The sequence below is a fragment of the Collinsella sp. SGI.095 genome (assembly GCF_050314535.1).
GTDB lineage: Bacteria > Actinomycetota > Coriobacteriia > Coriobacteriales > Coriobacteriaceae > Collinsella.
Genome location: NZ_JBNPNG010000011.1, coordinates 1 through 57,360, shown reverse-complemented (window position 1 = coordinate 57,360; position 57,360 = coordinate 1). Strand labels below are relative to the sequence as shown.

The window sequence follows — 57,360 nt, the reverse complement described above, 5'->3', positions numbered from 1 at the left end:
GTTGTCAATTTGCGAAAGAAATTATGCGTCACCTACTTGTTTTCCTAAAACTGATGTGATATAATAATTCAAGTCCAGAAAAGGAGTAAAAAATATGCGGCAAGGTATTCTTAAATAAAATTTGATAATGGGCGCAAAAATGATTGCCCCTTGCAGGGGCTTAGTTTTTGTACCCAATTTAAGAATACTTTTGCCTTTTTAGTAAATATCGTGACGGACAGCGGCTCATGTAAGCCGTCATACTTCTGTTTGTCCGAAGTCATGATCCCCAGCGGTAAAAGTATTAGCCGCTGGGGATTTTTGCGCCCATTTGGGCCTTGTATGGAGGATAGACATGAACATTATCAATATCGGGATTCTTGCCCATGTAGACGCTGGAAAGACAACCTTGACGGAGAGCCTGCTATATGCCAGCGGAGCCATTTCAGAACCGGGGAGCGTCGAAAAAGGGACAACGAGGACGGACACCATGCTTTTGGAGCGGCAGCGTGGGATTACCATTCAAGCGGCAGTCACTTCCTTCCAGTGGCACAGATGTAAAGTCAACATTGTGGATACGCCCGGCCACATGGATTTTTTGGCGGAGGTGTACCGCTCTTTGGCTGTTTTAGATGGGGCCATCTTGGTGATCTCCGCTAAAGATGGCGTGCAGGCCCAGACCCGTATTCTGTTCCATGCCCTGCGGAAAATGAACATTCCCACCGTTATCTTTATCAATAAGATCGACCAGACTGGCGTTGATTTGCAAGGCGTGTATCAGTCTGTTCGGGATAAGCTCTCCGCCGATATTATCATCAAGCAGACGGTGTCGCTGTCCCCGGAAATAGTCCTGGAGGAAAATACCGACATAGAAGCATGGGATGCGGTCATCGAAAATAACGATGAATTATTGGAAAAGTATATCGCAGGAGAACCGATCAGCCGGGAAGAACTTGCGCGGGAGGAACAGCGGCGGGTTCAAGACGCCTCCCTGTTCCCGGTCTATCATGGCAGCGCCAAAAAGGGCCTTGGCATTCAACCGTTGATGGATGCGGTGACAGGGCTGTTCCAACCGATTGGGGAACAGGGGAGCGCCGCCCTATGCGGCAGCGTTTTCAAGGTGGAGTATACAGATTGTGACCAGCGGCTCATCTATCTGCGGCTATACAGCGGAACGCTGCGCCTGCGGGATACGGTGGCCCTGGCCGGGAGAGAAAAGCTGAAAATCACAGAGATGCGTATTCCATCCAAAGGGGAAATTGTTCGGACAGACACCGCTTATCCGGGTGAAATTGTTATCCTTCCCAGCGACAGCGTGAGGTTAAACGATGTATTAGGGGACCCAACCCGGCTTCCTCGCGAAAGGTGGCGCGAGGACCCCCTCCCCATGCTGCGGACGACGATTGCGCCGAAAACGGCAGCGCAAAGAGAACGGCTGCTGGACGCTCTTACGCAGATTGCGGATACTGACCCGCTTTTGCGCTACGAGGTGGATTCCATCACCCATGAGATCATTCTTTCTTTTTTGGGCCGGGTGCAGTTGGAGGTTGTTTCCGCTTTGCTGTCGGAAAAATACAAGCTTGAAACAGTGGTAAAGGAACCCTCCGTCATTTATATGGAGCGGCCGCTCAAAGCAGCCAGCCACACCATCCATATCGAGGTGCCGCCCAACCCGTTTTGGGCATCCATCGGACTGTCTGTTACACCACTCCCGCTTGGCTCCGGTGTACAATACGAGAGCCGGGTTTCGCTGGGATACTTGAACCAGAGTTTTCAAAACGCTGTCAGGGATGGTATCCGTTACGGGCTGGAGCAGGGCTTGTTCGGCTGGAACGTAACGGACTGTAAGATTTGCTTTGAATACGGGCTTTATTACAGTCCGGTCAGCACGCCGGCGGACTTCCGCTCATTGGCCCCGATTGTATTGGAACAGGCATTGAAGGAATCAGGGACGCAACTGCTGGAACCTTATCTCTCCTTCACCCTCTATGCGCCCCAGGAATACCTTTCCAGGGCTTATCATGATGCACCGAAATACTGTGCCACCATCGAAACGGCCCAGGTAAAAAAGGATGAAGTTGTCATTACTGGCGAGATTCCCGCCCGCTGTATACAGGCATACCGTACTGATCTGGCCTTTTACACCAACGGGCGGAGCGTATGCCTTACAGAGCTGAAAGGATATCAGGCCGCTGTCGGCAAGCCAGTCATCCAGCCCCGCCGTCCAAACAGCCGCCTGGACAAGGTGCGCCATATGTTTCAGAAGGTAATGTAAAGATACATAATCGTCAAGACGGCAACAATCAGAAGTTATGGAGGGTAACGGGCGATCATACGGCAACAGTGCTTGGCGCTGCTCTGACCGGAACGGGTGTGCTTGCATTGGCAGCTGCAATCTGCGCGCGCAAAAGAAAGCGCATCTGATAAAACTAGGCGCTCTCATTTCGCTTGCCACAAGAAGTCGGTACCGCGCGGGTGTGGACTGCGGCTCAAACTTAGACGGCTCAATAAATAAATAAGCTGCAAGGGACTGGTCCCGGAACTTTTCCGGGGTCAGTCCCTTCAATTTGACCCGACCCCTCCGACGTTTCAGTTGGTTGCGTAGGCGTCGAGGTCAGTCATCCCTAAAGGGCCCGAAGTCGAATCACGTCCGCTCCGATCCCGTCCTCGATATGGCCGAAGGCCTGTTCGGCTGGCTCACTATCCAGGCGGTTGTCCTTGACGCCTATTCCGAAGGAGGCATGCGAGCGATATCGGCTCGTCACGATCCCCATAGCTCATCTTGACCGCGTGCCATTTGGGCAGGCGGCGCAGCTATGGCTCCCTTGTTAGTTTTCGACGTTGTATAAGGCGATCGCAATCGTCTTGAGCTTCTTTAGGGAACTTGAACAAGAGATATGGCCTGCTGGCGATTGATTAAGTCCATTCGTTTTGGTTACAAGAAAACATACTGCGCGCCTGCAGCATGAAGAAGAGGGAATCCATATGAATATCGTTGTATTGAGTGGTAGCCCGCGCAAGGGCGCCAATACCGACACCATGGTCGAGGCGTTTGCCGAGACCGCGCGTAAGGGCGGCAATACGGTCGACGTCGTCCGCGTTGCCAGCAAGAAAATCGCTGGTTGCCTGGGGTGCCAGTATTGCTTCGCCCACGAGGGCAATTGCGTGCAGAAGGATGACATGGCCGACGTGATCGAGTCGCTGAAAGGCGCCGATATGGTCGTCTTCGCATCGCCTATCTACTGGTTCGATATCACTGCGCAGGAGAAGGCTGCCATCGACCGCCTGTACGCCTTCGGTGCTACGGGCTTCCCGTTTACCAAGACGGCCCTTTTGCTCGATAGCCACAGCGAGGGGGTCTATGATGCGGCGATCGCTATGTACAAGTCAGCCTGCGCGTACTGCAAGTGGGAGAACCAGGGCATTGTCATCATCAGCGGTATGACCGAGCGCGACAGCATGGCATCGTCGCCCAAGTTGGAAGAGGTGCGAGATCTCGCTCGCAAGCTCGCCTAAGGACAAGAAGAACGCATGGCAATCGGTGTTATTTGAACTGCTTGCCGTCCTTGCCAGGTGAATCGTTGATTGCCATGCGCCGTTGCCCTTGCGGACAATCTCGGCGTGCTAGGAGGCCTTCTCACTCAGGAACTCCCTGAATGCGGGGATGTCAAAGCCAACGAGACCACGCCCGCGCTCTCCGATGACGCCGTCCTCGAGGAGACGGCGTTTATATTGGCTTGCATAGTTGCCGGCAACGCCCATGCGTTTGGCTATCTCCGAGACCCTGCTGGGGCCAGAGTCGGGCAGCATCGCGAGCAAAAACTCAATGTCTTTATCGGAAAGCTCCCGATAGGTCGTTTCGAGAATTCGATCGCGCAGCTCCATACGGGCAAGCAGAGAACCCTGCTGGACATCAGGTGCGCTGATTTTGGGCGAGTTCTCCGAAACATCCCATGTGCGATATCCGACGAGCTGCATCATGTAGGGGAATCCGTCGACGGCCTTCACAGCATCCTCGAGCGCTTCTGGTGTGATTGAACGTCCTCCGGCCTCAACGGTTTTGCGAAACGCGTTTGCAATTTCAACGTCAGTGATTCGTCCTAACTGATGATATTGGGAACGCCTGAGGAACGAGACGGAATCGTTACGCAGCAGCGCCGATACTTTGTAGGGCAGTCCTGCCATGAGTAGGGCAACTTTTTTACCTTCGCGTACAAAGTGCTGGTAAACAGAGGCAAATTGAAGCATTTCTTCGAGATCGACGGTGACTTCATCGATGGTGATGAGAAGTCCTATGTCATGTTTTTCGAGTTGCTTAAAGATACCATTCATGCGTGTGCGCCAGTTGCCCTGGGCCTCTTGAGCATATGTCCAATCGATGCCCACTGGACCAATTTGAACGCCGTTTATGCGCGCGTGAGGCTGTGAGAGATAGCTATCTGCGGCTTCTTTGGTTCGCTCGATAATATCTTCGAGCATGCCTGGCATGGCGGAGACATTTGCTGCGATCCAGCCGTGTTCAAGCGCCGTTTCTGAAAGGAGCGAGAGAAGCGCCGTCTTGCCCGTTCCCCTTGCGCCCGTAAAAATAGTCGACAGGTTGGGATCTCCCGGGCCGTTGATAAAGCCACGGTTGATGTCGCGCAGGATATGCTCGCGACCCGCTAGAAAGGGAGGGACGCTTCCAAATGTTGGGGTAAAGGGGTTCTTGCTGTACTCCATGGTAGCTCCTTTGCAAGTTTTGCTAATTTTTGCAAGTTTTGCTAATTTTTGCAAGTTTTGCTAACGACAGACCAAAGGGCATCGAAGCAGTGGCGCTGACATGTTTTACGCAGAAAAATAAGCAGAAATCAATTTATCTGCGTTAAAAAATAGTTGAGAAGAAAAACGACGAGTCCCGGGCGCAATGCCGTTGCGTTCCGGGCCTCGTCGCTTTGCGAAGTGTCTAACGATCTCGTTGCCGTCGTCCTAGTCAAACAAACTCGGCATGTCGTTTTCTTTCATGAGGGCACCGGCAGAGGGGAGACTCTGCGCGGTGAACTTCTCGGCCGAGACGCCGGCGCCAAGGATTTCCTCGGTCGTGCCGACGGTGGTGACCGAGCGACCCTTCTTGGCGGTAAAGGCCTGGACGCCCTGCGTGTTGGTGGTCGTCTTGGTCTTGAGCAGCGACGTGTTGAAGTTCATCAGGCGGTAGTCGCTCGAGACCAGCGCGATGTCGCGGTCTTCCTTGAGCACCTGGGCATAGAGCAGTTTGCTGCCACCGTAGATGGCGTTCTTGAGGCGCTTGCGGTTGGTCTTGGTGACGTATCCAGAAAGCGCGACGCGCACCACGCGGCCGTTCTCAAAGACAAACAGCACGTCGGCCTTGTAGTCCTCGGGGTCGATGACCCAGATCACGCTCTCGTCGGATTCCATCTCGAGGTCGGTGGGCAAGTACGAGCCCAGCTGGGCCGACTTGGTGTCCTCAAACGCCGCAACCTTGCACTTGTATACCTGGCTCTTGTTGGTAAAGACCAGCAGCTCGTGGGTGTTGGAGGACGGGAACTCGATAAAGGGTTTGTCGCCGTCTTTGTACTTGAGCGTGGCCGCCTTCTTGAGCACGCGGTCGGTCATCTTTTTGAGATAGCCTTCGCGCGAGAGCATGATGGTCACCGGATATTCCTCGACCTCGGGCTCCAGGCTTACCTCGATAACCTCATGGGGCTCAATCCTACCCGTGCGGCGCGGCATCACGTACTTTTTGTTGACCGCGGCCAGCTCGTCGCTGATGACCTTCTTGATGTTCTCTTCGCTCGAAAGGATCTCCTCAAGCTCGGCAATCTCACCCTCAAGCTTGGCGATGTCCTTGGTGCGGTTGAGGATGTACTCCTCGTTGATGTTGCGGAGCTTAAGCTCCGCAACAAACTCGGCCTGGGTCTCGTCGATGTCGAAACCCTTCATAAGGTTGGGCACGACCTCGGCCTCGAGCTTGGTGCCACGGATGATGGCGATGGCCTTGTCGATGTCGAGCAAGATCGCCTCAAGGCCGTGCAGCAGGTGCAGGCGCTCGGACTTTTTGCCCAAGTCAAAGTTAATGCGGCGACGCGTGGACTCAATACGCCACTTGACCCACTCGTGCAGGATCTGGCGTACGCCCATAACGCGGGGGTAACCATCGACCAACACGTTAAAGTTGCATGAGAACGAATCCTGCAGCGTAGTCGAGCGATAGAGCTTGGCCATGAGCTTGTCGGGGTCGACACCGCGCTTAAGATCGATGGCGATACGCAGGCCCGAGAGGTCGGTCTCGTCACGGATGTCAGCGATCTCCTTAACCTTGCCTTCTTTGGAGAGCTTGACGATGCGATCGATGATGACATCGGTCTTGGTGGTGTAGGGGATCTCGTAGACCTCGATAATGCGCTCTTCGGGAATCCAGCGCCAGCGGGAGCGGATCTGGAAGCTGCCAAGGCCGGTCTCGATAATCTTTTCCATCTCCTCGCGGCGGTAGATAATCTCACCGCCGGTCGAGAAGTCGGGCATGGGCATGTACTCGAGCAGATCGCAGTTAGGATCCTGCAGGTAGTGCATGGTGGCGGTGCATACCTCGTTGAGGTTGAAGCCGCAGATGTCAGACGCCATGGCGACGCCGATGCCCTTGTTGGCCGAGACAAGGATGTTGGGGAACGTGGTGGGCAACAGGCGCGGCTCCTTCATGGCGCCGTCGTAGCTGTCGACAAAGTCGACCGGGTCCTTGTCGATGTCCTTGAAGATCTCGGCACTGATGGGGGAGAGCTTGGCCTCGGTGTAACGCGAGGCGGCGTAGCTCAGGTCGCCCGAATAGTACTTGCCAAAGTTGCCCTTCGACTCAACGAAGGGGGCGAGCAGCGCCTCGTTGCCGGTGGCCAAGCGCACCATCGTTTCGTAGATTGCGGCGTCGCCGTGCGGGTTGAGCTTCATGGTTTGGCCCACGATGTTGGCGCTCTTCTGGCGCTCACCTTTGAGCAAGCCCATCTTGTACATGGTGTAGAGCAGCTTGCGGTGCGAGGGCTTAAAACCGTCGATCTCGGGGAACGCACGCGAGACGTTGACGCTCATGGCGTAGGGCATGTAGTTGACCTCGAGCGTCTGCGTGATCGGCTGATTGGTGACCTCGGAGTGCAGGCCGATGACGTTCTCGGCGTTGACCTGCTTTTTCTTTGGCTGGTTCTTCGTCTTCTTCTTTGCCACGATTTCCTCTTGAACTTCTTATGGGCCGTCGTTATCGATTTGCTGCTACTGCAGGTCCAGCTGGTCCAGGTATTCCTTGCCGTGCTCCGAGATATGACGCTTGCGGCCCGCCTCGTCGCTGCCCAGCAGAAGGTTGAACATGGTCTCCATCTTGGTGACGTCTTCGGACTCCACCTTGATCAGACGACGCGTCTCGGGGTTCATGGTGGTGAGCCACATCATGTCCGGGTCGTTCTCACCAAGACCCTTGGAGCGGTTGATGGAGCACTTCTGGTCGCCGATCTCCTTAAGAATGCCGTTCTTCTCGAGCTCGGTGTAGGCAAAGTAGGTCTTCTCTTTGCAGTTGATCTCGTAGAGCGGCGACTCGGCGATATACACGTAGCCTTCGTCGATAAGCGTGGGCACCAGGCGATAGAGCATGGTGAGCACGAGCGTACGGATGTGATAACCGTCGACGTCGGCGTCCGTACAGATGATGACCTTGTTCCAGTTGAGGTTGTCCAAGTCAAAGGCGCCCAGGTTCTTGATGCGCTTGTCCTTGATCTCCACGCCACAGCCCAGCACGCGCATGAGGTCCATGATGATGTCGGACTTAAAGATGCGCGGATAGTCCTCCTTTAGGCAGTTGAGGATTTTGCCTCGGACGGGCATAACGCCCTGGAACTCGGCATCGCGCGAGGTGCGAATGGCGCCTGCTGCCGAGTCGCCCTCTACGATGTAGATCTCGCGACGGCTCTTGTCCTTGGAGCGGCAGTCGATGAACTTCTGCACGCGGTTGGCCATGTCGGTCTTCTGCTGCAGGTTGGTCTTGATGCTCTGGCGCGTCTTCTCGGCATTCTCGCGCGAGCGCTTGTTGATGAGCACCTGCTCCATGATCTTGTTGGCGGCATCTTTGTTCTCGATCAAGTAGGTCGAGAGGCGCTCCTTAAAGAATGCCGTCATGGCCTGCTGGATAAAGCGGTTATTGATGGCCTTCTTGGTCTGGTTTTCGTAGGACGTCTGGGTGGAGAAGCAGTTGGTCACCAGCACCAGGCAGTCCTGGACATCTTGCCACTTAATGCCGCTCTCGTTTTTGTTGTATTTGCCCTGTTGCTTAATGTAGGCATCGATGGCGCTGGTGAGGGCACTGCGGGCCGCCTTCTCCGGCGAGCCGCCGTTCTCGAGCCAGGAGGAGTTGTGGTAGTACTCCTGCATCGTGAAAGTGCGCGAGAAGCACATGCAAGCAGTGATTTTTACGTTGTAATCGGGTAGATCCTCGCGATCGCGACCGCGACGGTCGGCCTCGATAAAGAAGGGCTCGGTAAGGTAGTCGGTACCGACCTTCTCGAGCACGTAGTCCTCGATGCCCTTGGGATAGCAGAAGTCCTCTTCGGAAAACTCGCCGTCGTCGCCCTCGATGCGCAGCCGGAAGGTCACGTTGGCGTTGACCACGGCCTGGCGGCGCATGGTCTCGCGATACCAATCGTGGGGGATGCTGATGGAGGTAAAGACCTCAAGATCGGGGCGCCACTTGATGGTGGTGCCGGTGCGGTTCTCGTCGCTGGGCTCAATCTCGAGTGCCTTCTTTTTGGCGCCGACGACCTTGCCCTTCTTAAAGTGCAGGGAGTACTTGTTGCCGTCGCGCCAAACCGTGACGTCCATGTATTCGGAGGCGTACTGGGTTGCGCACGAGCCCAGGCCGTTGGTGCCGAGCGAGAAGTCGTAGTCGCCGCCCTGGTTGTTGTTGTACTTACCGCCGGCGTAAAGCTCGCAAAAGACGAGCTCCCAGTTAAAGCGCTTCTCGGAGGGGTTCCAGTCAAGCGGGCAGCCGCGGCCGTTGTCCTCTACCTGAATGGAGCCATCGCGAAAGGCGGTAAGGGTGATGAGCTTGCCGTAGCCCTGGCGCGCCTCGTCAACGGCGTTGGATAGGATCTCGAAGGCGGCATGCGCGCAGCCGTCGAGCCCGTCCGAGCCAAAGATGACGGCAGGGCGCAGGCGTACGCGCTCCTCGTCCTTGAGCTGACGAATACTGTCGTTACCATAGTTTGCGGTGTTTTTTGCCATGCTCGCTCTCTCGATGCTCCTTTGCCGCGTTTTAGTCATATAGATAGTCAAGGTAGCATAGCCCAGCCCTTGGGCGATTCCAACCAACACGAAATCCATCGAACAATCGTTCGGAGTTCGATGAGGTTTCGTTTACTCGCACAAAACCGAGTCGGTATTGTGCGAGTAAGTTTGAATTGCGAACCGAAGTTGTAATGTCCGCATAGCGATGACGAATGAGCCGAGTCAGCGTCTCTCATAAAAGTAACTAGGAGCTAGCGGGGCCTATCCGAATTGACCTCATTGGCGGTATCGGCTTCGAGCGCCGTGCGGCGGGCGCTGTAGGCGACGAGGCCGGCGCCTGCCGCGGCGAGTGCTGCAGCGGCTGCCGTAAGGGGAGCGCATGTATCGCCCGTGCCCGCAAGCGCGCCCGCTTTTCCGGGGCGCTTGCTATTGTTGTGGTCCTTGCCGCTGCTGGAGCTGCTTCCGCCGGAGCCGCCGCCCTTGTCAGTACCGCCGCCACTCGAGCCGCCACCGTCGTCCGCCGTCATCGGTGCATCGTGAAGCCCCGTCGTATCCGCGCTGTCGCATACGCCGACCTGAACTTCTGAGCGTTCGCATGCCGCGTCGGGCACATGAAGCTCGTGCAGTACGGCACCCAGCGCCGAGTTTGCACCCGGTCGAATTTCCTCGAGCGTTACGGGATCGAGCGCCACCAGATTATGCGCCTTCGCATACAGCGTTACGCGTTTGCCCACTTCGTCGCTCCAGCTCTCGGGGATGGCGAAGCTCATGCGGAACTGTGCCGTGCAACCCGGTGCCAGCACGGCGTTGCCGTTGTCGGCTACCAGCGGGTGCGTTGCAAAACGTGCGCCCAGCGTCTCGAGCGCGTACTTCACGTGTGCCATGTCTTTGGTCGAAGCATCCTCGGCAAGCTCTGGATCGTAGATCGAAACCATGCGTGCGTTCAGTCCGAATCCGATGGATGCGCTGGAGAACGGCTGGCTGGAGCCCTCTCGGTACAGATCGATCGTGCCGGCGGTCAGCAAGGTGTTGCCGTCGTTTCGCACCGTGACCATGAAGGATTCGCCTGCTGCTCCGGGTACCACCGCGCCCGAGGTAGCGACCGCGCCCGTCGGAGTGGCACACGCCACCAAGGGCACTTCGATGCCGTGCAGCTCTGCCTCGCTCTTCTCCGCGCTCACAATGTGCGTGGCGAGTGCGGAGAGCATGCCTCCCGACGTCAAAAATGTCGTTATCTGATCGACGGGATGGTCCAGCTCGCACATCACGAACGGCTCCGTGAACAGATCGCCTGCCAAGGTGCTGGCGAAGATGCGGAAGTGCTTGCCCATCACTGCTACCGGGTTGCCTTCTTCGTCGTAGGTTTGTCCCACCTTGCCATCGGTGTTCTCTACATAGAGCACGCACCTGCCGTTGTTGCTTACGCTAAACGATGCCGGGCCACAGCCTGCGGCACCCACGGGCTGCGTTGCAAATGCCGATGCGCCTCGCGTCCAAGTAATATGCTGCAGTTGCTCGTTGACGGTTGCCAAAAAGCCCGAATGTTGTGGCCATGGCACCGCATGAGGTACCGTGTCGTCTGGTGACATAACGTCCCAGCACGCAATGGACTGGCCGATCACGGCGTACGATGCGCAGCCGCAACCGTCTGCGGTCTCGTACGCAACGGACACCACCATTTTGCCGTTGATATTCTCGGGCTCGCCCAGCTCGATACTCGACGGTGCTTGCGGAAAGCGGAGGACCTGACGGAACGTGAGACTGTCGCCCAAATCATCCGACCACAAGGTAAAGCATTCCAGCGCAACCTCGGCCTCGCTGCCGAGCGCCTTTTCTGCGGTGGCTCCGCGGCGGTGGAGGTAGGCACCCGACAGGCGCCCGTCGACGAGCGTCTTGCCCACCGTGATACGCGGGCACTGCAGACAATGGTAGCCATCCTCCTGAAGGCGGCCGCGCGAGATGCTGCGCCACGACGTATACGACACCACGCGAACTTCGCTATTACTTATGCGCAGGCGCACGACGGACAGTATGCCGGCTGTGCTTGCCGTATCGAAAAGGGTGTTGTCACCGGCGGGGCGCTCGCCCGAGATCAGCAGCACGTAGGCGTCCTGGTTTCCTCTTCCGTCCGTATATTCCACCACGTCGAAGTCGTAATCGAATATGCCGTCGCGCTCCACGTCGCCCTCGCCAAACCCAAGGGGAAAGTCCACGGGAGTGGGAGCGGACCACGTGCCGTTTGCCTTTGTGTGCACCACCAGGCGCGAGCGGCCATTGTCGCCGTAGCGCACCGAGGCGATACGGAACTGGCATTCTACGCCGGCAATCATTGCCAGCTTCATGTGAGCTTCGCTGAGCACGCCAGTAAACAGCACGTTGTCGCTCGAGGGTTTTATGCCGCCACGCTCGTCCTCCGATACACCAGCAGAATTGGCGTTGGGGTCCGCAACGGCGTTCGTCGCCTGCCCGATATAGGTGTACTCATACATCGGCGCGGCGTTTTCGTCGTTCTCTATCAGTGTATGGACGAAATGCTCGATCTGTCCCGTGTCGTCGCTTTCTGCATCCGCCTCGAGCTCAATGCGCGTGACCGCTTGATCCCAATCGCGCACGACAGGCGCGACGTTTGCGGCAGTGGCCTTAACCTCGGCGCGTGCGAGCAGCTCGGCGTTGGTGACGATGGTGGCCGATGCGATAAATTGCGGCACGCCGCCTGCCTCGGCATTGCCGGCCGTGCCGAAGCAGGCATCCAACGTGTAAGGCGTATCTCCACCCAATGCGAGCTCAGAGCGCTGGAGCACATACTGGTTGCCATTGTTCACCGACATATTCCACGAATCGAGAAGTGTGGGCCACGACCCCGACCAAGCCTTGGTGGTCCACTTGAACATTACGAACTGGAGTATCACATCGACATCGACGTCTGCACCTACGCGCAGTCGCGGAAGCTGGTGTCCATCTGCCTTCTCGTGCCCAATGAACAGCGTGAGGGATGCGGCGCCGCGCACGGCAGACGAAGCGACGCCTGCAACGCCGGCGCCAAAGGTGACGGCAAGCCCGATCTGGATGGTGAACGAGCCCGAGGTGTTTGAATAGTCGAGCGAAATGTTTTTAAAAAACGCCGCGCCGCTGCCGTGCGTGTGGGCACCCACGGCGAGCGCCAGCTTCGCCAGCACCCAGGGGTTGACGTTTAGGAAAAACGGCACCGGTCCTAGGGTAAACTGCTCGGTCCAATTGAGGTCGGTTCTTACCTGGAAGAGGGCCTTAATATTGCCAAATGCGGGGTCGTTGTTGTCACCCCAGGTTTTGCCCACCCAGTCGTAGGCGAGCGATCCGTACAGCTGTGTGGCGATATCCATCGTAAAACGCGGCGTGCAGTGGTGACGAAGCAGCTTAGTGTTCCTTGGATCGGTGCCCGAACCGGCACTCATACTTTTGTACTGATTCCACTTCCCCTCCATCTCGTCGAGGTAGCGGTTTGCCTGCTTGGCGCCCGACTCGCGCGATGACTTCTTCCAGTATTCCGGATCCGGATTGCCCGAATCGTTCATGTAGCCGACCGGTTTGTATCCTCCGCTAAACAGCACGTATCCGGCAAAAGAGAAATCGAACAAAATGGGGAACGAGGGCATCCAGCACGTGAACTTATTGCCGCCGATGCCGGGAAACGCCGCCGGGAAATCAAACGGAGTAATCTCTTGGTCCATGGTGGTGGGGACGATAGTGGTCGAGCCCGATTCTGCCTTTGCGGCCGGCGCGGTGACAACGGCCATGGGGGAGGAGAGTGTATAGGTCTTGCCCTGATAGTCGAGGACAAAGCGCAGCTTGCATCCTTCCTCCAGAAGGCCCGAAGCTGCATCGAGGAACGTGTCTTCGAGTGTGAACCTTGCCAGATTATCCGAACCCGATGCACTGGCCTTGACTTGGCCAATTTGCGTGACGGTTTCGGATGAGCTGCTCGTGGCGGGCATTACCTTGTTGATGCACAGCGTTGCCTGTCCACCCTGTGGCAGATGTGCCTGCACGGTAAAGGCGTGCGTGTCGGGTTGGTCGTTTCCGGCGTCGTCCTTCGGCAGTGCCATGAACGTGGCGTCGGCGTACTGGATGTCCCACTCGTCGAACGTAAGCTGGCGAAAGTACGGCTCACCGTCGGAAAGCGGACGTGTGGGCGCGGTAATGGCGGTGCCGCCCTGGATGCGCGTGAGGGGGATCTCGACATCACGGTAGCCCGCCATGCTGATGGAGATGCCACCGTTAAAGTCGTACGCGTCGAGAAGCGTTGCCTGGTCCACGTAGCCTTCCGAAAGCGGCGCGACCTCAAAGATGGCCGTGCCCTCGTCGTCGGTAGTGGCGGAGATCTGCTTGCCCGCGGCATAACGCGACGCGAGCGTGACCTGGGCTCCTTTGATGGGCATATTCTTGTTGGCGACGTCGACCACGACCACACCAAACATGGTGCGCGAGAGAACGAGCACCTTGAAGGGGTCTTCTTCGTCGGCATAGGCCTCGGTGGGGGCGAATGGCAGTATGAAGGCGTTTGCGCTGCTCGGCACGCGAGGCAGCATGATGCCTGCCAGCGAGGATGCTCCGGCGATAAGTAGCGAACGACGATCAAGCATTTTGGGCTCCCATCCCGCAAATAACGGAGGAAATAATCCTATTTTGCGAGAAGGTGCCCCGTGGCGGTAGTGCCGTTCAAGGGTCAAAATGTCCAAATTGATCGAGCGAAGCGCCGGGTTCCGGAACGCGTTCGATGCGCTTGGCAGCCCGGTCGCTAACGCAACATATGCGCGACCAGCTCGGCGCGAGTTCCGATACCAAGCTTGGCATACACTCCTGATAGGCGGTTTTTAACAGTGCCCGGCGATACTTCCATGTGGCGTGCGATTTCGGCGTTGGTCCATCCGCGGCAGGCGAGCATGGCCATGGTGAACTCCGTGGTCGTTAAATCGTCGGCCACGTCCTCGCCCGAATCGGGGTTGTGGATGCGCCGCCAGCCGTAGCTGAATCGATACGTAATCTCGATGATGCGTGCGAAATCGTCAGGGTATTGCGCTTTTAGGCACGCTTCGATGAGCCCCTGTAAAAGGCCGTGGTGCGCGCCAATGAGCTCGATAAGGCCGTCGGGGCGCGCAATGTCCCAAGTGGCTCCGAAATGTGCCTTTGCGGCGTCGATGTCCTTGAGGCTCATGCATGCCATGGAAGCCGCCAGGTGCAGGAACAGTTCCGAGATGGGATAGCTTCCCTGTTTCATGATCAGGGCATTTTCCACCATGCCCAGGCTGCGGCCATATTCGCCGCGCAGATACAAGGCGTGCGCCATCACGTAGCTGGCGAACAGGCGCAGGCCTTCGGGCAAATGCGCCGCAAGCGGATAAAACTCTTCGGCGGAATACGGGGAAGGCAAGTGCAGCAGGACGCTCGCGGCCGAGGCGAACAGGATATGCACGGCGTGGACGGCAGGCGATTCCTCGTCGGCCGGCGTATCGAGGATGCCAGTAAGGCACCGGCGGGCATCGGCGATACGGTTGAGCGACAGACTGGCGTATCCGCAGATAAAGCATGCGGAATAGCGCAGTGCGGGGTCGGTGGCGTCAAGATAGGGGCGCGCCGTCTTGGCAGCGAGGGTGGCCTGTCCGCGAAAGTACAGCGCTTCTGCCGTGGCAATGGCGCGCGAATCGGGGTCGGAAATGCCTGCAACCGCAGCGTCAATCTGCCCCGGCACAAAGGCGGTGCACATCAACGGCATGGGAACGCAAGGGTAGCCATCGCAGTCCATCTTCCATCTCCCAACAGCTGGCAACAATAGCAGCAATTGTACTCCTGTTACTCGGGACTGGAATTTGCGGGTATGGCATACGATTACGCAGAACGTATAAAGGAAGAGTCTATTGGCGATGCTGCCAAGGTGGCTACCGAAGCCTAGCTGAGCTCGACAGTAGGAAAAATTGCCACCCCTGCAAAAAGCTTTGTCGCAGTGATGGGAAACACATCTTGTTTTGCATATAATGAGGTCATATGACGGTGCGTTTGCATACGTGTGACGCATTCCCATCGAACCGAAAAGGAGCTTTGCATGGATTCCAACAAGCGTCCCGACGACATGGTGCGTATCACCACTTCCGAACTTGCCCAGGTGTTCATCGATGAGCAGGTCGCTGCAATCCGCGAGCAGATCGGCGACAAGAAGGTCCTGCTGGCCCTTTCCGGTGGTGTCGACAGTTCGGTTGTCGCGGCCCTGCTCATCAAGGCCATCGGCAAGCAGCTTATCTGCGTGCACGTGAACCACGGCCTGATGCGTAAGGGCGAGAGCGAGCAGGTCGTCGACGTCTTCAAGAACCAGATGGACGCCAACCTGGTCTATGTGGACGCGACCGATCGCTTCTTGGATAAGCTCGTGGACGTCGAGGAGCCCGAGGCCAAGCGCAAAATCATCGGCGCCGAGTTCATTCGCGTGTTCGAGGAGGAGGCCCGCAAGGTTGGCGACGAGGTCAGCTTCCTCGCTCAGGGAACCATCTACCCCGACATCCTGGAGTCCCAGGATGGCGTGAAGGCCCACCACAACGTGGGTGGCCTGCCCGAGGACCTGCAGTTTGAGCTTTGCGAGCCCGTCAAGCTGCTGTACAAGGACGAGGTCCGCGTCGTGGGCCGCGAGCTCGGTCTGCCCAAGAACATGGTCGAGCGTCAGCCGTTCCCCGGTCCCGGCCTGGGCGTCCGCTGCCTTGGTGCCATTACCCGCGACCGTCTTGAGGCGCTGCGCGAAGCCGACGCCATCGTGCGCGAGGAAATCGACAAGGCAGGTCTGACCATCTGGCAGTACTTCGCCGTGGTGCCCGACTTCCGTGCCACCGGCGTGCGCGAGGGCAAGCGCGCTTACGACTGGCCCTGCATCATTCGCTGCATCAACACCGTCGACGTGATGACCGCCGAGGTGCCTGAGCTCGACTGGGCACTACTCAAGCGTATTACCGCTCGCGTCACAGCCGAGGTTCCCGGCATCTGCCGTGTGTGCTACGACCTCACGCCCAAGCCCGTCGGCACCGTTGAGTGGGAGTAAGCTTTTTGGGCTGCTTTGATCATAATTCCATGAATGGGGAGGCCTCGCGCGATTGCGCGGGGCCTTCTTTTTCGAAAAGAGCTGCCGTCGTGGTGTTGCCACTGTCCATCGTGCCTGCCATCGCCTCTGGTGTTGCTCCTGAGCAGGGCTGGTTTGCGACGAGAACTAGCAGGGCTTGTTGGCGGCACGAGCGAAGCAGGTTGTTTCGCATTGAGCGCGCTGGGCAGAAGAAGGCCATAATGGAGTGTGCGCACAATTTGTTTTAGAGGAGGATGCCGCATGGCAAAAGACGAACAAACAGGCTGGATTGTTGAGATGCTCATGGCCAGTGTGTCGGTGGCGCCCGCGGCTCTTTTGGAAGAGGTTATGGCAGATGAGCGCTGCGTGGATTTTGGCCCCATCCACCATTTTATTGTGGGCGCGGTGCTGCTTGCGTGCTGGCGCAACGCCGAAGCATCTGCGGAGCGAGATGCGATGCTCAAAGACGATCTTGCCGATTTGATGTCTCGTTCGGATTGCGTGCCGGGGGCAACGTGTGCCCGCTGGGGCATGTGCGGGGCAGCTGCGTCTGCGGGCATGGCATATGCAATCGTGCGCGGCAATGCGCCGCTGCGCAGTGAAGGCTGGCAGGAGGGGCAGTTAATGGTTTCGGAGCTGCTTGCCGCCATCGCGCGCTCGGGAAGCCCACGGTGCTGCAAGCGAGATGCGCGCGTGGCGATTCGTGAGGCCGTTTCGTTTTTTAACGCGCTCGGCGGACCACAGCTTAAAGCATGGGAGAAGACGCCAGCCTGCGATAGCTATGCGGCCAATACAGTGTGCATGGGCGAAAAGTGTCCGTATCATCCTGCGATGCTGAGCGCTGAGGAGAGATTGAAGGCACAAGCGACGAAGCCAGAATGACCGACCTTGCGGCGCCACAAGTTGGCGCCCATATGCAACGGACGCCCGCTGTCGAGTAGGCGTCCGCTAAGTTAATCAAATGTAGATGGGATTATCGGGTCATTAGACCCTTGTCGTCCTCACCAGATGGGCCATGTTTTCCCCGAGCTGGCGCAGCATGTCCTCGCCAAAGGGGTCGTCGCCGCTGTTAAACATCATGTTCCAGTAGGTCGACGAGGCCACTGGCATGCCACTGAATGTAAAGCAGCGGTTCAGTTCATCGAGTGTTGAGGTGGACCCCACCCGCCAAAGCGTCGTCACCGCGCATGCCGGCTTGCCGGCGAACCGTCTTCCGTGCACGCTCGCGGCATAAAACGCGCGGTCGAGCAGCGCGAGCAACGCGCCGTTTGCCCCTGCAAAGTAGACCGGCGTACCCACCACGAGCTCCTGGTCGAGCGTCTCGGATATCGCCTTTACCGCGCGCTTGGTGGCACAGTACACGCCCGAGAGCGGTCCGACGTTGTAAGCGCCCAAGCTGCTCACGTTGAACACATGGCCGGAGCGGCGGGCCCTCATACCGGGCAGCACCGCGCGCACGGCATGGCGTTGGTTCTGTGCGCATGGGCCCCTTGCTTTTGTGTGCGCGAAAGGGGCAGTTATTCGTCACATTCCCGCGCAACGTGCTCGATAAGCTCCTCTTGGCTTACCGGACGCCCCTGATTAAGCATCAGGTATTCCATGATTCCCGTTTCCTTGCGCGTAAGAGATGGAGCCTCACTGTCCACGGAAGCGATGCGCGCCTTGGTGTCAAAGCTGAGCTTTCCGCAGGTTAAAACTATGTCGCTTTGTGTAAAGCGTCTGAGGGTAAGGCTGCGGATCCTTGCCGCAAGCTCGTCCAGATGAAACGGCTTGGTGAGGTAATCGTTGGCGCCGGCATCGAGTCCGGAGACTTTAACGGATACTTCACCACGCGCGGACAGAATCAGTACCTTGGTCTCGCAGTCGGGCAAATATGTTTGTCCGCAGGGTGTGCTCGAGGGCGCCATTCCGCTGGCCATTGCCAACGCCGGTATTTGATCTGCGCTGGGGTGGCTCTTTATCTGGAAACTTGTCGTTCTCATTGCCGTGGTAGAGCTGAGCGTTTTGTTCTACCGCCCCTTCTGCAAATGGATTTGTTCACTCGGCGCATTCTATGCGCTCATGAATAAGGTGTCCCTACTGGGGATTCGGGTTGACGCATGCAAATGTGTCTCGTGCGGCAAGTGTTCAAAGGTTTGTCAGATGGACGTCGATGTGGTCCGCGCGTCCAATCATGCCGAATGTATCCGGTGCGGAAAGTGCATCGGGGCCTGTCCCGTCGATGCCATCAGCTATCGCTATGGCCTGGATGCGTCGGCAGCAAAGCTCCCTCTGACCGCCGATAAAAAGTAAACAAGCTTCGACAAAACGGAGGAATGACCATGAAGCTTTCTAAGATTGCGGCCTTGTTTATGGTGCCGGTGCTGGCCTTGTGTCTTGTGGCATGTTCGGCGCCCGGTGGCAACGCGAGCGAATCTACGAGCTCCGATCCTAAGATCGCGGAGCTCATCGCGCAGGAGCCGACCAATGCCGACGAGGCCGCCGAGCTGTATGCGAAGCTCATGCAAAAGGAGAACGATATCCTTTCGAGCGATAGCGCACTGTGGGAAAAGGTGTTTCTTGCCGCCAATAAAGATATGCCGATGATTGAGGACGGCAGCAATTACGGCGATTTCCTGCTCAAGACCATCGACGGCGCCAAGGTAAACATCTGATCCTGCCATGGAGGGACTCCATGGCAGGATCAGATCATTGATGTTGATAAGACGCGCGAAAGTGGCACTTAGCGGTCAATCACAAAACTGTCCATCTCGACGAGCTCACGAGCCTTCTCCTGACCTTCGATGGCCTCGCGGAGACGCTTGGCGTAATATGTCATGCCATTGGCGATGTCGATGCGCAGACCGATTTCGGCGCGTTGATAGAGCGCCAACGCGCGCAGGGGATTACGGTCGATGCCACAAGAGGGGGCGTCGGGGTCAATGAGCATAGAGGCTATGCGAATGGCGGGCTGGGCGAACTCTGCATCGTCGCGGGCAAGCTCAAGACTGCGTTCGTACAGGCGGTATGCTTTTGACCTATCTTGCGGCACGGCGCGACCGCGGCTGAACATGTCGCCGAGTTTGTACACCGCCTCGCTGGAGGGCGCAAGCGCTGCGGCAAGCGAATACCACTGATAGGCTTTGGCATGGTCGGGCTTGCCAGTCCTTCCGTACTCGTAGATATAGCCGAGGTTGATGATGCTCTGGAAGCAACCTGCGTCGGCCGCCATTTCGTAGAGTTCCGCGGCCTTGGCGTAGTCCTGCTCAACAAGGTCTCCCATATAGTAGAGGGCGCCTAAATCGTTCATACAGGCTCCGCTGCCGGACGAAACTCCCAGCCTGTAGCCCAAGACGAGCATTTCCCTAACTGCTGAAGACATACGGGCCGCACGGTAGATGCGCTCTCTGTTTTCGCAGATATACTGGGCATAATCATCGCCAGGCGTGGAGAATGCAACGTTTGCCATCTCGGCGAGGAGGTCTTTTTCCTGCTCGGGCCCATAGATAAGATCTTCGGAAGGAAAACCCTCGTTGTATTCGTCCTCGCCATGGTCGACAAACTCCATGCCGGCAAGTTCTGCCATGCGCGCAACGTCTTCCTTTTCGACTCCATATGCGTTGTTGGGATTAAGGTCCATCGTTTGCTCCTTTCGGATTGTCTACTGTTTTGTATCGTATCAAGTGATGGAGACCGCGGAATTTCCATTTCGCTGTACGGCAGGTCAGAGCGCTTACCGCTTTTCAAGCTCACCCACAAAGACGGGTCAAAGTGCCTCCGCAGGCTTAGGCTCGGGTGAATACAGTTCTCCCTGGGGGTTTACGCCGATGGGGTCTGAGCAACAATCGAGCCATTCTTCGGATGCTAAATCGCTGATGGGCTGCTGTTCGCATACGGCACTGAAATTGATGCGTATGGCATCAATTTCAAGTTCGGGTGCTGCCGGCACCGCATCGATAAAGTAACGCCAGCGTTCGTCGTCCAAAAGATGCAGCAGCGTAATTTGTGTCTTTCCGTGGTATTCGTACGCATCGAGCACTAAAAAACGAGACTCCGACGGGGTCGCACAGTGTCCTCGATCGCCGTCTTGCTCCAATTCGGTTAGATCGATGATGCGGTTCAACAGGATGAGAAGACGATGCGATGTGCTCATGCCGCCAATGTGGGACGATATATCAGCGGGGTTCTTGCTGCGAAAGATTGTGCCGGGCTTGTAGAGCGCGGCGACCTGAGGTGAAAGATCGGTGTCTCGTACATAGGTATTCAGCCCGGACAGCATGTAATCGAGGGCACTTTTATAATCCTTCGCACTGGCGCTGTCCTTAGGCGTGCCTGTTTGGCCGCAATCGTTCATGGTCGCCTTCCGTATTGTTGCCGCGGAGAAGATTGCGGCATGGCTGCTCTTTATCGGCGAGCATATCAATCCGTGTGGACATCTTTTTGATTATCACGGCGGCTTGCGCCATTCGGCAAAGGTTCTCATCAACCGCGCCGCCACGGGACTCTTGAAGTGGTGGATGTTTCCAACGCGATTCTTGGCAAACCACTGCCCGCCGTCAGTACGATCGACAGCTCGGATCTTATCCTCGAGAAAGGTGGCTTACAGGAAGGCTGGCACGGCGTGCTGGCGCTGGGCAGCGAGGTTTCGGATATCGCTCCAGGGGATGCACTCACAATTGACTAATGTGACAAAGTGACAGTCCCTTTGTCACATTATCGGCGGTATGCGCGGGATGGTACGTCACGCGATGTGCCGTCCTGCTCGTTTTTTGGCGCGCTTCGTTACATTCCTCACTTGCGCCGGTAAAAAATGGGGATAGAGTAGGACAAACGCGTCGAATACGAACGGCGGGGGAGAGCGGGCAAGGTGCCTGCGCAGGAGAGGTTGCCGTCCATGCTGGAGCTCAAAGGAATTTGCAAAAGGTACGTTACGCAGTCGTTTACGCAGGTGGCGCTCGACAGCGTGAGCCTGTCTTTTCGGGATAACGAGTTCGTGGCCATTCTGGGGCCCTCGGGTTCGGGTAAGACCACGATGCTCAACGTTATCGGCGGACTCGACCACTTTGACTCGGGTGACCTGCTGATCGACGGTATTTCGACCAAGGACTTTCACGATCGCGATTGGGATGCCTATCGCAACAACCGCATCGGCTTTGTGTTCCAAAGCTATAACCTCATTCCACATCAGACCATTTTGGAAAACGTGGAGCTGGCGCTTGCGCTCACGGGCGTGGGGCACGCCGAGCGCCGCCAGCGTGCGCGCAAGGCGCTCGAGGCCGTTGGTCTGGGCGAGCACGTGAACAAGCGCCCGAGTCAGCTTTCGGGTGGACAGATGCAGCGCGTGGCCATCGCCCGCGCCCTGATTAATGATCCCGAGATTGTGCTGGCAGACGAGCCGACCGGCGCCTTGGATTCCACAACGTCCGTGCAGGTCATGGACTTGCTCAAGGACGTCGCGCGCGACCGTCTGGTTATCATGGTCACGCATAATCCCGATCTGGCGTACGAGTACGCCACGCGCATCGTCAACCTGGCGGACGGCAAGATTACCGACGATTCTGATCCTTTCGATGTCGCTGACGCCACGCGCCGCGAGGCCAAGCCTACGCGCAAAACCTCGATGAGCTTTGTGACGGCGCTGGGGCTTTCTGCCCGAAACCTTATGACCAAGAAGGGCCGTACGGCCATGACGGCCTTTGCGGGCTCGATTGGCATTATTGGCATCGCGGCGATTTTGGCGCTGTCCAATGGCGTAAACGGCTACATCAAAAAGGTCGAGGAGGATACGCTTTCGAGCTACCCGTTTACCATTTCCAAGCAGGATTACGACCTGTCGTCCATGATGGGCGAACAGGGGGCCACGGATGACGATACGTCCAAGAACGAGGGTTCGTCCGACGACGGCACCGACGGCAAGGCTCAGGGAACCAAAAAGATTCCCGTGGTCACGGCCGTAAAGGATATGTTCGCAAGTGTTAAGTCCAACGATATGACGAGCTTTAAGGCATGGCTTGACGGCGGCGGCGACGGTATCGACAAAGAGGTCAACGCCATCCAGTACGGTTACGGCGTGACGCCGGTTGTCTATCGTGCCGGCAAGGGCGATGAGAAGCCTGTCCGGCTGGTGCCCAACGCTATGACCGAGGCCATGAGCGGTGGTGCGAGCTCGGCGGCAACGGTGAGCATGGACTCCATGGGAACCTCGGTCTTTAACGAGATGATCGACGATCAGAGTCTGCTCGACAGCCAGTACGATGTCGTCGCCGGCCATTGGCCTACGTCTGCTCACGAAGCCGTAATGGTGCTTTCGAGCCGTGGAACGGTGGGCGACTATACGCTTTACAGCATCGGTGCGCTGGATATCGATGAGCTCAACGACCTGGTGAACAGTGCCATGGCCGCCGACGGTAAGATTGAGACGCCTGAGAGCGGCGCCGACTTTACTTACGACGATGCGCTGTCCACGACGTTTAAGGTGTTGTCGCCGGCCGATGCTTATCGCAAAAACGAAGAGACCGGCATGTGGACTGACATGTCTGGCGACGCCGACTTTATGACGGCCAAGGTTGCCGACGGTATTGACGTGCACATTGTGGGCGTGGTGCGACCTAACGAGACGGCCAATGCGAGCGCGTTATCTCCGGGCATTGCCTATACGCATGCGTTGACTCGCCAGCTTATGGAGCGCGCCGCCAATTCGCAGATCGTGCAAGAGCAACTTGCCCACCCCGAGACGGATGTCTTTACGGGCAAAACTTTCGACGAACTGCAAGGCGAGGCCAAGCAAGGCGTGGATCTGGGCAGTATGTTCAGCGTGGACGAGGCGGCGCTCAAGAGCGCGTTCTCGTTCGATGCGTCTGCACTCTCGGGTGCTGCCGGTGGCATGGATCTTTCGGGCATCGATTTGTCGGGCCTGGATATTGATCTTTCGGGCGTTGGCAAAGACATCGACTTAAGCGACATCATGGCCAAAGCGCCGACCCCCGATTTCTCGGGCATCTTTGACGGTCTGGAGCTCACGCCCGAGCAAATGCAACAGGTGGGAACGCTTGCCAACCAACTATTTGAGGGCTTTTTACAGTCTGATCAGTTTAGGGCGCTGTCACCCGAAGATCTCAAAGACGCGTCAAAGCTTGCTGCCGCATTCTCGGCGTATCTCGAGAACGATGTTGTGGCGCAGCAGTGCCTGGCACAGCTCAAGGCGCTCGGCGGCGATGCCCTGGCCGAGCGCCTGCAACAGGCGATGACCGACTATGTCCAAAATCAGTTGGCTCCGTATCTGCAGCAGGCTATGGATCAGGTGATGAAGGCGATCAGCGAGCAGGTGGCAACGACCGTGTCGACCCAGCTCAAGGCCGGCGCGGCAGGGCTCATGGACCAGATGGTGACGCAGATGTCTTCGAGTTTTGCCAACCTGGCGAGCGCCATGCGCGTGGATGCGAGCGCCTTTGCTCGTGCCATCCACTTCAACATGGACGCCGAGGACCTGAGCTCGCTCATGATGAGCTATGCCAAGGCGTCGAAGCTCACCTACGACAACAATCTGACCACGTTGGGCTACGCGGATGAAGTGGATCCCATCTCGGTCAAGATTTTCCCGCGCGACTTTGAGGCCAAGGAGCGCGTACTCGACCATATCGATGCGTACAACAAGCAGGTCAAAGCCGCCGGCCACGACGAGCAGGCAATCTCGTACACCGACTACATGGGCATCATCATGGGCTCGGTGACTGATATCGTGAATACCATCAGCTTGGTGCTCATCGCGTTCGTGAGCATCAGCCTGGTCGTGAGCTCCATCATGATCGGCATCATCACCTACATCAGCGTGCTGGAGCGCAAAAAGGAGATTGGCATCCTGCGCGCGATCGGCGCGTCGAAGCGCAACGTGGCAAACGTGTTCAACGCCGAGACCTTTATCGAGGGCCTCATCGCCGGTGTCTTTGCCATTGTCGTTGTGGTGGCCGTGAGTTTTCCGGTTAATGCCTGGGCGCTTGCTGCCAAACAGGTACCCAATCTGATGAGCCTGCCCGTGCAGGATGCGCTGGCGCTCATTGCAATTTCGGTGCTGCTGACGGTCGTTGCCGGCCTGCTGCCGGCCCGCAGCGCATCCAAAAAAGACCCCGTGGAAGCCCTGCGCTCCGAATAATGTGACAAAGGGACTGTCCCTTTGTCACATTGAGTGACATGTAAATCGAGGTCTAATACTTTTCCCGAGAAGTGAACGAGTCAAAATGGACCCCCGAAGCATCGACACTTTTGAGATGCAATTTCCTGCGGTTTTGCCAGCCAAATCCTGCGGGTTTGGCGTCTAAAAATGTCGATGCTTCGGGGGTCCAAATACAGCCGTTCACTTCTCGGGAAAAGTATTAGACCTTGAGATATAGACGGCGTTTGCGAGCGTCAATTAGAGCGTAAGTTGCTAGTCCTCCTTTGCGGAGAGCATGAGGCTAATTTCCGGATGGGTGTACTTGTCGAACTCTTCTTTGGGCTCGGTGTCAAAGGTGTAGTACGACTTGATAGATTCGTCCTCCGTCTTGATGCTGATTTCTTCATATAGGGATCCGGCTAAAAATGCCTGTTTAAATTTATCCGACAGGCTGCATGGCGTGAGGAGGCCCGGTGTGGCAACGGAAATGTCCAACCCGTTGACCGGGGGGCGCATAGTGTCGCGATATCCTGCTCGCTGCAGGCGAGGTTGTATGCAAGGCTTGCCTCGGGGTCGATCTGACTGGTGTAATCGACGTCCGTGAGCATGCCATCTGCATCGAAAGAAAGGTAGACATAGGCTGCTTGAGCGCCGAGGTCATTATCACGCAGATAGCCGATAATGCGGTAGCCGTAGTCGTGATACGACTCGTATGGGTCGTCTGCCGCGACGCGTTTGCACACGGGTTCCAAGGCATCTTGCGCGGCGAGCACGCCGGCGACATCCGCGGAGCGGTCTTTGTTGATTTGGGCTACCGCAAGTCTGCTCTGCAGCTCCTTCCACTGTTTGCCCTGCATTCCAAAGCGCGGCGCAAGAGCGCAATAGCAAAAGATGACGAGTTCGATTGCGGTGAGTGCAATGGCGGTATATATGCCCGCGGGTTGGAATTCCTTTTGGTGGAACGCGATATCGTTGATCATTTGGAGCGGCAACATCAACAGGCATGCTACGAACGACATGACGAGTGCGGTCGTTGCGATCTTGGGGTACGTGCAGTACCGCTGGATGCGTTTCTTTTCTTGTTCGGTGAGCTGCTGCATGGGGCCTCGACTCTCATCGTTTTTCGGGGGCGATGCGCACACGCTCTTGAGTATAGATGAGTGGAGGGTGTCTGTTGTTCAGACATGGCGGTCAACAGCTTGCTTTTGGTGATCGATTGATCGCGAACGCCCTCTTTTGGACAAGGAAAAAGTGGCGAGTGAGGGAGCTGCTGTGGGGCGGCCCTGCTTGCTGTTTGTGGGCGCCATTCACCTTCGTTGCACAGGGATGGTCGGAGGGCTGGTTGACATCAAGTAGCCGTCTCCGCCTTGTGGGCCGCCACGGGGACAAGGCATAATGCATGTGACAAAGGGGCGGTTCCTTTGCCGCATTGATTTGAGAGTAGATGTTGATGATTCTATCGTTGGCCCCCATGGAGGGGATTACCGGGCATGTGTTCCGTCGCGTGCATGCGGAGTGCTTCGGTGCGCTCGACTGCTATTACACGCCGTTTTTGCCGCCGCCGCGGGTGGGCAACCGCTTTGGCGGCAAGGCGTTTAAGGAAATCGATCCGGCTAACAACCAAGGGCTTAACGTGGTGCCTCAGCTGGTGTCCAAGAACGCGGATGAGTTTGTGTGGGCGGCGCGCGTGCTCGCCGACATGGGCTACCGCGAGGTTAATCTCAACCTTGGCTGCCCCTCGGGTACGGTTGTTGCCAAGGGTAAAGGATCGGGCTTCTTGCGCAACCTCGATGGGCTCGAGGTGTTCTTGCTTGATGTGTGCGAGCGATCGCCCTTGCCGGTGTCGGTAAAAACCAGGCTGGGGCTGGAGAGCGACGACGAATACGAGCGCGTGCTCGACCTGTACTGTCGCATGCCGCTGGCAGAGTTGATCGTGCATCCGCGCGTACAGAAGGATCGCTATACGGGCTCGCCGCGCAAAGAGTTTTATGGCGAGACGCTGGAACGTGCGCCGTTCCCGGTCGCCTACAACGGCGATATTTTTGATCTTGAGGACATGGAGGCGCTGGTGGAGGCCTATCCCGGTACACGCCATGTGATGCTGGGGCGTGGCTTGCTTGCGAACCCCGCGCTGGCTCGCATGGTCAAGGGCGGCCCTGCTGCCACGGCAGCCGAACTGCAGCGCTTCCACGACACGCTGTTTGCGGCATATGCAGAAGAGATTGGCGGCAACGCGGTCTTTCGCATGAAGGAGTGGTGGTTCTACGCTAAATGCGCCTTCGCCGATCCTGCTACCGTTCACAAGCTCGTACGCAAGACTAAAAAGGTCGACGAATACCGCGCCGCCGTCGATCGCGTCTTTCGCGAGCAGCCACTTGCGCCTACCGCTCGTTTCCACGGATAACTGATCTGTAGGGGGACGAGGGAAGCAAATCGTCTTGTTGGTGCCAACTCCCAGAGGCTTGGGACTGGCACCAAAAGTTGTGCAAGAAACTTGCCAAAATGTGATGATGCTATGACTATTTAAAATTATTACAATGTGATAACACTTGAGCTATAAACCTAAAGCGTATTTTGCTTATGCCATAAGAATAGCGATGTAAGATAGTTGTGCCGGCATTCTGCCGGGCTCGATACGAAAGGAAAAGCATTCCATGAAAAAACGCTCCCATGCCGTTCTTGCGGTAACAGCAGGGCTTATGACATCCCTCTGCTTTCTTGCGCCTCAGGCTTTTGCGGATGACGGTTTTGCTTCTGTTTCCGAGCCTGCCGTTGAAGCGTCTTCGGTGAGCACGGTTGCCAAGCCCCAAGTCGATGCCGCGTCTGCGAACGAATCTGGCACGCCTGTCGCCTCTTCTGTCGAATCTGCTGCGACCACTCCCTCCTCGGCTCCTGTTGCCGCAAGTGCTTCTGCGGGCGCAAGGAACGGTGCTTCTGTCGCAGAGTTTAACGGGCACCAGTACGAGACCTTTGATGAAGCGCTTGATGACGCCAAGGGAACTCACGGCGCGATCATCAAGCTCCTTGCCGATGCCGAGACTTCGGGCCTTGAATTGAAAGAGGACCTCACCATCGACGGCGATGGCCACGCGCTGAAGTTCACCAAGGGCATTGCCCTTTGGGGCCACGCGCTTGTGCTCAAGAACGTCAATGCAAGCATGGCCGGCGTTGGCTCCACTCCGTATGCCGAGTGGAATTGGATGTCTGTGAGCGCAAGCAAGGGCGCTTCCCTTACGCTCGACGGCGCTACGCTCACCATGGACGGTGCGGGAACCGCTGACAACACGCATGCCATTTATTTCGGCAGCAACAACAAGCTTAACCTGAAGAATGGCTCCAACCTAACCATTGCGAACTACAAGCAGGACGCTCTTGAGTGGGATGGTGGTGACGGTGGCTACAACGTGAATATTGAAGGTGGTTCCACCTATATCTCCGACCGCAACCGCTCCGGCTTTACGGGCACGTTCTATGCCACTATCGATTCGTCGACGGTCAAGGTTCTTAACAGCAAGGGCAACGGCTCGAACGGCACGTACTACACTATCAAGAACGGCTCTGACGTTACGTTCGAGAACAGCGGCGCCTGGGGTATTTCCGCCTGGCGCATCGATATGAGCAACGGTTCGAAGCTCCACGCGAACAACAACGGATATAGTGGCATCTGGACTCGCGTGCTTAACGTTGATTCTTCTTGCCTGGTTGACGTCGAGGGAAACGGTACAAAGGGATTCGCCGCGAATACCAACGGCGGCATTTTCTTCCAGGGCAACGGCAAATACGCAAGCGTGATTGAGAAGGGCGCGAACGTCACCGTTACGAACAACGCTGGTTCCGGTATCTACACTGCTCAAAAGGCCTGCAACCTGATCATCGGCTCCGCGACCATTACCAATAACGGCACTGGCGCCTGCAACAAGGACGGCATTGGCGCCGACATGGGTGGCGGCGTCTATAACGTGGGCACTATGAAGCTCGATCCGTCGGTTGTTATCTACAACAACCACGCCGCGAACGCCGGCGATGACATCTACAGCACCGGTGCTGGCGTCACTGAGTTTGGCAATGTTGGCGCTGACTGGATCCTTGATGACTGCGATCACACGATCGACGGCTGGTACGTTGACGGGAAGGACTCTCGCTGGTCCGCCCATGGCGAGGACAAATATGTAGAGGCTGCTCAACCTGGTACTTACGAGGCAAAAGAAGCCCCTGTTGCATTCAAGGCTGCCCATGGCCTGGTGAGCGTCGATTACCAGTATGTCGGCGAAGCCCCCGAGAAGGCAAAGTTGCCCGATGCCGATAAGGGCCTTGAGGTTGGTTCTGCGTATGCCGCCAAGGAGCAGAAGGCTGTCGATGGTTGGACGTTCGATGGTTGGTATACCGACGAGGGCTGCACGGTCCTGTGGAACGACGGCGATTCGCTGATGGGTTCGATGACGCTCTACGGTAAGTGGACGAAGAAGCCCGTTCAGCCGATTGATAAATCCAAGACGGAGAGTGCCAAGAAGACCAAGAGCACCAAGTCACTCCCTTCGACCGGTGATAAAAGCAGCGCCGTGATGACTGCCGCCCTCGCCGGTGTTGGCACTGCGGTGCTCGGCTTTGGCGAGGCGATTCGTCGCAGGGCCAATTCCAATAGGTAGTTGATGGTTGGCAGGTCACGCTGACGGTGGGCTACATCGCTAAGCGCATTTGTTCAATTTAGGGCGTGGGTGGCTAGAGCGAGCCACCCACGCCTTTTCGTTTGACCCCTCAGGGCGGAGAAAAACGGATCACCTGTGCCGGGCTCATGCAAAAAAGCTGTACACCAGCATCCAAAGATGTCGAAAAGTGTCGACTTTGGATGCTGGTGTACATGTTTGTGCCGTATGGGTTGGGGTGGACCGGTTGCAATGTGCGTGCTAGAGCAGGTTCTCCTGTACCCATGCGATGATGTCGCTCGATTCGTAGAGTGGTTTGCCGTCGATGAACAGACAGGGAACCTGGCGTTTTCCGCCGACGGCGATGAGCGTCTGCTCGGCTTCGGTATCGGTCGAGATATTGCGCTCGGGAACGGTCACGCTGTTATCCGCCAAAAAGCGCTTGACCTTCATGCAATACGGGCAGCCAGTCATAACGTACAGCGTGAGCTCATGATTAGTAGCCATAGGTCTCCAATCGGTTGAGGTTTTGATTGAAATACCCAAAGCCGCCGCGGTCTATGCATGAGCTGACGACGACTCGATGGCCTGTACCAGAAACGCGGTGGCTCCGGTGCCGCAGGGCTTGTCGTAGTAGTCGATAAAGCGCTGGTCAGCAAGATAGCCGTGGGCGAGGCCCAGGTATGCTTCGTCTTGGGGCTTGTGCCCCCAGTTAAGGCCAATCCATCGACGGTGCATCGCGACAAGTTTGCGGGCCTCGCTTCCATCCGCATCGCCGTCGCCCATGGCAATCGAAAGCTGACCCAGAATAGCGCGTTCAAGTTCCTTCATGTCGTTCCATGTCTCGGGGTCCATGTCCAGCAGTGCTTCGTTTGCTGCGTCGATCGCCTCGTCGCCATAGCGCGCCCGCGCCTCGGCACCGTAGCGCTCCTCGTTTTCCTGCACGGAGCGCCAGCGCTCCAGTTGCGGCAGGACGGCGCCCATGAGCGAGACGGCTTCGTCGAGCGACATGCCGGTGTTTTGCGCCAGCCGCGGGGCACAATCCTCGATCATCGCCTCCATGGTGGTGTCGTAGGTGTACTTGCCGTGGTCGTAGCACCACTTGCAGTAATGGTCGGTTGTGGCGCCCACAGCATCGGTGCCGCAGTCGTCGGGTGTGAGTATCATGCCGCAGCTCTGGCAATAGTGCTCGGGCATTTCGAGCAGGTGGGACAGCGGTTCTCCGGTTACGGCGGCAATGAGCTTCATCATGTCGATGCCCGGGGTGACTTCGCCGCGTTCCCAACGGCTGACGGCTTGGCGTGTGACGAAGAGCTTGGCGGCGAGCTGCTCTTGGGTAAGGTGATGGGCGCGGCGAATGGCAATGAGCTTTTCTGCAAAGGCCATAGCGACTCCTTTCTGCTGGTTGATGGCTTAAGCATACGCGGCGGCCGGCGCCCTTCCAAGCAACCGTTGGTTGCACGAAGGGAGACCGCGGCGAAGAATTGCGCGCCGCACCCCACACCTCCATGCCGTACAATGACCGGCATGGAACCTATCGCACACATACATACCGACCTGCCGCAGAAGTTCGGCATTCCGCGCAACAGCTTTTTGGCGCCCCACCTGCAGGGACGCATCGTCTTTGAGCCGGAATTTGCCTCCAACGCAGCAGTTGAGGGTCTGGACTCCTTCTCTCACCTATGGCTGCTGTGGCGCTTCGAAAACGGAACGCCCGGCGGCACGGCTAAGGATATAGCTGCCGATGCCAAGACGCAGGACAGGTCCGGCACCAACGTCAAGTGGTCGAAGACTGTGCGCCCGCCGCGTCTGGGCGGAGCCGAACGCGTGGGCGTGTTTGCCACGCGGAGTCCGTTTCGCCCCAATCCCATCGGTCTTACCTGCGTCAAGCTCAGCCGCGTTGAGCGCACCGACGACGGCCCCATCATCCATGTACTGGGGGCCGACCTGCGTGACGGCACGCCCATCTACGACATTAAGCCCTACATCCCGTTTGCGGACTGCCACCCGGATGCGACCGGCGGCTGGATTGAGGGTGCACCGTGGCAAGAGCTCGATGTTGAGTTCCCGCAAGCGCTTCAAGACATGGTCCCGCCCGCAAAGCTCCCCGGCCTGGTCGAGGTTCTTCGCCAAGATCCGCGCCGCGCGGGCAGCAAACACGAGCCAAACCGCGTTTACCACTTGGCTTACGCCGGACTCGACATATCGTTTACGGTTGACGGGGCCAGGTTGACGGTAACCGCAATCAACGACGCGCGAGACTAGCCAGCCATTCGTCCGCACCCGTCAAATTAAGCGCCAAACCCCATGCCAAAATCGCCTACGCTGGTGGACAATAACGCCTACCGAATCATTCCGCTCTGCACGGGGGCTCAGCATGAAATACGACTTCACTTCAATCATCGACCGCCACGGCATGGACTCCATCGCCGTTGACTCTTGGGGTGAGATCCCCGGTATGGCTCCGAACGCACCCGACGAGGGCTTCGACCGCATTCCCATGTGGGTGGCGGACATGAACTTCGCCACGGTGCCTACAGTCCAGGAGCACATCATTCAGCGCGCCCAGCACCCCATGTTTGGTTACTTCAATCCGCGTTCCGAGTACTTCGACCGCATCATCGAATGGCAGAGCCGCCGTAATGGCGTCGAGGGCCTGGCGCCTGAGCATATCGGCTACGAAAACGGCGTGCTGGGCGGTGTCGTGTCGACGCTGCGCGCGTATGTCCAGCCGGGCGATGCGGTGTTGGTCCACAGCCCCACCTACATCGGCTTCACCAAGTCCATCGAGGCCGCGGGCTATCGCATTGTCCACAGCCCGCTTCAGCTCGACGACCAGAGCGTGTGGCGCATGGACTTTGAGGACATGGAGCGCAAACTCGCCCAAAACCACATCCATGCCGCAGTGTTCTGCTCGCCGCACAATCCCTGCGGCCGCGTATGGGAGCGCGACGAGATCGAGCGCGCCATGGACATTTATCGCGAGCACGATTGCGTGGTGATCTCGGACGAGATTTGGTCCGATATCATTCTGCCGGGACACAAGCACATCCCGACGCAGTCGGTGAGCGAGGATGCCCGCATGCGCACGGTTGCCCTCTATGCGCCGAGCAAGACGTTTAACCTGGCGGGTCTGGTCGGCAGCTACCACATTGTCTACAACGAGACACTGCGCGACCGCATGTGCGCTGTGTCTAACAAGACCCATTACAACGAGATGAATGTCCTTTCGATGCATGCGCTTATCGGTGCCTACCAACCGCAGGGGTACGAGTGGGTGGACGAACTCAACCAGGTGCTTGCCGACAATATCGAGTACTTCTGCGATTACGTGGACGAGCATTTTGAGGGCGTGTCCTATTCGCGTCCGCAGGGCACGTACATGGTGTTTCTGGACTTCACCGAGTGGTGCCGCGAGCATGGCCGCGATATTCAGTGGTTGCTCGACGAGGGGGCACGCGTGGGCGTGGGGTATCAGGATGGACGTCCGTTCCATGGCCCCTGCCACATTCGCGTGAATCTGGCGCTGCCGCTTTCGCGCGTAAGGGAAGCGTGCGACCGCCTAGACCGTTACGTTTTTGGGGTATAGGGGTCGCACGATTCGGGTACTGCGGCTTGCGCCCGTGTCGTCAACGTGCGTGGGCGCATAGGGCGCAGAGGGTTGCGAGCGCGTTCTCCACGTTTGCTACTTTTCTTGAATTTGCTTGCCGCAAAGGTGTTCAACCGTAATTTCATACAGCTGGACGCCCCTGATACTTTGCTTGATCTCCTCTTCGACCTCTTCGACAGAAGGATAGTACTTGAGGGCAAACTGTCGGACTTTGTCTTCGACAAACGCCGGGTCATCGTTCACGAGGCGGCAACGGCCAAAAACCACGGTGCTTTGAACATAGGGTGCCCAGTCGTCGTCTTTGTACCAATCGTTGCCATAGACGGTAAAGCAGACTTTGTCGCTGCGTTTGAGTGCATCGACCTTATGCCCCGCCTTGGCTCCATGAAAGTAAATTTTGTCGTGCTCGGGGTCAAAGTAGTAGTTAACGGGAATGGCGTAAGGATAGCCGTCGTCTCCGTTGACGGCAAAAATGCCGCGTTTGCAATTAACAAGCAGCTCTCGTGCCTCTTGATCGGTGATAGCACGCTTCTTTCTACGAAGAGGTCTAAACATCGTGGGTTTCCTTTCTTTCCGCGTGTTGCGTGCACGGCGGTGGGTGGTATGTCTATATCAAGATACTAGTTCAGGCTGCGAGGCCGACGGGAACATCCTATTTGTCGCAGATTGAAACGCACTTTTTTGTTGTGGAAGGATTGTCCCTCACAACTCGTCGTCTAGGGGCATTCTCGATGGCTGGTTCCGTTTGCGGGGGAGGCGTGGGACAATACCGACCAAAAGCGATTGCTTGTCCTGAAAAAGGGGGTCTCGATGAAAAAGCTGAGGACGCTGGCCGATGTGTTGCGTCAAGCCGGTTTCGTGCGCATCACGGGCCTTTTTCTCGTCTTTTATCTTCTGTGTTCAATGGCTGTTTGGCTCTCTGAGCCAACAACTCTTACGGTTGGCGATGGCCTTTGGTTTAGCTTTGAGACCGTATCGACGATCGGCTTTGGCGACATTCCGGCCGAAACGCCGGTCGCCCGTGTCATCACGGTCATCCTGAGCGTTATCAGCATTTTTTACATTGCCATGCTCACGGGCGTGGCGGTGAGCTACTGCAATATGCTCATCAAGATGCATCAAAAGGACACTATGGCGCGCTTTATGGATGATCTTGAGCATTTGGAAGAGCTCGATCGTGACGAGCTCGCCGATCTGTCGCGCCGCGTGCGCGAATATCGCCGGCGCCAGCGCTAAAACGGGCGCCGCGCGTCACGATGAGGGGGACTGAATTTGAATATCACCGTGTATCTGGGTGCCAGTATCGGCAATGACCCGGCGTTTCTGCCTGCGGTGCAGGAGCTGGGCAACTGGATTGGCGCCAACGGGCACGCGCTCGTGTACGGCGGATCCAAATCGGGCCTGATGGGCGCGCTCGCCGATAGCGTGCTTAATGCCGGCGGGCACGTGACGGGTGTGGAGCCGAGCTTTTTTATCGAGGCCGAGTTTCAACATGACGGTATCGACGACCTCATCGTGACGAGCGATATGGCGGAGCGTAAGGCAAAGATGATCGAGCTCGGCGATGCGTTCATTGCCTTTCCCGGTGGGACGGGCACGCTCGAGGAGATTGCCGAGGTTATGTCCGCGGTGTCGTTGGGGCACCTGAGTGCTCCGTGCATCCTGTATAACCTGGACGGTTACTACAACGACCTCAAGGCGCTGCTCGGACACATGATTGATAAGGGTTTATCAAGCCCACGGCGCCAGCAAGGCATTTACTTTGCCGAGGATCTGTACGAAATCGCATCAATTATCAACGGATAAGCCTTGAGCCTGTCCCGCTGGTCCCCGGTGGCTCCGTTTGCAGCGCAGACGGTTGGCTTGTCTGGGCCACACTCGCTCTACAATAAAACGTATCTATGTCGACTTTGACCGCGGGAGGACCCGATGGATAAGCTCGCTAAACCCACAAACCGCGCGCTGTTTTTAGTTAGCGTTGCCGTGACCGGTGCGTTCGCAGGTGCCGCGGTCTGGCTGTTCTTTTTTGTGATGGAGCACGGCATCGACTATCTATGGACCGAGATTCCGCATGCACTGGGCGTCGCTTCGCCCGAGCTCGCCAGCGGCCCGTTTGGCTTTCTGCCGTACCCGTTTTTTGTCTGCCTGCTGGGCGGCCTGTTAATCGGTCTGTACGAAAAGATGACAGACACCAAGACCGATAACCTCAATCAGGTGATGGCTAAGGTCAAGCAAGATGGGCGCTACCCGTACGACAATCTGGGCAAGCTTTCGCTTGCGGCATTGCTGCCGCTGCTGTTTGGCGGAAGTATTGGACCGGAGGCCGGCCTGACCGGCGTTATCGCGGGCCTGTGCAGCTGGGTCGGCGACCGCATGCGTCGCTTTGGCGCCGAGTTTAGGGAGCTCACGCTGCTAGGTACCCAGGCTGCCCTGACGGCGCTCTTTACCGCGCCTGTCTTTGGCTTTGTGGCGCCGCTCGCCGGTGGCGCCGACGGCCAGGGCGAAGATGCCGACGATGAGTCCGCGTCCGACGAGATCACCATCAAGCTGCCCAAGGCGCAAAAGACCGTGGTCTATGGCATTGCGATTGCCGGCGGTCTGGGCACTTACCTGTTGCTTGGCCAGCTCATGGGCGGCGGCATGGGCATGCCCAGGTTCGAGTCCGCCGAGGTGGGCAACCTGGAGCTTGCCTGGCTCATTCCGCTGGCGTTGCTCGGCACCGTTTGCGGTTGGCTGTACTTTGTCTCCGAGCATGCAAGCGAGGCGCTGTCCCATGCAATAGGGGAGCGTCCTGTCGTCAAGGCCATGCTGGCCGGCCTGGCGCTCGCCATCTGTGGCACGCTCCTGCCCTACACCATGTTTGCCGGCGAGACGCAAGCCGATGTGCTCATGGAAACCTATCTGACCATTCCCGCCGGCATGCTTATCGCGACCGGTCTTGTCAAGGCCATGCTGACCCCTGCCCTCATCAATATGGGCTGGCGTGGCGGTCACTTCTTCCCGGTTATCTTCTCGGGCGTAAGCCTGGGCTATGGCCTTGCCATCCTCACCGGCGCCGATCCGGTCTTTTGCGTCGCCGTCTGCACGGCATCGACGATGGGCGCCGTCATGCGCCAACCCGTTATGGTCGTGGGCCTGCTGCTCATGTGCTTCCCGCTCAAGGGCATCGTCTGCATGATCATCGCCGCAGCCATCGCCGCCGGCATTCCGCTGCCCAAGCCGCTGCGCAAGTAGCATATTGCGCTTTGCGTTTGTTCAGAACTCGTTTTGAAGAAGCCGCGCGAGGCCATTTGTTTACGGCCTCGCGCGGCTAATGTTTAGAGCTTCCTCAGCACAATGGCGATGGTGTTGAGGTATTCGAGCGCACCGGCTTCAACGGCAGCGCGGTCGCCTGCTGCGTACTCGTTGTCGCAGGCGAGCCAGTCTTTCCATGCTTCGTCCGTGCAGAGCATAGGCTGCATCGAGACAATCTCGACGCCGGGGGTCGGCTCGATCATGGCGCGCCACCAGGCTATGTCGTGCATATAGTCGAGCTGCTCGGGTGTCCAGGATTTGAGCAGGCAAACGGGCAGGTTGTCGTGGCAGTCGTAAACCATGCCGGGGATGCTTAAGTAGAGCATCCCGCCTTGCTTTACGTAGGGGAGTAGGCGCTCACCCAGATAGTGTGGGTCACGGCCGTAGTAGTTGTACGAGTCGATACTTACGACCGCATCAAAATAGTCGTGCTCAAACGGCAGCCCCTGCGAGGTGTCTGCCTTAACAGGGTGAATCGTGTCGCGCGAGATACCGAGCGAATCGAAGAACGCACGGTTTTCGACGGGGTCGCTCCACAGATCGACAGCGTAGGTGTCAAACCCGTATTCGCGGGCGAGTAGGGCGCTGGTGATACCGGTGCCCGATCCAAGGTCGCAGACGCGGACGCCGCAGGGGATATGCACATCGCGAAGCAGCTCTTCGCAGAGCTTGAGGGGATTGGGGCCCATAATCTTAGAGCGTACGAGTGTCGCGCCGAAGCTAGTTGCTTTTGGGAAGGATTGAGATTCCTGGGTTTGCATTGTTCTTTCCTATCAGGTGCAAAAATGGCAGATGACGGAGGCGGAACGGCGCAACAAACCACGGCCGTTGGACGGCCGTTTTCGTGGTTCTATGCGATTGACCGTTCCCTAAAGAACAATGACCAAAAAGACATCCCCTTGGATGATCGAGACTGAGCCGAGGCCCGTGATGTTTATATTGTAAAACGTCACGGGCGTGCCGGGATATGCCGTTTGTCACGGATTTGCGAGCGTCTAGATCTCGCTTGGCATCGGCGCTATTTCCAAATCGCGAGCGCGGCGGTGCCCAGGACGATGAAGGCGAGACCGATGGCGCTGCGCCGTGAGAGTTTTTCGTTGAATGCCAGGTGCGCAAATAGTACCGATACGACAATCGATAGTTTGTCGATCTGCACCACGACGCTCACCTGGCCTGTGGCGATGGCGTAGTAGCACAGCAGCCACGATGCGCCAGTCGCAATGCCCGATGCCGCGAGAAATACGAGTTCGTAGCGGTCTACGTGCACGGCTTGGCCCATCTTGCCTTTAGCTGCCACGATTGCCCATGCCATAACCAGTACCACACAGGTACGGATTGCCGTGGCCAGGTTGGACTCGACGCCTTCGATGCCAACCTTGGCAAGGATGGACGTGAGCGCCGCGAACACGGCGGCGCCGAGGGCGTAAGCGAGCCAGGTCCGGTCTTGCTGCCGCTCGGGTCCGGCAAACTGCTTCTTCTCGATCATTAAAAACGTACCGAGGGTGATGACAGCGGTTCCCACGAGCTTAACCGCAAGGTTGCTCGTCTCGCCAAAAAGCACGATGGCGATCAGTGCAGCGAGTACGGTGCTCATCTTGTCGACCGGTACGACCTTATTGACGTCTCCGATGCCCAACGCCTTAAAGTAACAGATCCACGAAGTACCGGTAGCGAGTCCCGAGAGGACGAGAAAGAGCCAAGATCTGGGTTCGATGCTGCCGATGGTTCCAATGGATCCAGAAATGCCCGCCATTGCCCAGGCGAAAACGAGCACCACGCAGGTGCGAATGGCCGTCGCGACATCGGAGTCGGTCTGCTTGATGCCGCATTTGGCCAGGACTGATGTGACGCCGGCAAAGAAAGCCGACACAAATGCTGCTGCGACCCACGACACGGGTGAAATGCCTCCCCAAAGAACGACCGCGCCAGATTTACGGCGCTCGTCCGATGATACCGTCCCGCCATGAAGCTTTGATATCGCTGTGGTGAGACAGGGGCCATAGTTCGAGAGGGCATTTGGTTAAGGCTCGAATCGAAGGTGAATGGTTTTCCGCGAAGTGAACGAGTAAATCTGGACCCCTGGAACATGCACACTTTTTTCGAACAAAATTGCGGGATTCTTAGACAAAAACCGCAGGAATTGAGTCCTTAAAAATGTCGATGCTACAGGGCACTGTTTTTACTCGTTCACTTCTCGGAAAAGTATTCACCTTCGATATGCTGACGGTGTCTTTTTGGTTGCCAAGAACTAGACGGCCTGCTGTGAAGGGCGGTGGTGACGCTATGCTGCCTCGTTTCATTGAAAAAATAAGCGGGGTACCGCCTAAGCTTTTTTAGCCGTCGATTACAGATCGCGTACTCGATAAACCTTGGTGCTGACAGCGCAGCTGATTACACATAGTGCGAGCGCCAGTACTGCAGTTCCTGCGCACAGACAGCCAAGAACGGCGGGATCGGGATTCGCCCCGGCAATCGACATGAGCCAGTTGCTGATGGGGTTGGAGGAGCTCAACGTGGCCATGGCAAGGCATCCGAGCAGGGCAAACAGGCCAACGGATAGGCGCAGCGCCTCCATGTGTCCAAATCGAAAGAACAGCGGCTGCGCCAAAAACACCATCATGAGGGAGATAAGCATCGATGCTGCCGAGACGATTGCGATTTCAAAGACCGTCTGTCCGGTCGAAGGAATGCCCGCGCTGTTGAAGAGCGGGATGGAGGCGATGCTCAAAAGCGTGGCGGCGCACGTCATGACGGCCGAGAAGACAACGATGCTCAGGTAGCGTGCGCAGATGATGTCTTTGCGCGTGAGGGGCAGCGTTGCCCGATAACGCTCCCATCCGTTTTGATTGTCGAAGCCTGCCAGCGAGCTCATGACCATGATGGGTGACATGGCGCTGAGCGCGCAGGCGCCGGCACTCATGCCGGAGTCGCCACCTGACGTGTTGGCGAGGGTCAGCACAACGAATATGAACAGGCCGACGCCCGCTATGCTTGGGACAAGCGTGCGAACGATGGCGAGCTCGGACATAAAGGCGCGTTTCATTTCGAAGCCCCTTTCAGCGTGAGGCGTAGATAATCGTCAATGGTTGCCCGATCGCAGGGAATCTCGGGGAAGGCCTCGAGCGTTTCGCGACGGTTGGGCACGAGCACGTCCACGCTATAAGCGTGGTGGGCGGCACGGGCGCCTTCGACGCAAGCCATAAGCTCGGCGGCCTGCGCTTGGGTACAGTGGGCGATGCCGGCGCGGTCGGTAATGTCCTCGCGCGGCAGGTCAAACACAATCGAGCCGTTATCGATGCAAATGATGCGGTCGGCAGCGCGATCGAGGTCGGACGTAATGTGACTCGAGAGCAGCACGCTGCGCTGGCCGTCGGCGACAAAGGCAAGCAGCTCATCGAGCAGCTCCTCGCGTGCCATGGGATCAAGACCCGCGGTGGCTTCGTCCAAAACGAGCAGCTTGGCCTCGTGGCTGAGCGCGCAGGCAAGCTGCAGCTTCATGCCCATGCCGCGGGAGAGGTCCTTGACCTTCGCCTTGGGATCCAAGCCAAATCGGTCGATGAGGCTGGCGAAGGTGTCGTGGCTCCAGGTGGGGTACGCCGGGCTTACGAGTGCCTCAACTTCGGTCACCTTGAGTGTGGAAGGGAAGGGGCATGTGTCCAGCACGAGGCCGACACGAGTGCGCAGACAACGCTGCGCTTCACCGGGCGCGTCGGCGCCGCAGTGCTGCCCAAACAGGTGCACCTCGCCGGCATCGAGTTTGATAAGCCCGAGCGCGGCGCGAATGGTCGTTGTCTTGCCGGCGCCGTTTGCGCCCACAAAGCCAACAATCTGGCCGGGCTCCACGGCGAGCGTGACATCGCGTAGTGAAAAGCGGTCGCTTACAGCGCGTGAGATGCCTTTGAGTTCAAGCAAGTTTTGCATGGTATAGCCTTTCTTGCAGATGGCTACTGCATGGTTTCGGGGGCTACCAGGTCGAGCATTTCGTGCAGTTTGTCGCGCGTGACGCCCAAGGCTTCGGCTTGGCTCGCCGCTTTCGCAAGCAGGTCTTCGATATGGCATAGCTGGTTTTCGCGCAAGAGCTCCTGGTTGCCCTCGGCGACAAAACAGCCCTTGCCCTGCACGGTGCAGATAAACCCGAGTTGCTCTAGGTCGGCGTAGGCGCGCTTGGTGGTGATGACGCTCACACCCAGGTCGCTCGCGAGTGCACGGATGCTGGGGAGCTTGGCTCCCGCAGCGAGAGTGCCCGATAAGATCTGAGCTTTGACTTGCGAGGTTATCTGCTCGTAGATGGGCTTGTCGCTCGAATTGGATAGGATGATGTCCACAGCGGCTCCTTAGCTGTTGGGCTACACGTGTATATAACCGGTAAGCACAGTATATATACACTATGCACAGTTATGCAAGAGGTAAATAGGGATTGTCCGCTCGTTCATTCATCTCAATCTGTAACATCTGGAACCGATTTGGACGGCTACCTGTTACAGATTGAGATTTTGCTGGTGGGCCCCACCTGGTTGTCTCAATCTGTAACAACTGGAGAAGTTTTTGGCTGCTAGATGTTACAGATCGAGATCTTTCTGGGACGCCCACCTGTTTGTCTAAATCTGTAACAGGTAGAGGTTCAAAAACCGTCTAGATGTTACAGATCGAGACAAACTGCTGCGGAGTGCCGTCATCGACTGCTACACAGGTCCCAACTGATGAATTTGTCCTGATAGGTGCCCTAGAGTGAGATTTCGCGGCTACAATAGTGCGGTTACAACGACGTAATGCACTCAATGCAAGAAAGGATCCGCATGGCAAGCCTGTCGGATGAAATCTCGTCGCGCCGCACATTCGCGATCATCAGCCACCCGGATGCCGGTAAGACCACGCTTACCGAGAAGCTGCTGCTCTATACCGGCAGCATCCAGACCGCCGGCTCGGTCAAGGGCAAGAGCTCGGCCAAGCATGCCGTCTCGGACTGGATGGACATCGAGAAGGAGCGCGGCATTTCCGTCACCTCCTCGGTGCTGCAGTTCACTTACAACGGCGCCTGCGTCAACATCCTCGATACCCCCGGTCACCAGGACTTTTCGGAGGATACCTACCGTACCCTTATGGCCGCTGACGCCGCAGTCATGGTCATCGACGGCGCCAAGGGCGTCGAGGCCCAGACCAAGAAGCTCTTTAAGGTCTGTACGCTGCGCCACATTCCCATCTTCACCTTTGTGAACAAGCTCGACCACGAGGCTCGCGATCCGTTTGAGCTCATGGAAGAGATCGAGAATGTCCTGGGCATCAATACGTATCCCATGAACTGGCCGATCGGCAGCGGCCGCAATTTCCGCGGCGTGTTCGATCGTCAGACCCGTCGCGTCATTGCCTTTGAGGGCGACGGTCACGCCAACGCCACCAAGAAGGTCGCCGAGGTCGAGGCCGAGCTGGGCGATTCTTCCATGGATGAGCTCATCGGCGAGGAGAACCATAAGAACCTGATGGACGACATCGAGCTGCTCGATGGTGCCGGCGACGAGCTCGACTTGGATGCCGTGGCCTGCGGCAAGCTGAGCCCGGCGTTCTTTGGCTCGGCGCTTACCAACTTTGGCGTGGAACCCTTCCTTAAGGAGTTCCTGCGTCTGGCCCCGACACCGCGTGCCTATACCGATACGCTTACCAGTGAACCGGTCGATCCCTGCCGCGACGACTTTAGCGGCTTTGTGTTTAAGATCCAGGCCAACATGGACAAGAATCACCGCGACCGCATCGCCTTTGTGCGCATTTGCTCGGGTAAGTTCGAGCGCGGCATGGATGCCTTCCACGTGCAGGGCAACCGCAAGCTTAAGCTTGCCACGGGTACGTCGATGATGGCCGACGACCGCGCCATCGTGGACGAGGCGTACGCGGGCGATATCGTGGGCCTGTTCGACCCGGGTATCTTTAGCGTCGGCGACACCGTGTGCTCCGGCAAGCGCCATGTGCAGTATCCGCAGATCCCGACGTTTGCCCCCGAGATGTTCGCTCGCATTACGCAGGTCGACACGCTCAAGCGCAAGCAGTTCGTCAAGGGCATGGAGGAGCTTGCCCAGGAGGGCGCCATCCAGATCTTCCGCGAGCTTGGTGCCGGCATGGAGAGCGTCATTGTGGGCGTGGTCGGCGTGCTACAGTTTGAGGTACTCGAGCGCCGCCTCAAGGCCGAGTACCGTGTTGAGGTTCGTCGCCAGCCGCTGCCCTATACGGACATTCGCTGGATCCAGAACGACCCCGACACCATCGATATCCCGGGCCTTTCGCTCACGCGCGACACGCTGCGCGTCGAGGACATGCGCGGTGGCAAGCTGTTGCTGTTTACGAGCCCGTGGAACGTGGATTGGGCAACCGACCACAATCCCGACCTTATCCTGTCGGAGTTTGGCAACGTAGTCTTTTAACGCATCGGCGCGGTGGCCCTGCGGGGCTGCCGCGCTGCCTGCTTGCCTGATGCCGCGTGAGCGGCTATCATGCCCACCGTCGTCTCAAGACCGGGGCGTCCGAGCAGTTCGGGTCCGATATCCTGCTCGTTAAACCTAAAACCAAAGGAGTACATAATGATCAAGAAGGTCATGGAGGACTACAAGGTCCTGTTGCGGAGCATTCCCGCGGCAACGGTTTCGCTGTTTTTCGTGAGCGTTATCATGATGAACCTGCTGGCCAACAAAGAGCTCATCAGCCTGCCGTATCTGGCACTCGATTGCGGCTTTGTGGTGAGCTGGGTCTCGTTTTTGTGCCAGGACATGATCTGCAAGCGCTTTGGCGCCAAGGCATCCATCAAAATCTCTATCCTCGCACTGGCGGTCAACCTTGCCGTGAGCCTGTGCTTTTGGGCATGCTCGCTCACGCCCGGCATGTGGGGCGCCTGCTACGACACGGGCATGATCGAGGTCAACACCGCCCTTAACGCCACCATCGGCGGCACCTGGTACGTGGTGCTGGGCTCTTCGCTGGCAATGTTCGTTTCTGCCGTGGTTAACTCCACGCTCAACCAGTCGCTCGGCCGTATGCTCAAAAAGAATAACTTTGCGAGCTTCGCCTTCCGCTCCTATGTGTCCACGGGTGTTGGCCAGTTTATCGACAACCTGGTCTTTGCCATTGTAGTGAGTCACACGTTCTTTGGTTGGACCTGGGTGCAGGTCCTTATGTGCTCGCTGACCGGCGCTGTTGCCGAGCTGCTGTGCGAGGTCTTCCTGAGCCCCGTGGGCTACAAGGTCGTGCGCGGCTGGGAGCGTGAGAATGTGGGCGCCGAGTACCTTGAGCGCCACGCAACCGCCTAAGGAGCAAGTATGCGGGTTTTGATTACGGGCGCTTCGGGCGGTATCGGAGCCGCGTGCGTGCAGCGCTTTTTGGACGAGGGCCACGAGGTAGTGGGCTTTGATCTGCTGCCGGCGGCGATCGAACACGAGCGCTACCGCCATCTGGTCGTTGATGTACGCGAGCCTGACTCGTTTCCAGGCGATCTTGAACCCCAGGTGATCGTGAACGTTGCGGGCACGCAGGATTCGGCTGACGACATCGCCGCCAACCTGTGTGGCACCATCAACGTGACCGAGTGCTACGCCTTTGTGGGGGAGGGGCTTGCTGCCAAGCCGGCGCCCGCTATCAAATCCGTGGTCAATGTGGGGTCGGCGAGTGGGCATACGGGATCGGAGTTTCCCGCCTATGCCGCCAGCAAGGGCGGCGTTATCGCCTACACCAAGAACCTTGCAAACCGCCTGGCACCGCAGGCCATCGCCAACAGTGTGGACCCGGGTGGCGTTATCACGCCGCTCAACCGTTGCGTGATGGAAGACGAACACCTGTGGAACCAGATTATGGAGCTTACACCGCTTAAACGCTGGGCAACCGCCCAAGAGATCGCCGAGTGGATCTACTTTGTGGGCGTGACCAACCGGTTTATGACCGGGCAGAGCCTGCTCATTGATGGCGGCGAGGCCGGCCGCACACAATTTATTTGGCCCGAATAGGAAACGCGCCCGATGGAAAGCCGTCGGGCGTATTTTTGATGTATCGATTTTTAGCCGAGACAAGTCCAGTTGACGGGGGTCGAGCCGTGCTGTTCGAGTAGCCGATTGGCTGCCGAGAAGGGTCGCGACCCCATAAAAGCGGGGAGTTCTGCCGTGGCACGGTTGGCCGAAAGCGGCGAGGGGTGCGTGGAGGCAAGGCAGAACTTGCCGGTCGTTTTGCCCGCGTCGATTGCGGCGAGCTTGCCCTCAACCATCTGCTGGGCAAAGCGGCCCCATGCCAAAAAGACTACCGGTTGGGGTAGCTGGCAGCAGCGTTCGATAACGTAGTCGGTGAGCGTACTCCAGCCCAGCTTGGCGTGTGAGTTCGCGGCATGCTCGCGCACGGTGAGCGTAGTGTTGAGGAGCAGGACGCCCTGTTGTGCCCATGGCGTCAGATCTCCCGTGGCGGGAATGGGACAACTCAGATCGGCTTTGAGTTCCTTATAGATGTTGCGCAGGCTTGGCGGCAACTTGGTTTGCGTCGCGGGGACCGAAAACGATAACCCCATGGCCTGGTTGGGCCCGTGATAAGGATCTTGGCCCAAGATGACAACTTTGACCTGGTCGGCCGGCGTGTAGGCGAGGGCATTGAGGATGTCGTCTTGTGCCGGGTAGATGGTCTGCTCGGCACGCAAAAGGGCGATGCGCTCGAGCAGCTGGTTCGTAGTGTCACGTACCGGCTGCGGCGCATCGCCCAACCAAGTTGCTATGTTGCGGTCGCGAGTTGCGGTGTTCATGGAGCTCCTTTATGGCAAATGCTATGTTGGCATCTATTGTAAAGGCGCACCGGTTGCCTTTATGCCGCGGCTGCATGAAGAGCGGGGTCTACGAGGCGCGCTCGATGCATTCGCGGCGCATGGCCTGTCGCCGCACGTGACGAGCGAGGTCACCGACGACTACACCATTATGGCGATGGTGGAGGAGGGTCTGGGCGTGAGCATGCTGTATCGCCGTACCGTTGAGGGCATGCGGGCCGATATTCGCGTACGTCCCATCGTGCACGCCCCCTCGCGCGACGTAGTGGCGGCCTGGCGCAGCTGGGACACCATGCCTATCGCCACGAGGCGCTTTATCGACTATATGAGCTCGCATATTGTCAATTAATGACTGGCGTGGCGTTGAGTGCGGTGTTTAGCAGGCTGTCGCTTTGGCTTGGGTGGCGCGATAGGTGCGTGTCGGGTGGCAGAGTAGTACCGCCACGACCATAAAGAACGCCGTGGTGCCCAGGCTGATGGGGTAGACCATCATGATGTTCGCAAAGGTGCGGAAGTGCGGGAACACGCAGAATACCCAATAGAAGCGGATGCCGCAGACGCAGATCATGGTGATAAGGGCGGGTATGAGCGAGATACCAAAGCCGCGCAGGTAGCCGGACATGTTCTCGTAGAACATGCTAAAGGCATACGCAGGGAAGATCGAGCACACGCGGATATAGCCGATCGAGACGATGTTGGGATCGCTGTTGAACAACGACAAGATCTCGCGCCCCAGGCCGACAATAACAATAATCGTGGTGAGCGCGACGATACCGCCTTCGACCAGGCAGACCTTAAGGGTCTTGGTGCAGCGGTCGATCTGACGGGCACCGTGGTTTTGCCCCACAAAGGTGGTGCAAGCCTGGCTAAAGCTGTTGAGCAGGTTGTAGCACACGTACTCCAGGCTCATGGCGGCGCTCGAGGCCGCCATGACCTCGGTGCCCAGGCTGTTGATGGCGGACTGGATGATGATGTTGGCGACGGCAAAGACGGCGCTTTGGATGCCGGCGGGCAGGCCGATCTTGACGATGCGCTTGAGGGCGACGGGGTCGATAGCAAGGTCGCGCGGGGTGACGCGGACGACGGAGTCGGTCTTGAGCAGGCGGATAAAGAGTGTAGCGGCGCTGACGGTGTAGGCGATGACGGTGGCGATGGCGACACCCGCGACGCCCCAGTGGAGTACGGGGACAAAGATGAGGTCCAGGCCAATGTTGAGGACGGTGGACACGGCAAGCGCTTGCAGCGGCATGCGGGTGATGCCGACGGAGCGGAAGATCGCGGCCTCAAAGTTGTAGAGCAAGATTGAGGGCATGCTGAGCAAAAAGACGCGTAGATAGAGCGAAGCGAGCGGCATGGTCTCGGCGGGAACGTTGAGCGCGGCGAGCATGGGCTCGGCAAAGATCTCGCCTAGAGCGATGACGGCAAAGCCCACGAGCGCCATTAAAATCGAGGTATGGACGGCGCGTTTGACCATGTTCTGATCGTTGCGGCCGATAGCGTTGGCGATGACCACGTTGGAGCCAAGCGACATGCCAATAAACAGGTTGAGCATAAGGCTGGTAAGCGGAACATTGGAGCCGACTGCCGCCATGGCGAGGGTTCCCTGGTCGCCCGAGAAGTTACCGATAATGACCGTGGCGATGAGGTTTGACAGCTGCTCCAAGATGCTCGTGGCGGCCACGGGCAAGGCGAACAGGGGGATATTGCGCCACAGCGAGCCGGTGGTCATGTCGATGTGCTTAGATGCGGTATCAGCCATACGCTCTCAATCTCTAACGTGCTATTTCGTGCTTATTTGCGCAGACGATGATACTCCTAATCACCTAGTCATTGGGGGCGTTCTTAAACGACTAGTCATTCAAGAACGTCCCCAATGACTAGGTGGGGAAGGCGTGCGACAATGGTGTACGTTGTGTTGTTCGCGCTAAGGAGTTGCCATGTTGTTGTGTCCCGTTTGCCATGAGCCGTTGGTGGACGACGAGCGCGGTGCTGCATGCGCGGGCGGACACCGGTTTGACCGTGCGCGCGAGGGTTATCTATATCTGCTACGTTCGTCCAAGAGCGGCGACTCCATGGGCGATCCCAAGTCGCAGGCACGCAGCCGTCGTGACTTTTTGAACCGTGGCTACTATGCGCCGCTGCGCGATGCAATGGTCGAGCTGGTGCGCAAACGGGTTTCTGGGCGTGCTGCGTCTACAGGCGGTCCCATGACGCTGCTCGATATTTGCTGCGGTGAAGGTTACTACACCAGCGCCATGGGCGCGGTGCCGGGCGTGGACGCTTATGGCTTTGACCTGGGCAAAGAAATGGTACGCCTGGCCGCCAAGCGCGGCGATGCGACCTATTTTGTGGCCAACATGAAAGACATCCCAGTGGCCGATGGCGCCTTCGATATGGTGACCGAGCTCTTTGCTCTCTTTAACGAGCGCGAGTTTGCCCGCGTGTTGGCGCCGGAGGGTTCGCTCTACACCGTGGTGCCGGGTGCCCGTCATCTCTTTGGGCTCAAGGAGGTGCTCTACGACACGCCGTACCTCAACGACGAAAAGCTTCCGAAGACGATGGAGCTTAAACTGGTCGGCACACAGCGGGTGTCCGCGAATATTACGCTCCAGACCCAGGCCGACATCGAGGCGGTGTTCCAGATGACGCCGTACTACTACCGCACACGCCCTACCGACAAAGAGCGCCTGGCAAACCTGGACACCCTTAAAACCGACATCGACTTCATCATTGCCGAGTACCGCCACAGCTAACCAACCTGCCAAAAAGGGACAGGTTTATTTTGGCAGGTTTTATCTGGGCAAATGTAAAGGGCCGACCGCGTTACTGCGCGATCGGCCCATGTTAGTTGCTTGGCTGCAGGGGTTATGAGAAGCGAGTGCCTACAGGCGGTCCTTGTTCTCGGCCTTAACGGCGTGCGCCTGCTGAACAAAGAACAGGTCGTAGACCACGATGACAAAGGCACCGATATTGACGGCGCTGCCGCCGAGTGCGGGAAGCGTGAGCACGGCCTGTGCAATCGTGGCGATTGCGGCAACGATGCCGAGTTTAAACGCGCTATCCACCTGCGAGGGCTTGTTGGCGCCCTTGATGCCCGCAACACCTGCGGAAAGATCGACAATGCCCTTGACGACAAGCACGACCGCGGCGAGCATGGCGTTCGACCCGTACGTGGAATCGAGGCTGCCCCTGGCGATACCGATACCGGCGATGACGAGGTTGGCGATGCCCAAAACAAAGTAGATGAGGGCAAGGATTTTGAGAGTCTTGCGAGCGGAGCTCATGGCTGGTCCTTTCGATACGAGTACGCCGATCTGGCGTAGCCCATGTGTTGCACATATGGTGAAGCACATTGTAGTTCAACGCAGCGATGCGTGCGCCTGAAAGCGCTTTGAGCCCGCGCAGCCCAATCCGACCTTTCAAAAAGGAAAGCTGGACGTAAGCCAAATCGATGGCAGCTCATGTGCGGCGCTGCGATGATGAGACCGTAACAAGGAGCTGTTCTTAAGGAGGAGCCATGATGTACGGAGCGGGGCGAGTGCATGAGCCGCGGTCGTTGGGAAGGCGCATGGGCGATTCTGTGATCGCTGCCGTGTGCACGGGATTGATGGCGGTGCTTTGCATTGGGATGCTGTGGGCCATGTCGCATGTGGGACAATAGCGGACGGTCGGGTGCTGGCATAAACGGCGCTCACGTATTCATTTTGCTTGTTAAGGAGTACCCATGGGCGTCGTCGATCCCTTTTCTGTTGCTCGGGCCGCGGGGCTTGAGCTGATCGGGAAGTCCGCGGGCCTCACGCTCACCGACGGCACGATGGAGTTGCGTGCCGATTTTGTCCGCATGCTGCCACGGCTCAAACAGGGTCGTCTGCAGCAAGAACTGTTGGTAAAGGCTGCGCGCGCAAAAGGCGTCGAGTGCCCATGGGCGATTGATGCCACGGCAGGCTTTGGCGAGGATTCGCTGCTGCTGGCGGCTGCGGGCTTTACCGTCGATCTGTATGAGCAGGATTGCGTGATCGCGGCGCTCCTCAAGGATGCCTTGGATCGCGCGGCAGATGATCCGGCGCTTGCGACTGCCGTGGCCCGCATGCGCTTACATGCGGGCGAGGACAGCATTGCCGGCCTTCACCATATAACTGAGTTGATCGGGCAGGGAGAGCTCACCGCTCCCGACGTGGTGTATCTGGACCCCATGTTTCCCGAGCGCACAAAGAGCGCGGCGGTTAAAAAGAAGTTTCAACTCTTGCATCATCTGGAACAGCCGTGTGCCGATGAGGAGACGCTGGTCGAAGCTGCGCTTGCGGTGCGCCCGCGCAAGGTCGTTATCAAGCGGCCGGTGAAGGGGCCGCTGCTTGCTGGCGTTAAGCCGAGCTATCAACTTGCGGGCAAGGCCGTTCGTTACGATGTTTTGGTGCCGCCGCGCCCGTAGCTTGCGTGCGATGGTTGGCGCTCCGTCAGTGTCGTGCCGATGCGGGGTCTATTTCCAAGGGTGCGACGTCAGGTGCCAGCCGCCGCAGTATTCGCATTTGTAGCAGGCCAAACCACGCCGCCCGCGGCTTTCGCAGTCGGCCATAACGGCCTCGGCCTCGGCGCGTGTGCCGTAACGGTTTTTGCGCTCGCACGACTTGTAGCGCCAGGCTTCATCGCGCTCGGCGTTCAGGGCGTCGCGGCGCTCGTCCTCGCGCGCAAACAGGTCGCTCATAGCGCCGCCGGTGGCAGCGCCCAAAAACTCGCTTTTGGCCTTTGACCAGGCGGCTCGCTTTTTGCTTCCCATCTGCTTCTCGCCCCTCTTCAAACGCTGGTATCATTGCTCAATCAAAGTGATACCAATAAACGTGAGGTCGCCGCGTGATGATCAGAAAAACCCTCGATACCGACATTCCCGCCGTCATGGCTATCTATGACGCGGCCCGTGCCTTTATGCGCGCGCATGGCAACGCCACGCAGTGGCCCGAGGGCACGCCTTCTGCCGAGCAGCTGGCTGCCGATATCGCTGCCGGTGGTAGCTATGTGTTCGAAGTCGACGGCCGCGTGGTGGCGACGTTTGCCTTTTTACCGGGCCCGGACGAGTGCTATGACGTAATTGAGGACGGGCAATGGCGCAGCGACACTCCGTACGCCGTGCTGCACCGTGTGGCGTCCGACGGCACCGTGCACGGTATCGCGGCTGCGATGTTCGCCTTTGCCAAAGAGCGTGCCGACCATCTGCGTATCGATACGCATCGGGACAACCTGCCCATGCAGGGCGCGAGTATTAAAGCGGGGTTTGAGCGTGCCGGCGTCGTGTATGTGTCGGACGGCACGCCGCGTGTTGCGTTTGACTGGCTGCGCGAGGCATAAGAGCGGGGGCGCGTATCTACGCTCCATGTAAGCGAAAATGGCCCCGGGTGGGGCCATTTTTAATCGCTGCGCTGTTTTGCAAGGTGGTAGATGCCGCTCGCTGTCGGCTCTAAGGCACCTACGCTCGGGGCAGCTCGCTTCCGCAGTGGCAACACTTGGTCGCGCCTTCGTGCACCTCTTCCAGGCAATACGGACAGACGGGCGCCGGTGCGGCTTCCTCGGCGGTGGCACCGGCGAGCCTGTCGCCGATTTCCTGCGCCTTGTTGAATGCCTTGACGATGGCAAAGACGATTGCCGCCACAATCAAAAAATTGATGCACGAGCCGATAAAGGCGCCAAAGTCGATATTAGTGCCCGGCACCACCAGCCCCGAGATCTCGGTAGCGCTACCGCCGGCAATCACGGAGATAAGCGGGTTGATGATGTTATCGGTAAGTGAGGTCACGATGGCGGTGAATGCGCCGCCGATAATCACGCCGACGGCCATGTCCATCACGTTGCCGCGATTGATGAATTCCTTGAACTCGTTGAGCAATGTCTTCATGGTGACTCCTCGCTGTTGTGGGGTTCGCGTTGTTGCCGCCCCGGATGAGCCCGGGCAGGCAAAAAGGGGAGGTGCCGGCTTTCGCAAGGCGCGAACCTACGAAAATCGCCGCACGGCAACGCGGGGCGATGAGCTCGGTCGGGGGATAGGGCCCGCTTCGCCCGCCGGCCCGTAAATTGTATCATCCAGTGTGGAATGAGAGCGCCCGTTTCCGCGTGCGACGGGCTTGCAATAAGAGGAGAGCCATGTCGAAGCAAGCGGTCGTTGGAATCTTGGCGCATGTCGATGCTGGCAAGACCACGCTGGCCGAGGCCATGCTGTTCGATGCGGGTCGCATTCGTAAGCGCGGCCGCGTGGACGATGGCGATTCGCATCTGGACACTAACGCGATCGAGCGCGAGCGCGGCATTACGATTTTCTCGTCGCAGGCCGTGCTCGACCACGGTGATACCCGCGTCATGCTCGTGGACGCACCGGGGCATGTCGATTTTTCTGCCGAGGCGGAGCGCACGCTGCGCGCACTCGACTACGCGATTTTAGTTGTGGGCGCCAACGACGGCGTGCAGGGGCACACCGAAACCCTGTGGCGCCTGCTTGAACGCTATGACATTCCGACGTTCATCTATATCAACAAAATCGATTTGGAGAATCCCGGCCGCGATGTTTTGCTGGCACAACTTGGGCGGCGTCTTTCCGAAGGCTGCCTGGATGCCAACGAACTGCTGGAGGGCGGCGCCGTTCAGGAGGACGCTGCAGCGTTGGACGAGGCGGCGCTCGAGGAGTTTCTTGAGGCAGGTGAGCTTTCCGTCGCAACGCTGTCGCGCATGGTTGCCGAGCGCAAGCTCTTTCCCTGCTTTGCCGGCTCGGCGCTCAAGGACCAGGGCGTGAGCGAGCTGCTGGATGGCATATGCGCGCTGATGCGCGAACAGATATGGCTTCCGGAGTTTGCCGCGCGCGTCTATCGTGTCAGCCGCGGGGATCGCGGCGAGCGCTTGGCATGGGTTAAAGTGACCGGCGGCACGCTGTGTGCAAAACAGATGATCAGCGGACGTTCCGGTGCCGAGGCATGGGAGCAGAAGGTCGATCAGGTGCGCATCTATAACGGCGAAAAGTATGAGCTTGCCCAAGAAGTTGCTGCTGGCGGTATTTGTGCCGTGACGGGTCTTGCGCACGTTCGCCCAGGGGACGCCTTGGGTGCGGAGCCCGTGTGTGATGCGCCCGTCATCGCTCCGGTCCTCACCTATACGGTGCTTCCGGGTGAACACGATGTCCATGCGGTGTTTAAAGCGCTGACTGAGTTGGCGGACGAAGACCCCATGCTCGGCGTAAGCTGGAATACTCATCTGGAGCAGATTCACCTGCAGCTGATGGGCGCCGTGCAACTCGAGGTCGTGCAGCGGGTGTTGGCCGATCGCTTTGGCCTTTCGATTTCGTTTGAGCCCGGCGGCATTCTCTATAAGGAGACCATTTCGCAGCCGGTCGAGGGCGTGGGCCACTTTGAGCCGCTGCGCCACTATGCCGAGGTACATCTGCGCCTAGAGCCGCTGCCGGCGGGTTCGGGCGTGCAGTTTGGCACCGTGACCTCGACCGACGAGCTCGATCTTAACTGGCAGCGTCTGGCGCTCACCAACGCCATGGAGCGCGATCACCTGGGCGTGCTGACCGGCTCGCCTATCACCGATGTGCGCATTACGCTCACGGGCGGCCGCGCGCATGCCAAACACACCGAGGGCGGCGATTTTCGTCAGGCCACGTACCGCGCGATTCGCCAGGGGCTCATGCAGGCGCGTGAGGCCGGCGCGGCGGTGCTGTTGGAGCCGTGGTATCGCTTTGAGCTCGAGGTGCCGGGGGAGTGTGTGGGCAGGGCGTTGTCAGACGCCACGCGCATGGGAGCCGACTACGAGCCGCCGACAATGGCGGGCGAACGGGCAAAGCTTGTGGGTCGCGTGCCGGCATCCGAGGTCCAGGATTATGCGCTGGAGGTGGCCGCCTACACGAGCGGTCGCGGGCATCTGTACCTGGAGTTTGCCGGTTATGCGGCATGCCATGATGCCGAGCGCGTCATCGAGACTGTCGCCTATGAGCCCGAGGCCGATCTACCCAACGCGCCCGACTCGGTCTTTTGCTCTCACGGCGCTGGCTACACGGTCAAGTGGTACGACGTCCCCGAGGCAGCCCACGTAAAGGTCGATCCCGCCACCTTCCGCCCCTGGCGAGCGGCGGACGTCGAGTTTTTCCGCCATAGGTGATAGAGGGTCAGTCTCTTTGTCGCATCCTGTTGGTATAACTCGGTATAAGTTGGTATAACTGTTACCAGGGTTTGCCAATCCGAGGAGGCCGACATGAATCCAAATCCCTTTAAGCCCACGGCTGGCAAGCGGCCTCCGATACTCATCGGCCGCGAGTCGGTCATCGAAGATTTCGAGGAAGGGCTCGATAACGGCGCCGGAGCGCCGGGCAGGCTCATGCTCATTACGGGAAACCGCGGCTATGGCAAAACAGTTCTCTTGCGGGAGCTGCAGCGTTTAGCTAGCGAGCGCGGATGGGCGGTTGTCTCCGATTCCGCCTCGCTTGGCCTATGCGAGCGCTTGGCCGACGCGCTTCGCTCGAATAAACCCGTTGTGACGTCAATGGAGTTTGGTCCGTCGTTTGGCCGAATGTCGGTCGAGGCGGCGCGGGCAAAAGGCGAGACGTTGCGCGGGTTAGTCAACGAACGCCTCAAGAAACTCGGGCCGGGAAAGGGCTTACTGTTTGCGATTGACGAGGCCCAATCGGCATCTATCGAGGAGCTGGCGGCGCTGGCCGTTCTCTATCAGCAGGTGCTCGGAGACCAGGATGCTACGGGCTTGCCCGATAGCGACCAGCGCGGTCTTGCGCTGGTTTTTGCCGGCTTGCCCAGCATGGTTGATGACTTGCTCGAAGAGCCGAGCGTAACGTTTTTGCGCCGCGCCCAGCAGCGTACGCTGGGGGCGATTTCTTTGCCCAAAGTGCGGGATTCATATATCCAGACGGTCAAAGGCACTGGTCTTTGCGTTGATGCGGAGACGGCGGACCTTGCGGCGCGCAAGAGCATGGGGCATCCCTATATGGTTCAGCTGGTGGGATATTACATGTGGAGGTCTGCTGTCCGGCGTGACTCGCGGGTCATTGAAGAGCGCGATGTCGAGGCTGGCTACGCCGATGCCATCTCCGAGTTCTATGAAGCAGTGGACGCCCCTTTGTATTACGGGTTGCGCAGTCCGCAGCGCCTCTTTATCGAGGCCATGGCGGCTGATGGGGGCAAGCCGACGCGCATGGCTGACATCATTGAGCGCTGCGACCGCACCCAAAGCTGGGCGAGTAAATATCGCGCAAGCCTGATTCGCGAGCGCGTCATCGAGGCTGCCGGATACGGCCTCGTCCGGTTTACCGTGCCCATGCTGGGCGAATACATCCGCGACCGCGTTTTATGGCATGAGTAGGGTGATAAAGGTGGCGGAACAGAAGATGAGCCCGCAGGCTATAGAGGTACGTGGCGCGCGTGTGCACAACCTCAAGGACATCGATATCGATATTCCGCTGGGAAAGCTCGTGGGTATTGCTGGCGTATCGGGTTCGGGCAAGAGTTCGCTGGCACTGGGCGTTCTTTACGCCGAGGGCTCGCGTCGCTACCTGGAGGCGCTTAGCACCTATACCCGCCGCCGTCTGACGCAGGCCGAACATGCCCAAGTGGACGAGGTGCTGCACGTACCGGCGGCGCTCGCATTGCATCAGCGCCCCAGCGTGCCGGGTGTGCGCTCGACCTTTGGTACCATGACCGAGCTCAACAATAGCCTGCGTCTGCTCTTTAGCCGTTGCGCCCATCACGTGTGCCCGCACTGCGGGGCGCGCGTGGAGCCGAGCCTTAACGTGGCCGCGGGCCTGTCGCTCACGTGCCCCGAGTGCGGCCGTGAGTTCTACGCGCCGGGTGCCGAGGACCTTGCCTTTAACAGCGGCGGCGCGTGTCCCACCTGCGGCGGCACCGGTATCATGCGCGAGGTGGACGAGGCGAGCCTGGTGCCCGACGAGTCCAAGACTATCAACGAAGGCGCGGTGCTTCCTTGGGGCACGCTCATGTGGGATCTGATGAAGCAAGTGGCAGGCGAGATGGGTGTGCGTACCGACGTGCCGTTTAACCAGCTCACGCCTCAAGAGCGCGACATTGTGTTTCACGGTCCGGCGGTTAAGAAGCACATTCTCTACGTTCCCAAAAACGGCGAGGGCGCCACGCCGCTCGACTTTACCTATTACAACGCCGTCTATACCGTCGAGAATGCGCTCGCCAAGGTTAAGGACGACAAGGGCTTAAAACGCGTGGCGCGCTTTTTGCGCGAGGGGCCATGTCGTGACTGTGGCGGCACGCGCCTCTCCGAGACCGCCCGCCAGCCCCAGGTGCGCGGTATCAATCTGGCGCAGGCCGCGGCCATGACGCTTGGTGATGCGGTTGAGTGGGTGCACGGGGTGCCCGCATCCTTGCCGCCCGAGATGCGGCCCATGGCGATGGATATCTGCGATTCGTTTTTGAGCGCGGCCCGTCGCCTGGTCGATCTGGGTCTCGACTACCTTTCGCTCGATCGCGCCGGTGCCACGCTCTCCACGGGCGAGCGTCAGCGCGTGCAGCTCGCCCGCGTGGTGCGCAACCGATCGACGGGCGTGCTCTATGTGTTGGACGAGCCTTCGATTGGCTTGCATCCTGCCAATGTTGATGGTCTGGTAGGCGTGATGCGCGATCTGGTGGATGACGGCAACACCGTGGTTGTTGTCGACCACGATACGCGCGTACTGGCGGAAGCCGACTATCTGGTCGAGATGGGCCCCGTTGCCGGAGCTGGCGGCGGCAATGTGATTGCCGCTGGCACGGTGGACGAGGTCGAACAATCACAGGGCAGCCGCATCGCCCCGTTTTTGCGCGCAGAGTCCAAGCGTATGCGCCCGCAGGTGACTGACGACGAAATGTTCGACCAGGGCCACATCCGCATGGCAACCGATGCCATCCATACCGTCAAGCCGCTCGAAGTCGATATCCCGCGCGGCCGTCTCGTTGCGGTGACGGGCGTTTCGGGTTCGGGTAAGACGACGTTGGTGCTCGAGACACTCATCCCGGCGCTTAAGGCCCAGGCAGCTGGCGAGCGCCTGCCAAGCCATGTGCGCTGGGTCGACGCCGAGGGTATCGCACGCGCAAACCTGATTGACGCTACACCTATCGGCGCCAACGTGCGCTCGACGGTTGCGACCTATGCCGACATCCATGATGAGCTGCGCCGCGCTTTCGCCCGTACGACCGAGGCCAAGGCAGCCGGCTACAAGGCGGGTGCCTTTAGCTACAACACTGGCGCCTTGCGCTGCTCTACATGCGATGGCACGGGCTCGATATCGCTCGACGTGCAATTTTTGCCCGATGTCGAGATCATCTGCCCAGCATGTCGAGGCTCGCGTTATGCAGACACGGCTTCGCATATCCATCGCGAGGGCAAGGACGGGAGCAAGCTTACGTTGCCGCAGCTCATGGACATGAGCGTGGACGAGGCCATCGACGCCACGGTGGGGCTCAAGAAGGTTCAGGCGCGCTTGCTGACCTTGCACGACCTGGGCTTGGGCTATCTTACACTCGGTGAGCCCACGCCGGCGCTTTCGGGCGGCGAGGCGCAGCGTTTAAAGCTTGCGAGCGAGATGGGCCGCGTGCAGGACGATGCCGTATTCGTATTCGACGAGCCCACGATCGGCCTGCATCCGCTCGATGTTCAGGTGCTGCTGAACGTGTTTGACGGCCTCGTCGCCAAGGGCGCCACGGTTATCGTGATCGAGCACGATCTCGACCTTATCCGCAATGCCGATTATGTGATCGACATGGGGCCGGGCGGTGGCGATGCGGGCGGGCAAGTCGTCTGCGCCGGTACTCCGGCGGATATCGCTGCTTGCTCCAAGAGCATTACTGGCCGCTATCTATAGGCAAAGCGACAAAGTGGCAGCCCTTTGTCGCTTTGATGCCAAAACCAATTTCTCAAGGGTTAGAGGGTTTGAAAGTCTACCATTTCTGCCCCGTCCCCTAATGGCAGGTTTTTACATGCCGGCAAAGCCTGTCTGGCGCAGGGCTTCGTAGAGGACGATGGCGGCGCTGTTGGAGAGGTTGAGTGCGCTGATGCGGTAGTCGTCCGGATTGACGAAGTTGCCGCAGATATCCTGCCGAAGGATGGCCTCATGGCCGTCCTCGGTATGTCCGAGCGATTCCTCGTGGGCTTCCCAGGCCTCGGCGTTGTCGAGTGAGTCACAATCGCGCAGCATGGGGATGCGCTCGCAGCGCTCGGGCGCCGCGGCGAGCAACCCTTCGGGAATCCCCGAGCTTTCGCTGCCAAAGACCAAATAGTCGCCGTCACGGTAAGTGCTTTGCGCATAGGTTCGGCGTGCCTTTTTGGTCAGCAGATGCAAGCGGTCGTCGGCGGGGGAAAGGTCATTGCGCGCAAGGAAATCCTCCCAGCTGGCATAGGTCGTCACGTCCAAGTTTTGCCAGTAGCCCAGGCCGGCGCGACGCACCGTTTTGTCGTCGAGCGAAAAGCCCAGTGGCTCCACCAGATGCAGGCGGGCGCCGGTGACCACGCAGGTACGGCCGATATTACCCGTATTGGCCGGAATCTCGGGCGCATACAGCACGATATTGAACATGAATCTCCTTGGCATAGAACGAAAAACCACCACGAAGGGGCAGT

At 58.3% G+C, this 57,360-nt stretch carries 49 protein-coding genes; 25 read left to right on the top strand and 24 right to left on the bottom strand.

Annotated features, from left to right (window positions below):
- Positions 1-334 precede the first annotated feature (334 nt).
- Both tet(W) and ACQRCA_RS05670 read left to right on the top strand, forming a co-directional pair.
- The gene (gene tet(W) / locus ACQRCA_RS05675; protein WP_427719403.1) at positions 335-2,254 is read left to right on the top strand and encodes a tetracycline resistance ribosomal protection protein Tet(W); all 1,920 of its coding nucleotides are present in this window, start codon (positions 335-337) and stop codon (positions 2,252-2,254) included.
- A gap of 710 nt (positions 2,255-2,964) precedes the next feature.
- Complete coding sequence (locus ACQRCA_RS05670) at positions 2,965-3,495, top strand: flavodoxin family protein (RefSeq protein ID WP_427719401.1); 531 nt, start codon at positions 2,965-2,967, stop codon at positions 3,493-3,495.
- Positions 3,496-3,603: 108 nt separating this feature from the next.
- On the opposite strand, the gene ACQRCA_RS05665 is transcribed toward ACQRCA_RS05670, so the two are convergent.
- The 5 genes from ACQRCA_RS05665 to ACQRCA_RS05645 all read right to left on the bottom strand — a co-directional run bounded on the left by ACQRCA_RS05665 (position 3,604) and on the right by ACQRCA_RS05645 (position 15,010).
- Positions 3,604-4,698, bottom strand: coding sequence for an ATP-binding protein (locus ACQRCA_RS05665; RefSeq protein WP_427719400.1), 1,095 nt, complete (start codon positions 4,696-4,698; stop codon positions 3,604-3,606).
- A gap of 246 nt (positions 4,699-4,944) precedes the next feature.
- A complete protein-coding gene (locus ACQRCA_RS05660; protein ID WP_427719398.1) occupies positions 4,945-7,185 on the bottom strand; it encodes a DNA gyrase subunit A in 2,241 nt (746 codons plus the stop codon).
- Between the two features lie 45 nt (positions 7,186-7,230).
- Positions 7,231-9,228, bottom strand: a complete 1,998-nt coding sequence (locus ACQRCA_RS05655; protein ID WP_427719396.1) for a DNA gyrase/topoisomerase IV subunit B — start codon at positions 9,226-9,228, stop codon at positions 7,231-7,233.
- Between the two features lie 254 nt (positions 9,229-9,482).
- Positions 9,483-13,850 (bottom strand): hypothetical protein, encoded by a 4,368-nt coding sequence (locus ACQRCA_RS05650; protein ID WP_427719394.1) that lies wholly within the window; start codon positions 13,848-13,850, stop codon positions 9,483-9,485.
- A gap of 155 nt (positions 13,851-14,005) precedes the next feature.
- Positions 14,006-15,010 carry a helix-turn-helix domain-containing protein gene (locus ACQRCA_RS05645; RefSeq protein WP_427719393.1) on the bottom strand — a complete coding sequence of 335 codons (1,005 nt, stop codon included), beginning with the start codon at positions 15,008-15,010 and terminating at the stop codon, positions 14,006-14,008.
- A 297-nt stretch (positions 15,011-15,307) separates the two neighbouring features.
- On the opposite strand from ACQRCA_RS05645, the gene guaA reads away from it, so the two are divergent.
- Both guaA and ACQRCA_RS05635 read left to right on the top strand, forming a co-directional pair.
- On the top strand, positions 15,308-16,288 hold the full coding sequence (guaA, locus tag ACQRCA_RS05640; RefSeq protein ID WP_427719392.1) for a glutamine-hydrolyzing GMP synthase: 981 nt from the start codon (positions 15,308-15,310) through the stop codon (positions 16,286-16,288).
- A 279-nt stretch (positions 16,289-16,567) separates the two neighbouring features.
- A complete protein-coding gene (locus tag ACQRCA_RS05635; RefSeq protein ID WP_427719390.1) occupies positions 16,568-17,188 on the top strand; it encodes a DUF5714 domain-containing protein in 621 nt (206 codons plus the stop codon).
- A 102-nt stretch (positions 17,189-17,290) separates the two neighbouring features.
- Here ACQRCA_RS05635 and ACQRCA_RS05630 read toward each other — a convergent pair whose 3' ends face one another.
- Positions 17,291-17,764, bottom strand: coding sequence for a flavodoxin family protein (locus tag ACQRCA_RS05630; RefSeq protein WP_427719388.1), 474 nt, complete (start codon positions 17,762-17,764; stop codon positions 17,291-17,293).
- Between the two features lie 59 nt (positions 17,765-17,823).
- Positions 17,824-18,177, bottom strand: coding sequence for a response regulator transcription factor (locus tag ACQRCA_RS05625; RefSeq protein ID WP_427719387.1), 354 nt, complete (start codon positions 18,175-18,177; stop codon positions 17,824-17,826).
- Positions 18,178-18,448: 271 nt separating this feature from the next.
- Between ACQRCA_RS05625 and ACQRCA_RS05620 the strand changes: the two genes are divergently transcribed.
- Positions 18,449-18,598, top strand: coding sequence for a 4Fe-4S binding protein (locus ACQRCA_RS05620; protein WP_427719404.1), 150 nt, complete (start codon positions 18,449-18,451; stop codon positions 18,596-18,598).
- Between the two features lie 29 nt (positions 18,599-18,627).
- Entirely contained in the window at positions 18,628-18,960 is a 333-nt protein-coding gene (locus tag ACQRCA_RS05615; protein WP_427719385.1) for a hypothetical protein, read from the top strand.
- 68 nt (positions 18,961-19,028) lie between these two features.
- Here the strand turns inward: ACQRCA_RS05615 and ACQRCA_RS05610 are convergent, their stop codons facing one another.
- Positions 19,029-19,925, bottom strand: a complete 897-nt coding sequence (locus ACQRCA_RS05610; RefSeq protein ID WP_427719384.1) for a tetratricopeptide repeat protein — start codon at positions 19,923-19,925, stop codon at positions 19,029-19,031.
- A 126-nt stretch (positions 19,926-20,051) separates the two neighbouring features.
- Positions 20,052-20,639 (bottom strand): hypothetical protein, encoded by a 588-nt coding sequence (locus ACQRCA_RS05605; protein WP_427719382.1) that lies wholly within the window; start codon positions 20,637-20,639, stop codon positions 20,052-20,054.
- A 159-nt stretch (positions 20,640-20,798) separates the two neighbouring features.
- On the opposite strand from ACQRCA_RS05605, the gene ACQRCA_RS05600 reads away from it, so the two are divergent.
- Entirely contained in the window at positions 20,799-20,969 is a 171-nt protein-coding gene (locus tag ACQRCA_RS05600; RefSeq protein ID WP_195838573.1) for a hypothetical protein, read from the top strand.
- 210 nt (positions 20,970-21,179) lie between these two features.
- Complete coding sequence (locus ACQRCA_RS05595; protein WP_427719380.1) at positions 21,180-24,434, top strand: ATP-binding cassette domain-containing protein; 3,255 nt, start codon at positions 21,180-21,182, stop codon at positions 24,432-24,434.
- 419 nt (positions 24,435-24,853) lie between these two features.
- Here the strand turns inward: ACQRCA_RS05595 and ACQRCA_RS05590 are convergent, their stop codons facing one another.
- Positions 24,854-25,534: a hypothetical protein gene (locus tag ACQRCA_RS05590; RefSeq protein WP_427719379.1), complete on the bottom strand. Its 681-nt coding sequence runs from the start codon at positions 25,532-25,534 to the stop codon at positions 24,854-24,856.
- A gap of 350 nt (positions 25,535-25,884) precedes the next feature.
- On the opposite strand from ACQRCA_RS05590, the gene ACQRCA_RS05585 reads away from it, so the two are divergent.
- Positions 25,885-26,838 (top strand): tRNA dihydrouridine synthase, encoded by a 954-nt coding sequence (locus tag ACQRCA_RS05585; RefSeq protein ID WP_427719377.1) that lies wholly within the window; start codon positions 25,885-25,887, stop codon positions 26,836-26,838.
- A 250-nt stretch (positions 26,839-27,088) separates the two neighbouring features.
- A complete protein-coding gene (locus ACQRCA_RS05580; protein ID WP_427719376.1) occupies positions 27,089-29,080 on the top strand; it encodes an InlB B-repeat-containing protein in 1,992 nt (663 codons plus the stop codon).
- A gap of 258 nt (positions 29,081-29,338) precedes the next feature.
- Here the strand turns inward: ACQRCA_RS05580 and ACQRCA_RS05575 are convergent, their stop codons facing one another.
- Positions 29,339-29,584: a glutaredoxin family protein gene (locus ACQRCA_RS05575; RefSeq protein WP_427719374.1), complete on the bottom strand. Its 246-nt coding sequence runs from the start codon at positions 29,582-29,584 to the stop codon at positions 29,339-29,341.
- Between the two features lie 51 nt (positions 29,585-29,635).
- Positions 29,636-30,463, bottom strand: a complete 828-nt coding sequence (locus ACQRCA_RS05570) for a TipAS antibiotic-recognition domain-containing protein (protein WP_154516952.1) — start codon at positions 30,461-30,463, stop codon at positions 29,636-29,638.
- A 141-nt stretch (positions 30,464-30,604) separates the two neighbouring features.
- On the opposite strand from ACQRCA_RS05570, the gene tsaA reads away from it, so the two are divergent.
- Both tsaA and ACQRCA_RS05560 read left to right on the top strand, forming a co-directional pair.
- Positions 30,605-31,342: a tRNA (N6-threonylcarbamoyladenosine(37)-N6)-methyltransferase TrmO gene (tsaA, locus tag ACQRCA_RS05565; protein WP_229770708.1), complete on the top strand. Its 738-nt coding sequence runs from the start codon at positions 30,605-30,607 to the stop codon at positions 31,340-31,342.
- Between the two features lie 112 nt (positions 31,343-31,454).
- Entirely contained in the window at positions 31,455-32,666 is a 1,212-nt protein-coding gene (locus ACQRCA_RS05560; protein ID WP_427719372.1) for a MalY/PatB family protein, read from the top strand.
- Positions 32,667-32,762: 96 nt separating this feature from the next.
- On the opposite strand, the gene ACQRCA_RS05555 is transcribed toward ACQRCA_RS05560, so the two are convergent.
- Complete coding sequence (locus tag ACQRCA_RS05555) at positions 32,763-33,242, bottom strand: pyridoxamine 5'-phosphate oxidase family protein (protein ID WP_427719371.1); 480 nt, start codon at positions 33,240-33,242, stop codon at positions 32,763-32,765.
- A gap of 255 nt (positions 33,243-33,497) precedes the next feature.
- On the opposite strand from ACQRCA_RS05555, the gene ACQRCA_RS05550 reads away from it, so the two are divergent.
- The 3 genes from ACQRCA_RS05550 to ACQRCA_RS05540 all read left to right on the top strand — a co-directional run bounded on the left by ACQRCA_RS05550 (position 33,498) and on the right by ACQRCA_RS05540 (position 35,921).
- Positions 33,498-33,923 (top strand): potassium channel family protein, encoded by a 426-nt coding sequence (locus ACQRCA_RS05550; protein ID WP_427719370.1) that lies wholly within the window; start codon positions 33,498-33,500, stop codon positions 33,921-33,923.
- Between the two features lie 36 nt (positions 33,924-33,959).
- Positions 33,960-34,493, top strand: coding sequence for a TIGR00730 family Rossman fold protein (locus ACQRCA_RS05545; protein ID WP_427719368.1), 534 nt, complete (start codon positions 33,960-33,962; stop codon positions 34,491-34,493).
- A 123-nt stretch (positions 34,494-34,616) separates the two neighbouring features.
- Positions 34,617-35,921 (top strand): chloride channel protein, encoded by a 1,305-nt coding sequence (locus ACQRCA_RS05540; protein WP_427719366.1) that lies wholly within the window; start codon positions 34,617-34,619, stop codon positions 35,919-35,921.
- An 83-nt stretch (positions 35,922-36,004) separates the two neighbouring features.
- Here the strand turns inward: ACQRCA_RS05540 and ACQRCA_RS05535 are convergent, their stop codons facing one another.
- From ACQRCA_RS05535 to ACQRCA_RS05515, 5 genes are all read right to left on the bottom strand, one after another.
- Positions 36,005-36,670, bottom strand: coding sequence for an SAM-dependent methyltransferase (locus ACQRCA_RS05535; protein ID WP_427719364.1), 666 nt, complete (start codon positions 36,668-36,670; stop codon positions 36,005-36,007).
- Between the two features lie 329 nt (positions 36,671-36,999).
- A complete protein-coding gene (locus ACQRCA_RS05530) occupies positions 37,000-37,875 on the bottom strand; it encodes an EamA family transporter (RefSeq protein WP_427719363.1) in 876 nt (291 codons plus the stop codon).
- A 450-nt stretch (positions 37,876-38,325) separates the two neighbouring features.
- Positions 38,326-39,024, bottom strand: coding sequence for an ABC-2 transporter permease (locus tag ACQRCA_RS05525; RefSeq protein WP_427719362.1), 699 nt, complete (start codon positions 39,022-39,024; stop codon positions 38,326-38,328).
- Positions 39,021-39,902: an ABC transporter ATP-binding protein gene (locus ACQRCA_RS05520; RefSeq protein ID WP_427719360.1), complete on the bottom strand. Its 882-nt coding sequence runs from the start codon at positions 39,900-39,902 to the stop codon at positions 39,021-39,023. Before ACQRCA_RS05520 ends, ACQRCA_RS05525 begins: the two co-directional genes overlap by 4 nt.
- Positions 39,903-39,925: 23 nt before the next feature.
- On the bottom strand, positions 39,926-40,306 hold the full coding sequence (locus ACQRCA_RS05515) for a GntR family transcriptional regulator (protein ID WP_370450620.1): 381 nt from the start codon (positions 40,304-40,306) through the stop codon (positions 39,926-39,928).
- A 471-nt stretch (positions 40,307-40,777) separates the two neighbouring features.
- Here ACQRCA_RS05515 and ACQRCA_RS05510 point away from each other — a divergent pair, with 471 nt between their 5' ends.
- The 3 genes from ACQRCA_RS05510 to ACQRCA_RS05500 all read left to right on the top strand — a co-directional run bounded on the left by ACQRCA_RS05510 (position 40,778) and on the right by ACQRCA_RS05500 (position 43,960).
- Complete coding sequence (locus tag ACQRCA_RS05510) at positions 40,778-42,391, top strand: peptide chain release factor 3 (RefSeq protein ID WP_427719358.1); 1,614 nt, start codon at positions 40,778-40,780, stop codon at positions 42,389-42,391.
- 156 nt (positions 42,392-42,547) lie between these two features.
- Complete coding sequence (locus tag ACQRCA_RS05505) at positions 42,548-43,270, top strand: VUT family protein (protein ID WP_427719356.1); 723 nt, start codon at positions 42,548-42,550, stop codon at positions 43,268-43,270.
- 9 nt (positions 43,271-43,279) lie between these two features.
- Positions 43,280-43,960: an SDR family NAD(P)-dependent oxidoreductase gene (locus ACQRCA_RS05500; protein WP_427719355.1), complete on the top strand. Its 681-nt coding sequence runs from the start codon at positions 43,280-43,282 to the stop codon at positions 43,958-43,960.
- Positions 43,961-44,010: 50 nt separating this feature from the next.
- Here the strand turns inward: ACQRCA_RS05500 and ACQRCA_RS05495 are convergent, their stop codons facing one another.
- Positions 44,011-44,736 carry a uracil-DNA glycosylase gene (locus ACQRCA_RS05495; RefSeq protein WP_427719354.1) on the bottom strand — a complete coding sequence of 242 codons (726 nt, stop codon included), beginning with the start codon at positions 44,734-44,736 and terminating at the stop codon, positions 44,011-44,013.
- Positions 44,737-44,797: 61 nt separating this feature from the next.
- On the opposite strand from ACQRCA_RS05495, the gene ACQRCA_RS05490 reads away from it, so the two are divergent.
- Positions 44,798-45,103 (top strand): LysR family transcriptional regulator substrate-binding protein, encoded by a 306-nt coding sequence (locus tag ACQRCA_RS05490; protein WP_427719352.1) that lies wholly within the window; start codon positions 44,798-44,800, stop codon positions 45,101-45,103.
- A gap of 27 nt (positions 45,104-45,130) precedes the next feature.
- Here the strand turns inward: ACQRCA_RS05490 and ACQRCA_RS05485 are convergent, their stop codons facing one another.
- Positions 45,131-46,513: an MATE family efflux transporter gene (locus ACQRCA_RS05485; RefSeq protein ID WP_427719350.1), complete on the bottom strand. Its 1,383-nt coding sequence runs from the start codon at positions 46,511-46,513 to the stop codon at positions 45,131-45,133.
- A 178-nt stretch (positions 46,514-46,691) separates the two neighbouring features.
- On the opposite strand from ACQRCA_RS05485, the gene ACQRCA_RS05480 reads away from it, so the two are divergent.
- Positions 46,692-47,507 (top strand): putative RNA methyltransferase, encoded by an 816-nt coding sequence (locus tag ACQRCA_RS05480; protein ID WP_427719348.1) that lies wholly within the window; start codon positions 46,692-46,694, stop codon positions 47,505-47,507.
- Between the two features lie 129 nt (positions 47,508-47,636).
- Here the strand turns inward: ACQRCA_RS05480 and ACQRCA_RS05475 are convergent, their stop codons facing one another.
- Positions 47,637-48,038 carry a hypothetical protein gene (locus ACQRCA_RS05475; protein WP_427719347.1) on the bottom strand — a complete coding sequence of 134 codons (402 nt, stop codon included), beginning with the start codon at positions 48,036-48,038 and terminating at the stop codon, positions 47,637-47,639.
- Positions 48,039-48,478: 440 nt separating this feature from the next.
- Here ACQRCA_RS05475 and ACQRCA_RS05470 point away from each other — a divergent pair, with 440 nt between their 5' ends.
- Positions 48,479-49,183, top strand: a complete 705-nt coding sequence (locus ACQRCA_RS05470; protein WP_154516998.1) for a class I SAM-dependent methyltransferase — start codon at positions 48,479-48,481, stop codon at positions 49,181-49,183.
- Positions 49,184-49,231: 48 nt separating this feature from the next.
- Here ACQRCA_RS05470 and ACQRCA_RS05465 read toward each other — a convergent pair whose 3' ends face one another.
- Positions 49,232-49,528 (bottom strand): hypothetical protein, encoded by a 297-nt coding sequence (locus tag ACQRCA_RS05465; RefSeq protein WP_154517000.1) that lies wholly within the window; start codon positions 49,526-49,528, stop codon positions 49,232-49,234.
- Positions 49,529-49,605: 77 nt separating this feature from the next.
- On the opposite strand from ACQRCA_RS05465, the gene ACQRCA_RS05460 reads away from it, so the two are divergent.
- Complete coding sequence (locus tag ACQRCA_RS05460; protein ID WP_154517003.1) at positions 49,606-50,094, top strand: N-acetyltransferase; 489 nt, start codon at positions 49,606-49,608, stop codon at positions 50,092-50,094.
- 118 nt (positions 50,095-50,212) lie between these two features.
- Here the strand turns inward: ACQRCA_RS05460 and mscL are convergent, their stop codons facing one another.
- Positions 50,213-50,638: a large conductance mechanosensitive channel protein MscL gene (mscL, locus tag ACQRCA_RS05455; RefSeq protein WP_154517006.1), complete on the bottom strand. Its 426-nt coding sequence runs from the start codon at positions 50,636-50,638 to the stop codon at positions 50,213-50,215.
- A 245-nt stretch (positions 50,639-50,883) separates the two neighbouring features.
- Between mscL and ACQRCA_RS05450 the strand changes: the two genes are divergently transcribed.
- The 3 genes from ACQRCA_RS05450 (at position 50,884) to ACQRCA_RS05440 (ending at position 56,605) form a co-directional block, all read left to right on the top strand.
- On the top strand, positions 50,884-52,887 hold the full coding sequence (locus ACQRCA_RS05450; protein ID WP_427719343.1) for a GTP-binding protein: 2,004 nt from the start codon (positions 50,884-50,886) through the stop codon (positions 52,885-52,887).
- Positions 52,888-52,980: 93 nt separating this feature from the next.
- Positions 52,981-54,099: an AAA family ATPase gene (locus ACQRCA_RS05445; RefSeq protein WP_427719342.1), complete on the top strand. Its 1,119-nt coding sequence runs from the start codon at positions 52,981-52,983 to the stop codon at positions 54,097-54,099.
- Positions 54,092-56,605, top strand: coding sequence for an excinuclease ABC subunit UvrA (locus ACQRCA_RS05440; RefSeq protein ID WP_427719340.1), 2,514 nt, complete (start codon positions 54,092-54,094; stop codon positions 56,603-56,605). Before ACQRCA_RS05445 ends, ACQRCA_RS05440 begins: the two co-directional genes overlap by 8 nt.
- A gap of 111 nt (positions 56,606-56,716) precedes the next feature.
- Here the strand turns inward: ACQRCA_RS05440 and ACQRCA_RS05435 are convergent, their stop codons facing one another.
- On the bottom strand, positions 56,717-57,316 hold the full coding sequence (locus tag ACQRCA_RS05435; RefSeq protein ID WP_427719338.1) for a tRNA (cytidine(34)-2'-O)-methyltransferase: 600 nt from the start codon (positions 57,314-57,316) through the stop codon (positions 56,717-56,719).
- Positions 57,317-57,360 lie beyond the last annotated feature (44 nt).

Excerpts from the sequence above, each read along its gene's own strand:
- ACQRCA_RS05665 (WP_427719400.1), bottom strand. The coding sequence starts at position 4,698 with ATGGAGTACAGCAAGAACCCCTTTACCCCAACATTTGGAAGCGTCCCT.
- ACQRCA_RS05610 (WP_427719384.1), bottom strand. The coding sequence starts at position 19,925 with ATGGACCTTAATCCCAACAACGCATATGGAGTCGAAAAGGAAGACGTT.
- ACQRCA_RS05585 (WP_427719377.1), top strand. The coding sequence starts at position 25,885 with ATGATTCTATCGTTGGCCCCCATGGAGGGGATTACCGGGCATGTGTTC.
- ACQRCA_RS05500 (WP_427719355.1), top strand. The coding sequence starts at position 43,280 with ATGCGGGTTTTGATTACGGGCGCTTCGGGCGGTATCGGAGCCGCGTGC.
- ACQRCA_RS05570 (WP_154516952.1), bottom strand. The coding sequence starts at position 30,463 with ATGGCCTTTGCAGAAAAGCTCATTGCCATTCGCCGCGCCCATCACCTT.
- ACQRCA_RS05440 (WP_427719340.1), top strand. The coding sequence starts at position 54,092 with ATGAGTAGGGTGATAAAGGTGGCGGAACAGAAGATGAGCCCGCAGGCT.
- ACQRCA_RS05435 (WP_427719338.1), bottom strand. The coding sequence starts at position 57,316 with ATGTTCAATATCGTGCTGTATGCGCCCGAGATTCCGGCCAATACGGGT.
- ACQRCA_RS05520 (WP_427719360.1), bottom strand. The coding sequence starts at position 39,902 with ATGCAAAACTTGCTTGAACTCAAAGGCATCTCACGCGCTGTAAGCGAC.
- ACQRCA_RS05615 (WP_427719385.1), top strand. The coding sequence starts at position 18,628 with ATGAAGCTTTCTAAGATTGCGGCCTTGTTTATGGTGCCGGTGCTGGCC.
- ACQRCA_RS05445 (WP_427719342.1), top strand. The coding sequence starts at position 52,981 with ATGAATCCAAATCCCTTTAAGCCCACGGCTGGCAAGCGGCCTCCGATA.
- mscL (WP_154517006.1), bottom strand. The coding sequence starts at position 50,638 with ATGAAGACATTGCTCAACGAGTTCAAGGAATTCATCAATCGCGGCAAC.
- ACQRCA_RS05655 (WP_427719396.1), bottom strand. The coding sequence starts at position 9,228 with ATGGCAAAAAACACCGCAAACTATGGTAACGACAGTATTCGTCAGCTC.
- ACQRCA_RS05505 (WP_427719356.1), top strand. The coding sequence starts at position 42,548 with ATGATCAAGAAGGTCATGGAGGACTACAAGGTCCTGTTGCGGAGCATT.
- ACQRCA_RS05650 (WP_427719394.1), bottom strand. The coding sequence starts at position 13,850 with ATGCTTGATCGTCGTTCGCTACTTATCGCCGGAGCATCCTCGCTGGCA.
- ACQRCA_RS05475 (WP_427719347.1), bottom strand. The coding sequence starts at position 48,038 with ATGAGCTCCGCTCGCAAGACTCTCAAAATCCTTGCCCTCATCTACTTT.
- ACQRCA_RS05525 (WP_427719362.1), bottom strand. The coding sequence starts at position 39,024 with ATGAAACGCGCCTTTATGTCCGAGCTCGCCATCGTTCGCACGCTTGTC.
- ACQRCA_RS05575 (WP_427719374.1), bottom strand. The coding sequence starts at position 29,584 with ATGGCTACTAATCATGAGCTCACGCTGTACGTTATGACTGGCTGCCCG.
- ACQRCA_RS05555 (WP_427719371.1), bottom strand. The coding sequence starts at position 33,242 with ATGTTTAGACCTCTTCGTAGAAAGAAGCGTGCTATCACCGATCAAGAG.
- ACQRCA_RS05645 (WP_427719393.1), bottom strand. The coding sequence starts at position 15,010 with ATGGACTGCGATGGCTACCCTTGCGTTCCCATGCCGTTGATGTGCACC.
- ACQRCA_RS05670 (WP_427719401.1), top strand. The coding sequence starts at position 2,965 with ATGAATATCGTTGTATTGAGTGGTAGCCCGCGCAAGGGCGCCAATACC.
- ACQRCA_RS05485 (WP_427719350.1), bottom strand. The coding sequence starts at position 46,513 with ATGGCTGATACCGCATCTAAGCACATCGACATGACCACCGGCTCGCTG.
- ACQRCA_RS05510 (WP_427719358.1), top strand. The coding sequence starts at position 40,778 with ATGGCAAGCCTGTCGGATGAAATCTCGTCGCGCCGCACATTCGCGATC.
- ACQRCA_RS05605 (WP_427719382.1), bottom strand. The coding sequence starts at position 20,639 with ATGAACGATTGCGGCCAAACAGGCACGCCTAAGGACAGCGCCAGTGCG.
- ACQRCA_RS05580 (WP_427719376.1), top strand. The coding sequence starts at position 27,089 with ATGAAAAAACGCTCCCATGCCGTTCTTGCGGTAACAGCAGGGCTTATG.
- ACQRCA_RS05635 (WP_427719390.1), top strand. The coding sequence starts at position 16,568 with ATGGCAAAAGACGAACAAACAGGCTGGATTGTTGAGATGCTCATGGCC.
- ACQRCA_RS05470 (WP_154516998.1), top strand. The coding sequence starts at position 48,479 with ATGGGCGTCGTCGATCCCTTTTCTGTTGCTCGGGCCGCGGGGCTTGAG.
- ACQRCA_RS05620 (WP_427719404.1), top strand. The coding sequence starts at position 18,449 with ATGGACGTCGATGTGGTCCGCGCGTCCAATCATGCCGAATGTATCCGG.
- ACQRCA_RS05450 (WP_427719343.1), top strand. The coding sequence starts at position 50,884 with ATGTCGAAGCAAGCGGTCGTTGGAATCTTGGCGCATGTCGATGCTGGC.
- ACQRCA_RS05495 (WP_427719354.1), bottom strand. The coding sequence starts at position 44,736 with ATGAACACCGCAACTCGCGACCGCAACATAGCAACTTGGTTGGGCGAT.
- ACQRCA_RS05480 (WP_427719348.1), top strand. The coding sequence starts at position 46,692 with ATGTTGTTGTGTCCCGTTTGCCATGAGCCGTTGGTGGACGACGAGCGC.
- ACQRCA_RS05550 (WP_427719370.1), top strand. The coding sequence starts at position 33,498 with ATGAAAAAGCTGAGGACGCTGGCCGATGTGTTGCGTCAAGCCGGTTTC.
- ACQRCA_RS05595 (WP_427719380.1), top strand. The coding sequence starts at position 21,180 with ATGCTGGAGCTCAAAGGAATTTGCAAAAGGTACGTTACGCAGTCGTTT.
- tsaA (WP_229770708.1), top strand. The coding sequence starts at position 30,605 with ATGGAACCTATCGCACACATACATACCGACCTGCCGCAGAAGTTCGGC.
- ACQRCA_RS05460 (WP_154517003.1), top strand. The coding sequence starts at position 49,606 with ATGATCAGAAAAACCCTCGATACCGACATTCCCGCCGTCATGGCTATC.
- ACQRCA_RS05465 (WP_154517000.1), bottom strand. The coding sequence starts at position 49,528 with ATGGGAAGCAAAAAGCGAGCCGCCTGGTCAAAGGCCAAAAGCGAGTTT.
- ACQRCA_RS05590 (WP_427719379.1), bottom strand. The coding sequence starts at position 25,534 with ATGCAGCAGCTCACCGAACAAGAAAAGAAACGCATCCAGCGGTACTGC.
- ACQRCA_RS05490 (WP_427719352.1), top strand. The coding sequence starts at position 44,798 with ATGCCGCGGCTGCATGAAGAGCGGGGTCTACGAGGCGCGCTCGATGCA.
- guaA (WP_427719392.1), top strand. The coding sequence starts at position 15,308 with ATGGATTCCAACAAGCGTCCCGACGACATGGTGCGTATCACCACTTCC.
- ACQRCA_RS05535 (WP_427719364.1), bottom strand. The coding sequence starts at position 36,670 with ATGGGCCCCAATCCCCTCAAGCTCTGCGAAGAGCTGCTTCGCGATGTG.
- ACQRCA_RS05560 (WP_427719372.1), top strand. The coding sequence starts at position 31,455 with ATGAAATACGACTTCACTTCAATCATCGACCGCCACGGCATGGACTCC.
- ACQRCA_RS05540 (WP_427719366.1), top strand. The coding sequence starts at position 34,617 with ATGGATAAGCTCGCTAAACCCACAAACCGCGCGCTGTTTTTAGTTAGC.